Annotated in this window: 35 protein-coding genes and 6 pseudogenes (1 of these 41 only partly in view); 14 read left to right on the top strand and 27 right to left on the bottom strand. The window is 62.2% G+C overall.

The annotated features are described in order from the left end of the window. The 3 genes and pseudogenes from NX05_RS23705 to NX05_RS09280 form a co-directional block, all read left to right on the top strand. Positions 1–127: pseudogene (locus tag NX05_RS23705) on the top strand (IS5/IS1182 family transposase); the annotation flags it as partial. A 182-nt stretch (positions 128–309) separates the two neighbouring features. Then, entirely contained in the window at positions 310–2,181 is a 1,872-nt protein-coding gene (locus NX05_RS24540; protein ID WP_253956519.1) for a coiled-coil domain-containing protein, read from the top strand. Positions 2,182–2,222: 41 nt separating this feature from the next. Continuing rightward, entirely contained in the window at positions 2,223–2,873 is a 651-nt protein-coding gene (locus NX05_RS09280; protein WP_039432684.1) for a hypothetical protein, read from the top strand. An 11-nt stretch (positions 2,874–2,884) separates the two neighbouring features. On the opposite strand, the gene NX05_RS24885 is transcribed toward NX05_RS09280, so the two are convergent. The 4 genes from NX05_RS24885 to NX05_RS09265 all read right to left on the bottom strand — a co-directional run bounded on the left by NX05_RS24885 (position 2,885) and on the right by NX05_RS09265 (position 5,578). Further along, positions 2,885–4,120, bottom strand: a complete 1,236-nt coding sequence (locus tag NX05_RS24885; RefSeq protein ID WP_230597831.1) for an HNH endonuclease — start codon at positions 4,118–4,120, stop codon at positions 2,885–2,887. A gap of 47 nt (positions 4,121–4,167) precedes the next feature. Beyond that, entirely contained in the window at positions 4,168–4,764 is a 597-nt protein-coding gene (locus NX05_RS09270) for a hypothetical protein (RefSeq protein ID WP_253956518.1), read from the bottom strand. Further along, positions 4,722–4,991 (bottom strand): HNH endonuclease, encoded by a 270-nt coding sequence (locus tag NX05_RS22240; RefSeq protein WP_249027759.1) that lies wholly within the window; start codon positions 4,989–4,991, stop codon positions 4,722–4,724. The genes NX05_RS09270 and NX05_RS22240 overlap by 43 nt, the downstream gene beginning before the upstream one ends. A gap of 260 nt (positions 4,992–5,251) precedes the next feature. After that, a complete protein-coding gene (locus tag NX05_RS09265; protein WP_039432688.1) occupies positions 5,252–5,578 on the bottom strand; it encodes a hypothetical protein in 327 nt (108 codons plus the stop codon). A 266-nt stretch (positions 5,579–5,844) separates the two neighbouring features. Here NX05_RS09265 and NX05_RS09260 point away from each other — a divergent pair, with 266 nt between their 5' ends. Beyond that, positions 5,845–7,440, top strand: coding sequence for a MobA/MobL family protein (locus tag NX05_RS09260; protein ID WP_039432690.1), 1,596 nt, complete (start codon positions 5,845–5,847; stop codon positions 7,438–7,440). A 52-nt stretch (positions 7,441–7,492) separates the two neighbouring features. On the opposite strand, the gene NX05_RS09255 is transcribed toward NX05_RS09260, so the two are convergent. From NX05_RS09255 to NX05_RS09245, 3 genes are all read right to left on the bottom strand, one after another. Next, positions 7,493–7,834, bottom strand: a complete 342-nt coding sequence (locus NX05_RS09255) for a hypothetical protein (RefSeq protein WP_039432694.1) — start codon at positions 7,832–7,834, stop codon at positions 7,493–7,495. Positions 7,835–8,268: 434 nt separating this feature from the next. Next, entirely contained in the window at positions 8,269–9,072 is an 804-nt protein-coding gene (locus tag NX05_RS24880; protein WP_230597833.1) for a hypothetical protein, read from the bottom strand. Positions 9,073–9,222: 150 nt separating this feature from the next. After that, positions 9,223–9,468, bottom strand: coding sequence for a PIN domain-containing protein (locus tag NX05_RS09245; RefSeq protein ID WP_230597835.1), 246 nt, complete (start codon positions 9,466–9,468; stop codon positions 9,223–9,225). Between the two features lie 274 nt (positions 9,469–9,742). Between NX05_RS09245 and NX05_RS22230 the strand changes: the two are divergent. Next, a pseudogene (locus NX05_RS22230) lies at positions 9,743–10,454 on the top strand (DUF6538 domain-containing protein); the annotation flags it as partial. Here the strand turns inward: NX05_RS22230 and NX05_RS24875 are convergent. Further along, positions 10,448–10,806: pseudogene (locus NX05_RS24875) on the bottom strand (transposase); the annotation flags it as partial. The pseudogenes NX05_RS22230 and NX05_RS24875 sit on opposite strands and share 7 nt — an antisense overlap. A 112-nt stretch (positions 10,807–10,918) precedes the next feature. On the opposite strand from NX05_RS24875, the pseudogene NX05_RS24870 reads away from it, so the two are divergent. Beyond that, positions 10,919–11,151 (top strand): annotated as a pseudogene (locus tag NX05_RS24870) (hypothetical protein). A gap of 1,479 nt (positions 11,152–12,630) precedes the next feature. Here NX05_RS24870 and NX05_RS09230 read toward each other — a convergent pair. The 4 genes and pseudogenes from NX05_RS09230 to NX05_RS23695 all read right to left on the bottom strand — a co-directional run bounded on the left by NX05_RS09230 (position 12,631) and on the right by NX05_RS23695 (position 17,724). After that, on the bottom strand, positions 12,631–13,182 hold the full coding sequence (locus NX05_RS09230; RefSeq protein ID WP_010375328.1) for a CPBP family intramembrane glutamic endopeptidase: 552 nt from the start codon (positions 13,180–13,182) through the stop codon (positions 12,631–12,633). A gap of 579 nt (positions 13,183–13,761) precedes the next feature. Further along, on the bottom strand, positions 13,762–14,130 hold the full coding sequence (locus tag NX05_RS24185) for a hypothetical protein (RefSeq protein ID WP_162231357.1): 369 nt from the start codon (positions 14,128–14,130) through the stop codon (positions 13,762–13,764). 512 nt (positions 14,131–14,642) lie between these two features. Then, positions 14,643–16,754: a methyl-accepting chemotaxis protein gene (locus NX05_RS09220; RefSeq protein WP_039432704.1), complete on the bottom strand. Its 2,112-nt coding sequence runs from the start codon at positions 16,752–16,754 to the stop codon at positions 14,643–14,645. A gap of 505 nt (positions 16,755–17,259) precedes the next feature. After that, positions 17,260–17,724 (bottom strand): annotated as a pseudogene (locus NX05_RS23695) (MarR family winged helix-turn-helix transcriptional regulator). A 469-nt stretch (positions 17,725–18,193) separates the two neighbouring features. On the opposite strand from NX05_RS23695, the gene NX05_RS09205 reads away from it, so the two are divergent. Then, positions 18,194–21,049 (top strand): hybrid sensor histidine kinase/response regulator, encoded by a 2,856-nt coding sequence (locus tag NX05_RS09205; RefSeq protein WP_039432710.1) that lies wholly within the window; start codon positions 18,194–18,196, stop codon positions 21,047–21,049. 114 nt (positions 21,050–21,163) lie between these two features. On the opposite strand, the gene NX05_RS09200 is transcribed toward NX05_RS09205, so the two are convergent. After that, positions 21,164–21,508: a response regulator gene (locus NX05_RS09200; protein WP_039433002.1), complete on the bottom strand. Its 345-nt coding sequence runs from the start codon at positions 21,506–21,508 to the stop codon at positions 21,164–21,166. Positions 21,509–21,810: 302 nt separating this feature from the next. Here NX05_RS09200 and NX05_RS09195 point away from each other — a divergent pair, with 302 nt between their 5' ends. Together NX05_RS09195 and NX05_RS09190 are read left to right on the top strand one after the other, a co-directional pair. After that, the gene (locus NX05_RS09195; RefSeq protein WP_039432712.1) at positions 21,811–23,328 is read left to right on the top strand and encodes an ATPase domain-containing protein; all 1,518 of its coding nucleotides are present in this window, start codon (positions 21,811–21,813) and stop codon (positions 23,326–23,328) included. Continuing rightward, positions 23,315–25,387, top strand: coding sequence for an ATP-binding protein (locus NX05_RS09190; protein ID WP_039432715.1), 2,073 nt, complete (start codon positions 23,315–23,317; stop codon positions 25,385–25,387). Before NX05_RS09195 ends, NX05_RS09190 begins: the two co-directional genes overlap by 14 nt. Before the next feature lie 144 nt (positions 25,388–25,531). Here NX05_RS09190 and NX05_RS09185 read toward each other — a convergent pair whose 3' ends face one another. The 14 genes from NX05_RS09185 to NX05_RS09120 all read right to left on the bottom strand — a co-directional run bounded on the left by NX05_RS09185 (position 25,532) and on the right by NX05_RS09120 (position 37,056). Then, positions 25,532–26,227 (bottom strand): tetratricopeptide repeat protein, encoded by a 696-nt coding sequence (locus NX05_RS09185; protein WP_039432718.1) that lies wholly within the window; start codon positions 26,225–26,227, stop codon positions 25,532–25,534. Continuing rightward, positions 26,227–26,712 carry a cytochrome c-type biogenesis protein gene (locus tag NX05_RS09180; protein WP_039432720.1) on the bottom strand — a complete coding sequence of 162 codons (486 nt, stop codon included), beginning with the start codon at positions 26,710–26,712 and terminating at the stop codon, positions 26,227–26,229. The genes NX05_RS09185 and NX05_RS09180 overlap by 1 nt, the downstream gene beginning before the upstream one ends. After that, positions 26,712–27,254 (bottom strand): DsbE family thiol:disulfide interchange protein, encoded by a 543-nt coding sequence (locus NX05_RS09175; RefSeq protein ID WP_039432723.1) that lies wholly within the window; start codon positions 27,252–27,254, stop codon positions 26,712–26,714. Before NX05_RS09175 ends, NX05_RS09180 begins: the two co-directional genes overlap by 1 nt. Continuing rightward, positions 27,251–29,239, bottom strand: coding sequence for a heme lyase CcmF/NrfE family subunit (locus NX05_RS09170; RefSeq protein ID WP_039432724.1), 1,989 nt, complete (start codon positions 29,237–29,239; stop codon positions 27,251–27,253). Before NX05_RS09170 ends, NX05_RS09175 begins: the two co-directional genes overlap by 4 nt. A 63-nt stretch (positions 29,240–29,302) precedes the next feature. After that, positions 29,303–29,773 (bottom strand): cytochrome c maturation protein CcmE, encoded by a 471-nt coding sequence (gene ccmE / locus NX05_RS09165; RefSeq protein ID WP_039432727.1) that lies wholly within the window; start codon positions 29,771–29,773, stop codon positions 29,303–29,305. Beyond that, positions 29,770–29,976, bottom strand: a complete 207-nt coding sequence (gene ccmD / locus NX05_RS09160) for a heme exporter protein CcmD (protein WP_039432730.1) — start codon at positions 29,974–29,976, stop codon at positions 29,770–29,772. Before ccmD ends, ccmE begins: the two co-directional genes overlap by 4 nt. Then, on the bottom strand, positions 29,973–30,731 hold the full coding sequence (gene ccmC, locus NX05_RS09155) for a heme ABC transporter permease CcmC (protein WP_039432732.1): 759 nt from the start codon (positions 30,729–30,731) through the stop codon (positions 29,973–29,975). The genes ccmD and ccmC overlap by 4 nt, the downstream gene beginning before the upstream one ends. Before the next feature lie 10 nt (positions 30,732–30,741). Next, positions 30,742–32,067 carry a S8 family peptidase gene (locus tag NX05_RS09150; RefSeq protein WP_039432736.1) on the bottom strand — a complete coding sequence of 442 codons (1,326 nt, stop codon included), beginning with the start codon at positions 32,065–32,067 and terminating at the stop codon, positions 30,742–30,744. After that, a complete protein-coding gene (locus NX05_RS09145) occupies positions 32,064–32,720 on the bottom strand; it encodes a zf-HC2 domain-containing protein (RefSeq protein WP_010378314.1) in 657 nt (218 codons plus the stop codon). Before NX05_RS09145 ends, NX05_RS09150 begins: the two co-directional genes overlap by 4 nt. Continuing rightward, complete coding sequence (locus NX05_RS09140) at positions 32,717–33,310, bottom strand: RNA polymerase sigma factor (protein ID WP_172645776.1); 594 nt, start codon at positions 33,308–33,310, stop codon at positions 32,717–32,719. Before NX05_RS09140 ends, NX05_RS09145 begins: the two co-directional genes overlap by 4 nt. 51 nt (positions 33,311–33,361) lie before the next feature. Further along, positions 33,362–34,150 (bottom strand): TorF family putative porin, encoded by a 789-nt coding sequence (locus tag NX05_RS09135; protein WP_039433005.1) that lies wholly within the window; start codon positions 34,148–34,150, stop codon positions 33,362–33,364. A 440-nt stretch (positions 34,151–34,590) separates the two neighbouring features. Continuing rightward, entirely contained in the window at positions 34,591–34,983 is a 393-nt protein-coding gene (locus NX05_RS09130) for a c-type cytochrome (protein ID WP_010363678.1), read from the bottom strand. Positions 34,984–35,008: 25 nt separating this feature from the next. Further along, a complete protein-coding gene (locus NX05_RS09125; protein WP_039432741.1) occupies positions 35,009–36,352 on the bottom strand; it encodes a hypothetical protein in 1,344 nt (447 codons plus the stop codon). An 83-nt stretch (positions 36,353–36,435) separates the two neighbouring features. Continuing rightward, positions 36,436–37,056, bottom strand: a complete 621-nt coding sequence (locus tag NX05_RS09120; RefSeq protein WP_230597837.1) for a cytochrome b — start codon at positions 37,054–37,056, stop codon at positions 36,436–36,438. A 304-nt stretch (positions 37,057–37,360) separates the two neighbouring features. Between NX05_RS09120 and NX05_RS09115 the strand changes: the two genes are divergently transcribed. From NX05_RS09115 to NX05_RS09095, 5 genes and pseudogenes are all read left to right on the top strand, one after another. Then, entirely contained in the window at positions 37,361–37,798 is a 438-nt protein-coding gene (locus NX05_RS09115; RefSeq protein WP_039433008.1) for a sugar 3,4-ketoisomerase, read from the top strand. Then, complete coding sequence (locus NX05_RS09110; RefSeq protein WP_039432744.1) at positions 37,795–38,466, top strand: acetyltransferase; 672 nt, start codon at positions 37,795–37,797, stop codon at positions 38,464–38,466. The genes NX05_RS09115 and NX05_RS09110 overlap by 4 nt, the downstream gene beginning before the upstream one ends. 3 nt (positions 38,467–38,469) lie before the next feature. Beyond that, positions 38,470–39,423 (top strand): glycoside hydrolase family protein, encoded by a 954-nt coding sequence (locus NX05_RS09105; RefSeq protein WP_039432747.1) that lies wholly within the window; start codon positions 38,470–38,472, stop codon positions 39,421–39,423. A gap of 7 nt (positions 39,424–39,430) precedes the next feature. Further along, positions 39,431–40,342, top strand: coding sequence for a GNAT family N-acetyltransferase (locus NX05_RS09100; RefSeq protein ID WP_017117556.1), 912 nt, complete (start codon positions 39,431–39,433; stop codon positions 40,340–40,342). Then, positions 40,342–41,371: pseudogene (locus NX05_RS09095) on the top strand (DegT/DnrJ/EryC1/StrS family aminotransferase); it runs 83 nt beyond the window's last position. Before NX05_RS09100 ends, NX05_RS09095 begins: the two are co-directional and overlap by 1 nt.

Genomic DNA, 41,371 nt, shown 5'->3' with positions numbered 1-41,371 from the left:
TTACGTCAAGGTGCGCTATCGCGGTTTGGCGAAGAACACCGCACAGGTGCTGACGCTGTTTGCACTGTCGAATCTGTGGCTGACGCGCAAAGCGTTAATGCCTGCTGCGGGGAAGCTGTGCCTGTAATCCAGGCAACACCCCGCAAACGGCCGAAACCGGCAAAAAATCGGCGATTTGAGCGCCCTCAGCGCGGCGGATGCGGTTTGCTTGGTTTCCCGGTCGCGTTGATCAGACCATCCCTAGGGCGCGTGCCTGCGGGAACGGCAGAGGCGGACAGCTCGACCTCCGATTCTTCCAGTCCGCAGCAAGTGCTCGACCTCCAGGCGCAAATGCAAGCCTCTGTCGCGGCGCAGGCGCGACAAGAACGCGAACAGCAAGATCGTGTTGCGCAAGAGCAGCACGTCGCGCAGGTGCGCGAGCACCTCCAGCAGGCCCAGCCAGAGCGCGAGGATCGGGCGCAGAGCGAACAAGCAGTCCAGGCGCATGCGGTGCTGGAAGGTCAGCGCCAAGCCGAGCAGCATCGGGAGTCAGAAGAGCGGCAAGTGCAGGAGCAGCAAGCACAGACCAGCCAGCAACGCGAGCTGCAGGAGCGTGAGGAAAGGGATGTCCAGGAACGCCAGGCGCAGGAGCACCAAGCCCAGGACAACCAGCAGCGGGAGCAGCAAGACCGCCAGGCTCAAGAAGCCAGGCAAGTTGAGGTCCAGGAAGCTCAGGCTCGGCAAGCACAGGATCAACAGGAACAAGTTCAAGGACTCGAACAGCAGCAGGCCCAGCGTCAGGACTCCTCGCCGCAACCGGATCCTCAACCGGACGCTCAAGATACCGCGCTGGCTCAGCATACGTCGCGTCCTCAGTTGCAGCAGGAGGGCGCAAGCCGGCAGCCACAGAACCAACATGCACGCGCACACCTGGCACCTGACCCTCTGAAGCAAACGCCCGGTCCAGGCGACGCGCAGCCGCATCAAGCACAAGATGTAGAGCGCGCGCTGGAAATGCAGGCGGTGGAGAATCGCGACACCGCTCAGCTTCAAGTGCCTTCATCCGAGAGTCCGGAATCCGGTAACCAACCTTCGCAAGGCGCAGAGGCCGATGCGGTGCCTCCAGCGCTGCCCCCCAGCGTGCAAACGCAGCAAGCGGAGATGGAGCGAGCGTCGGTCCGTCAGCAAGACGTGGCGCGTGAGCAGGAGGCAGAGCCGGGGCGCGTGATGGCCCAAACAGCGCCTGCGACAGCAGAACCGTTGATTGCGTCGCAGCCCCCTGCGCCTACCACTCTTGAGCGAGCAGCTGAGGCACGGCAGGCGAGTCCTTCAGACGTCTCTCCCATCGACCCTGAGGCGGCTGTGCTGCCCGCAATAAATCTCGCGCAAGCACACGGGCAATCGCTGGGAGGCAGCGCAGAGAATCGTTTTCCCACGGAGCCAGCAGACGCGGAAAGCCAGCAGGCCCAATCGACTCCGGCGCAGGACCGCAGCGGCGCAGACCCGGGCGGCACCCTGTTCCTGGAAGAGACCATGCGCTCGCTGCGCCAGCTGCAACAGGAAATTGAGGCGGCGGATCGGGAAGACGAACGCTTCCACCAGGAATGGAGGGAGTATCGCGAGCGCGGAGAACCTTATCCCTTCGCTCAAAAGAGGGCGCTAGACCAGGAGGGTGGCGGCATTGATGCATTCAGCGCGCACCAACCAAGTGGCCGCTCGCCTAGTGAAGCTGCTGAGCAAACCGATGCCTTTCCACCTCTAGCTCAGCGCTCGGCCGGTCCAGGGGGAGGGGATGCGCCAAACGACTCGTCGAAAGCTGAGCGCAAATCCATCACGGGTGATCCGGACGTGGACGAAGTGCTCTATGCGCTCGACAGCAAGAACGAGTTGGCAATCGAGCAGGCCTTGAATCGGGTGGCCAACAGCGCAGCGACGCAGGCGCTCATCAAAAGAGGCAACGAGTTCCTGGAGGCGCAGGCCCAGCAGGAGGCCCAGGAGCTCGCCACCACACGCCAGGCGCTGGGGATGGATGTCTCAGCCGAGATCAACACCAGCCGCGGGCCGGTGATGGTGATGACCTTGCCGGAGTTCGCCAAGGGTCCGATGCAGAGCGGCCCCCAAGGGGACGGCGGTGGTGGTGGAGACGGCGGTGGAGGCGGAGGCGGAGGAGGAGGAGGTGGTGGTGGTGGTGGTGGCGGTTAGTCAAAATCGCTTCCGTGACCAGCCGAGCTCAGGGAGACCTCATGGACAGGCAAGACGCCGCCGCAATGGCGGAAATGATGGCGGCATTGAACGCGTCGAACGCCTCGCTGCAGGAAACGGTCAAAGTGCTGACGACGCTGGTGGCATCCATGCAGCAGCGCGAACAACGGTTGCGCGAGGTTGTCGCCGAGCAACTTCAGGTAGTCCAACACGCGGCCAGCAGCGCCGATGCCAAGGTCAATCGGGTGCTGGAAAACGCCCTGCCGCGGCTGACGCAGCTGACCAATCAGGCGTTGACGCAGACGCTGGAGCCAGCCGCCAAGCGATTCAACAAAGAAATGGCCACTGCGGATGAGACATTGCAGCAAGCCACTCGCCGTTACGCGCATGCCCAGCAGTCCTTGGAAAAAAAGATCACACGACGCATGGGCATTGCATCCGCCACGATGCTCGTGGCCGGCGTGTTGGGCCTGGGTGCGGTGGCTTACTCGGTGGACATCATCAACGAAAAGCGCAGCGAGCTGGTGCAGCTCCGCACCTCAATCGACTATTGGGAGCGGGTTGCGCGCGCTGATCTAGCTCCCTGTGGCGAAGGAAGGATCTGCGCCACGCTCGAAAGGAACGGCCCGCGTTTCGGCAGTCAGAAGCAATACCGTGCCGTTAGCCTGCGCAGCGCCTCAGACGCGCGCTGATGCTCGTCGACCTATGGGCCTGGTGCGCCGTCGAGCTCCTGACAACGCCGGGCGTGTTCGCTCAGATGGTCGGGATTGGGGCGGTTCTTCTTTGACTCCGGCTGACGCACGGTCTGGCCTTTAAGAGCAAAGTAGTCAGTGGTAAGCAACGATGGAGCCAACGCGACCTTGTTCTCTGGGGTGATCCAGAGCAGCAGGCAGTCGAAAAGGGTATGGAGGTCGGCGCGGAGCAACAAGCCGTTGTCCACCCGGTCGGTATGGTCTCCCCGGTAAGGCAATATATGCGCCGCCTCCAAGACTTCCTTCGCCGAACAGCCAGTGATGGCACAACGGCTGCCATACGCGTCTAGCAATTGATTTCGGAAAAAGGATTGACCGCGGCGCTGGGCTACTGCACGCATTGCCCAAACACGTGCATCATGGTCTGAATCCAATGGAGGCAGATGCGTAAATGCCGCATCCTGCCCTTCGGCCTCGGCTTTCGATTGTGGGGTGGCGGGTAACTGCACAGCTTCCCAAAGGCCGCCTTCGTTCGGCTGTAGAGTCCAGTGGCCATGGATGCTTGGTCGAAAGGGCTCATACGTCACGCGTTGCGATTTGCCTCGCCGGAAAAGGAGATCACGGGGACGATTGGAGTTTGAGCGCCAATCCTTCCGCGTCTTGTCGTAATACCTGCGATTCGTGTCGTTGACGGTCAAAAATGAAAGGTTGGCTCCCAAGTCTGAGTGGTCCTCGCCTGGGTAGCGTCCTTTGAGCCAATCTCGAATCTCTGCGGTGGAGGAGGGCTTGGCCAGTGCTTGCACGGCTTCGGCCACGTGCCAGTATTTCACGGTAGCCCGGTCGCGCAGGACCATCTCTGTTTCAGGGATCTCGCCGCCGTGCTCAAACGTAAGTTCAAAAGAATCGGCCTCGAGCAATGCCACCTGGCCGACCAGGCTGAAGTCCGGCTCGAAGTCGTTGGAGGCGCGTGCGGCATTGCCAGCCCTAACTTTTGCCGGGTTGTCGGAGGTGGCCACCACGACTCGGATTGGCAAGCTTTCCGCCCGGGCTTGTTCGAGATGAGCGCGAAAAGTGTGCTTGCCACTGCCCTTCCAATGGGCGGTCTCCATCGCGTAGCGGGACATGTCGGGAGAGAAGTTGTGTGACCACAGGCTCAAAATGACCTGGCGCGGATTCTCAGACAGGGCGGACGAGTTGAACTGCGGGTCCTTGATCTCAACGCCATATCGGCGAAAGGCATCGCTCATTCGCATGGGGTGTCAGTGTCCTCGGCAACGGGTGTGCAGGCGTGGCGTTATGGTGTCAATCCAATCGGCGTGACCACAATCATGCGTTCGTCAATGGCTGGCCCTCGGTCGAACGTGTATTCGAAGCGGTAGCCATTGCCTTCCAAGGTAAGGTTCTTCTTGCCCTTGAACGCTTTAAGCAAGGCCTTGTCGTGGTCGCTGGGATAAAGTTTGATGAGGTCGTGGATCATCTTGTCCGCAGCTTTAGCGTCAGCGTGGAGCCCATAACCGCGATCCTTAAACCAGTCGTTCCATAGGAACTTCGTGGTGGAGACCCTGCCGGTTTCCGGCTCTTCGTTGATAAAGAACTTGACTGTCTCGGCCTCGCCGCCGATACAGCCAAAAAGGGCACCCCAGCCTGAGCTTCCTGGCGTGATCTTGGTTGACTTGCATGAAAGCACTGCCTTGCTGCGCTCGACCTCTTTTTGGAAGGGCGTGACCACGGAACGATCGGCCGGCTGCTGCGTTGAGCTTTCCGTGGGCGGGGATGGCTCGGCTTGAGGCGTAGAGGATTGGGAACAGGCAGTCAGCAGCAATACGGCACTGGGAAGCAGGCGACGGATCAACATCCGATGTGAGTTCCAGTTGGAGGCGTGGGCCACCATCTTCCCATTGCAAGTCGCTTTCTAACCAGCTGCTTGAACACGTCAGGAGATGGAGCAGGCCCTCGCCGCTTGTGGCGTCCTTGATTGCAGCGTGTGTGCGCGGCTACCACGTTTTCGGGCACATCCAAGCCGCCTTCTTGTTGAGCAATCAGGTGTTCGGCTGTGCACTGGTAAGAACGTGCAGAGCGGGGGCGCAAGCCCAGCTCGTGAGGCGAGGCGAGCCACATTGAGAGGCCGCAATAGAAACAGCAGCCCGACTGGGCCTGAAAGGCACGGATGCGAAGAGATTTGAGGCGTTTGTTGCTCATAGAGGGCTCCGGAATCAAAGAAGATTCCCGTGCCTCCTAGAGGAGAACCTCGGGCACCCGGAGCCTAGAGGCTATGCGGGCACAACACCGGGGGATGCCCCCACTGGCAAACACGTTGTAACCGACCATCGGCGCGGCTGCAACTGTTCGGCGCGCGATGGCAGGGCGGGCGAGCAGGCTCAATGCGTGCTGTGACCTTCTTCAGCGTTCGAGATTTCCATTCGCAACGCGCCGAGGGAGCGCGCTTGGTTACGGATTGCCGCGTCGCTCCGATTTCCTACGTGAGCCAAAAGCGCACCCACCAACTCGGCATCCTCCAGCGATTCTGCTCCTGCAAGGAACACGAGCTCTGCTACCCGTGTGCGTCGCTTGGCTTCTTCGCGGCGTTGCATTTCCTTGGCCTTCACCGCTTGGCGCTGTTGCGCTAAAAGCTCGCGCGCTTGATGCTGAGCCAAGCGCTCCGTGGCGCGTTGGATTTGGTCTCGGTAGTGATTCGTTGCGGTCATGTGTTTCTCCTGCCTTGTGGAAATCAGTCAACCAGGAAAACGACTTGCGTCAAGCGTTGGGCTGGTCTCGAATTTCGTCCCCCCCGAGAATCGAAAAGGCTGAAAAACAAGGCTTAGAAGAAAGAAGCAAGAGCGCACCTAGGTGTCACTGCGTGACACGTGCGCAAAGGGCTCCGCCCCTTGAACCCCAAGCGCCCAAGGCGCTTGCGAAAATCCAAAGCCGAGGCATAAACCAAGCAACCCCACTGCTTCGGAGTCGCCGCCTCATGGCCATCTACCACGCCAACGTCAAAACCTTCAGCCGTGCCAAAGGACATTCGTCCATCGCTGCGGCGGCCTACCGCGCCGGCCTGCTGCTCGAGGACGCGCTCACCGGCCTGCGCCACGACTACCGCCGCCGGGACGGCGTGGTCGAAACGCGCTGCATCGCTCCCGAGGACGCGCCTGACTGGGCCCTGGTCCCTGCTGAGCTCTGGCCGGCTGCAGAAGCGGCTGAGCGTCGCAAAGATTCGACCGTGGCGCGCGAGTTCGAGTTTGCCTTGCCCCACGAACTCGATGACCTCCAGAGGTCCGAGCTGGCCGTAGAGGTCACGCGCGCCTTAGTTGGCCGCTACGGCTTTGCGGCCCAGGCCAGCATCCACAGCCCCGGCAGCAAGGACGGCTTGAACTGGCATGTCCATGTCCTGGCAACGACGCGTCGCATGGGGCCAGACGGTCTCACGGACAAAACCAAGGAACTGGACGGCGGGCCGTCGGGACGTGTTGAAGTGCAATGGGTGCGCGAACTCATCGCCTCCACCATCAACGCGCACCTTGAGAAGGCGGCGCTTGAGATTCGTGTAGACCATCGCAGCTTGGCCGCCCAGGCCGACGATGCCCTGGCCCGCGGCGACCTGGCCGCGGCTGCCGTGCTCTCCCGGGAGCCCACCAAGCACGTCGGCAAGAACGGGACCGCGCTGGCTCGACGGGGCCAGCCATCGGAGCGGTTCGAGGCCAACCAGCTCATCGAAGAGACCAACGAGGAGACCTTCCGAAAACTCATCGCCGTGTTCGAGCAGGAAGGGCGCGCCATGCCCGTGCCCGATGGTCATAGCCAGGCCCAGGCAGAGCGCGAGACTGGCCGGTCTTCTGATGTGCTGTCCCTGCCGCTCAGGCGCGGGGCAGGGCACATCGAGGTGTCCCCCAGCATGGCGACCATTGCCCGTGGGCTCGGACTGATGGAGGCCGAGGAGGCCAAGCCGTCGCGCGCCCCACGTTCGGTCTCGGAGCTCGCTGAGGAGGCCAGCGACGAATGGGGAGTGGCCGTTCAAGCGGATCCCCGCTTGGCTCAGACACTCCAAGCAACGCTGGACCTAATGCAGTGGGTGAGGGAGCGCGTGACTGCCTTCGCCGACGAGGTTCGGCTTCGCCCGGACCTCAACGAGTTGATGCGTCGGCTGCGGCGCTTCAAGGCAGCGACCATGAAGTTCGCCCGGCGGCTATTGGCGGTGCGCCGAGCGGAGAAGCTGCACCACATGGCCGAGAACGCGTGGCACGACTTTTTGGCGAACAACCCCGAGCCCGGTCCGTCGTGGATGCAGGGGGACTGGAAGCAGCGGCGCGGTCGCCGACTCAGCACCCTGGAAAGCCGGACCGCAGAGCTTGCCGATGCAAGGGCCAAGGTGACCCCGGAGGAACAAGCCCTCTGCGAGAAAGAGGCCTCGGCCAGCGCGGCGCATCTGGAGGCTTGGAGCCGGGACATGCTCCAGCGCTATCCCCTCCAGCTCGACATGGCGAACCAGCCCGATGGACCGCGTCCAGGTCCTGCCATCTCCGCCCCTCCTGTCCCTGCCTACGTTCCCCGGCCGCCGCGCTTCCATTGAAACCAGAGAGCCCCGCAGTGCGGGGCTCAATGTTTGCGTGCTTGCGTCCGTCTCAGTGAAGGGTCGGACGCTTCTTGCTGCGCACCGGGTCTAGGTGTGCATCTTTGTTTTTGCAACCCGCGCGCCATTCGTCTATCGATGGGAGCTCTCGAACGATGACGGCTTCGCGGGTGCGCACCGGCTGGAAGGGATGCGGAGGGGCATGCTCCAAGGATTGGGCGACGCTGCCTCCGCCTGGCGGCTTCTTCTGGCTGTAAACGATCAGCTCGCCAGCAGAGGCCCAGGCGTTGCAGACATTGCGTTGGCGCACCAGCGGTTCGTCCGACAGTGTCTGGCTCATCAGCCCGGCGAGCAGTTGGCCAGCGATTTCGAGTTGTTGCGGATGGGTGGTCATGAAAACTCCTGCGTGTGGGGAGTCCTCATCCAACCAAGAATCGCCACTTCCGCAAGCGCTCGCTTCGAGCCGCATTTCACAAATTTGAATACGGGTAGAATTATCATATCTGCTATGCCCTTCGGCCATAGAAGGCTGCTGATCATCCCCTTTTTCGGGCATGTGGCTTACCAACGAATCCGATCGCAATATTTCATGAAGAACTTTCGGCCAGTAGTCTCGAAAAAGCACCTCGCCCCTCGCAGCGAGGCGCTTAACCATCATCTGAGGCCCCAAAAAAGAAATCCGCAAAGGCCCGCAATCAAAAGAAGGCTTAGACCGAGATAGCGCCAGGAGTGACGGCTGGCAGCCTGGCCGATGCTAGAGAAAACTACCTCGAGGGTTTGCAGGAACACATCGAGCATCGCGATCCCCAACCGGTCTGAAGAGGCGACTTAGATGCCTGCAGAAGCCATTTCGATTCGACTCCGCCAGTTCAAGGCGGCTGTGGAAACACAGGTCTTGTAGACCCGGTCTTTTGTGACGCCAATCAAGTAAGCAGTGATTTGAATAGCGGTCTTCGCAACGTAGCCCCACCCAGGTATCCAGCCCACCGGTCGGGGAACCAAGTTAAACGCCTTGGAACAGTCCATGATTTCTTTGGTCACGGTGCCCAGGATGTCCCCCACCTCAGCATTCATATCCCAGCCCGCAGCAAGTGCGTCGCCCCAAATGGCAGCCGCGACCTTTCGCATTTCCTCTTGGTCTTCAGGCGTAGGAGAGTTAGCGGCTATCGCCGCGCTGGCGTTTGAAGAACTCTGGGAGTCGCTCTGCGAAAGAACCTTGAATGGCGGAGCAAATCGCTTCGCCCAGATCTCTATTGCAGGATGTATCCGGCCGCGCTTGCCACCAAAGTAACGGATCTGCCCCTGCTCACGGTCGTAGTAAGCGGCATAAACGCGGCCATCTGGGTAAACGACGAATGCTGCCGCGTGAGTGTCGGCACTTCCCTCTTTCCATCCATCAAGGAACGTCCCGCCGTCTTTTAGTCGAACGGGGTTGGCGACTTCGTCGAAATTGCCCCTAAAGCTATCAAAGTGGTCACCAAGCAAAGCTCTTAGACTATTCTCAGCGCCTACCTGCGTGACGACTTCCTGAAACGCTGATGGCGGTTCTGGCGACTTACCCCACGCCAAACCTGCCGATGAAAAGAGACATGCTGCAAGAACGGTATTCAAGCCAATCGTTTTCCATTTCACGTCACTTCTCTCCATGTAAATTGGGTTCAATAAAGCGCCTGCCTGGGCTATTACGAAACGCAGATTTGGAGCAGGCCACTGCCTCGTGGCCCGCCGAGTCTACTGAAAGCACTGATGGTCTGCCATCGCATCAATGGCTTGGCCGGCGGCCTAGGCGTGTGCCGGGTTCTTGCCGGAGGCGTATTGGTATTGAAGGCACGGGGTGAACGCCTGGCGGACCAGGACCTCCTGCCGTTTATGAGCGAGGATGGTTTGGTGATCGTAGCCACGCCGAAGCATGACCCGACCGAACTGGTCCACCATGAGCAACGCGTGCTCCACGATGTCGGTTGGAATATCGTCGCAGTCGGCCAACATAGCAACACGTGTTTCATGCAGGCTGTTCGGGTTGCTCATGTCGGCGCGGTCCGAGTTTATGCAGACAGACAACGGCGTCAGCAGCGCATCCGTGGCAAGCGGGCGCTAGCAATCGAGTCCAACCCGGGGCTATGATCGAGGAAACATTGAAAGGAAACCTGCCCAGCAGGCTTTCTGCAACGGTGAGAAGGGCTTAGGTCGGAGGTGATCCGATCCCACTCTCTCCGCCAGTTGTTTCCAAGGTATTGATTTTTAACATAAAAATCTGACTTGGTTTGATTGGAGGCAGGAAGCATGCAGAGGAAACACTCGCATGCGCATCGCTCATCATCTGAGCCGTTCTCCGACCGGTCGTTGGTCGTTTGTCCAACGTGTTCCCATCGATTTGCGAACCATGATGGGCTGCCGGCTTATCAAACGCACTTTGCAAACGAAGGACTTGGCGCAAGCGCATGCACGTGCGGTGGTGCTCGGGGCGGGCTACGCTCGGCTCTTCGCACAGTTGAAGGATCAACGCGTGGCCAAGCTCAGCAAATCGGACGCTGACCTGCTTATTGCTCGACTGACGAGCGCTGAGAACCTCCAGGAACTGACGCTCAACCGCACCCGCCAGCCTGATGGGACGGTGACACAGCAGTGGCAGATCGACAGCCCGAAGGACCTGAGGCTTTATCGGCAGCTGATGGAACTGGAAGCACGGGGTGGGGCAACCGCCCAAGCGTCGCGGCTCCCGGTGGCGGCCTTCAACGCATTCGGAGCGTCGCACCAGGCCACCCCCGGCTCGGCAGTCATCTGCGCCGGCCATTGAGACGATGACGTTGGGAAAGGCTCGGGACGCGTACCTGGCGACCCTCAAGGGCTCGACGCTGCCCAAGACTTACACGATCAAAAAGACGGCGGTCGAATCCTTGGTGAGCTTCTTGGGATCGAAGGCAAAGGTCCACGCCATCACCCGCTCAGATCTGGCTCGATGGTTTCAGGACATGCGCGAGAAGGGCGCTTCAACGCCAACGCTCGCCGACCGGCTCTGCTTGACGACCGTGCAGGCTCGACGAACCCCAACGCGATACCGATCGACCAGATGGCCGACGCGCGTCTTGCGCTGCGCGGGCCTTAGAACTTTTTTGACAGCACGTCCTGCAATGACCTTGTCCAGGCTCAGATCGGCGACCAGCTGCTTGAGCTTGCGGTTCTATTCTCAAGCTGGCGTAGCCGGCGCAGTTCGGCAATGCCGAGCCCGCCGAACTTCTCGCGCCACGCATAGAACGTGGCTTGGCTGATGCCCATCTTGCGGCAGATCGCCTCGACCGTGGTGCCGGTCTCGGCCTGCTTCAGGGCGAACGCGATCTGCGCTTCGGTGAACTTGGACTTCTTCATGGCGACGGGCCTGCTTGGGCCTGAGTGTCGCCGAATCTTCTAGTTCTGGCTGGTCCAAGTTATAGGGAGGAGGTCAGATACGTCTCAAGCGGTGCGACAGCGTTGCCGATACTTGAGCTTTAGGGACAGAGCCGAGCTGCGCCTTCACCTCGAACGCCTGGATACTGCGGTGCCCGCATTGCAGGCCTCTATTCCTGATCTAAACCACGTTGGCAAGCTTTTGCCAACATCGTCGCTGCCATTGTGAGCAAGGCGATGACGAGCGAGGACGCGCAGTTTGTCAGTCGCCGAGCTGAGGAAATCCTGTCCTGGCATGGGCTAACAGACGCGGAACGCCAAGGCTGAAACCAAGTGATCGTCAGGCTGAGCTTACCAAGCCGGTGCTCGACACATGGCACATGATCATCCATTGCTTGGCGTAGGCATACGCTGCGTCCCGATCCGGGAATGCGACACTCGGGACCAAGTAGCGGTGCAGCGTAATACCGCCTGGCCTCGAAATTAGGAGCTCTGGTAAAAAATTTTCGTCGGACGGGGTGATGTGGGCTGTGAGCAGGTAATCGCCCACGTGCCGAGTTGCTATAAAACTCAACAGTGATCCTCCCCGATGGTGCTATGCACTTTTGGGTATATTAAATTTAGAATGTGCGAGAGTAGACGCTTTACAGCACAGACTCCAGCTGACCACGCTTGTCGCCTATGCCTAACGCAGCGGTCTCATAGGCTGGAGGGATGCTGTCTAACTGAGATGTCGCTTCAGCCATTCGGCACCCATCGTTGAAAAGCCGGACCATGCAGCGTCTTTCTTTGCCAGCTTAGCAACCAGAAGGGGATCCTCCTGATCAAGGTGCCGCCTTAACACGTCGCGTATGGTGCTCGCATTTCCCAGATGGCCGATGAGCCAAGTCGAGCCTATGTCGTTAGACCAAGGGCGTCCAATTTCTTTTATTTTTGAAAATAAACTTGTGTAATCTTTTGTGTTGTTCTTGCATTCGAAACTAACCATGTATATCGGCACGCAGAACTCCTTTCGCTTGGTGTTTGCATTATGCCTACTCGCAATGCCATTAGGCCGAAATCGTCGTCATTAGTCGCGAAGATTGCCTAGCACGATGCGGCGCAAAGTGAAGCTTGGACTAGTCCAGGCCGTCACATCCTTGGGCATGCAATTCCGAACGCTCTATCTCTTGAGCTTCCCGACGCCGGCACGTTGCGATCGAAGGCAGCTGAGCCAGGCAACCACTTGGTCATCGGTGGCTGTCAGCACACCAGCCTAGCGGCACAGGAGCATAGCCTGATCTTCACCCAGATCATCTGGTGACGCTGAACTGCAACAGCGATGTATGGACATTGTTCGGCGTGACCAGAACGCGGTGAGCTTCAAGTCAGAAGTTTACGTTGAGCAAGCCCTTGCAGGCGGGCCTGGCTTGTATCTCATCGTCAGTACGGACAAACGTGACGATCCCCGCGGCGTTTCGCGGGTCGGGCCTGAGATGGAGCCGCGTGATGGCTCATCGCGACATTGACCGGCATCTCCAAAACTTCGAGCAGCGCCGCCGCCAATGATCGGTCCAAACCAGCACATTGAAGTGGTGTGTTTTTTTGCTCAAAGATGTGGCGTGCTTGGTTACTGCCTTTACGAAGTGGCAGCTGCCGCGCGGAGTAAACAATGATGTCAGATCAACTGGCTAGTCCCTTCCGCGCAGAGCGCTTGTCCTCCGGTTGCAGAAAAGCATTTCCCTTCTGATCAGCTGTGGAATCATCCCCGGTCAATAGTGAGGTGCACGGCATTGAAGTTGCGTTTGCCTTCTTCAAGCTTTCGGGTCAATACCAGCCCTTGTATAGGGTGAATACACCCCAGGTATCTATCAGGCCGTGAGCCACGATCAGCGCCCAAGCATTGCGGTCAGATCTGAGGTAAGCAAAGCAAAAGATGCTGCCGACGATTCCCGTCAGCAGAACGCCTGCGATCCCCTGCGCTGCATGCATCAAGCCGAAGATGGCACCGCCAACAATTGAGGAGGTGATTTGACCTCCTCGAAATGTTGAAAGTAGCCGTTCAAGTTGATGCATTAGGAAGCACCTGAACACCAGTTCTTCTCCCAGTGCTGCACTAAGCCAAGCCAATCCGATCAACCGAACACTTGCCTTAATGTTTCCTCGCAGCGCGCCATAGGCGCTGTAATCGGTCTTTGTTCCGGTCAGCTGGTCGATGAGGGGTTGCAGAACTGGCGTGACGAGGCCGATGATGATTGCCGTCAAAACGACAATCCAGATCAGTGACCGTGTTGCGCTATGGCGCCTGATACCGGCTGCCGCAAATGAGTGCGTCTCCCAGCGAATCACTACTAAGCCGATGAGCCCAACGAGCGGCATACGCCAAGGGAAAGCTAGCCACGGGAAATATGCCAGAGCAAGGATCGAAAGGAACAGTGCTAACCGAAGCAACGGATGCAGAGCATTCGGATGGTCAGAGGGCTGAGCTGTAACGTGTGTTGTGCGGCGCATGTAGAGCAGGGCTGATGGATGGATGTCCGAGGTTAGCTAAGGCTACGTCTGGCGCCGTGTGCCAAAGGGCATGCCACATCAAGGCATCGTTTGAGGGCCGCCGCCGCGCCGACTTGTGTAGCCATGCTGCGAGAGAAAGATGATTTTTTTCGCATGACTTTCGTAGGTGGTCCGTGCTTTGTCGCGTCTACGACGACCGTCATCGAGATGGTGCAAGACGCCAACCAACGCTCTGCATGCTTGTCAGCGGCCTTGCGAGCTTTGAACGCAACACCGCTAAGACGTTGGCGATCGCGCGTCAGGCCTGCAGGTCTGTAGACGGGGAGTTCCGGCAACTAAGTTTTGCCGTGCGCAGTAACGCGTAACAAGGCAAATCAACGAACTCTTGAATTCGCATGGATTACAAGAATGTACGCGCTAGCCGGAGGACGTGCAGCCGATGCTTTGCTAGCGGCCGCCCTGAAACTTGAACGTGAAACGCGCCGCCGACCCTGCGGCGGTCTGATTGATCGGTACGGGTGTAGCGTCGACGAGTGTCAACATGCCATCAGCAACAGGCACCGGAATACCTAGCGTGAGCTCGACCTGCTTTGACCAGCCACCGCCGAACACGGTTGCCCTGACGATCAACCGGCCCTCCACGATGCATTGCACGTCAGGGGGACAACGGCTGTCTTCGATGATGCGGTCGGGACGCACTTTGGGGCCGTCGACTGCCGCAACTTTGCCCAGGCCCACGGGGCCTTCGAGGGGATGGACCTTGGGGGCGGCCGCTACACATCCTGCAAGTGAAATGACCGCCAGACCCGCCAGCATCCTGGATCGCTTCCATGGGACCACAAGAGCATTTCGTTGATTGTTTCGCATGGTTGGCGGCGGGTCCCACGATGGCTCAAGTGTCACACGACTCCACGATGGACAGTTCAGATGGCGGTCTGGCAGCAACAGGAACGTAATCCCTTCGAGTGTGGAAGTCAGTTCGCTGTCGTGGCTAACAGAACTGTGCAGAGAACAATCAGTGCGCCTGCTGATGAGCGCGGTGGGCACTGCGGCAGAGCGTGATCTGCGAAGGCTTGCTCGGCTCGCTTAAACGACACGTCTACCGCCGAGAGACCAGACACCCGATGTAGTGAGAGTTGATCTTTCCGAATCTTCGGGCGGCATCACAACCCAAGATGCGGCGAACGACCGCCAGACAGGATGTGAGTTTTCCAATTTTAAGAAACCGTCCATGGTTGTGGGTAGAGCCCGCCACTCCTTATTAGCCGCCGAGTCGCCCGTGGCAGCGACAGACGGTTTGCCACGGGATGAGCAATTCTGCGCGCGCTCTAGATCACGGTAGCCCTGACCTTAAACACCTCCACAGCGCCGGTTAGCTGGGCAGAATGCGCTTCCAACGCACGCGCGGCGGTGCTTGCTGCTTCCACCAGACGGACGTTGTGTTGCGTGGTTTCTTCCATCTGGGCGATGGTGTGGTTGACCTGTTCGATGCCGCCGGCCTGTTCCTGCGATGCGGCGGAAATGTGGCCCATGATGTCGGTGACGTGTTGGATGCTGGTGACGACCTCGCCCATGGTGGTGCCGGCCTTGTGTACGAAGGTAGAGCCGTCGGCGACGCGTTGTACGGAGTCGTCGATGAGCCGCTTGATTTCTTTCGCTGCATCGGAGGAGCGGTGCGAGAGGGTGCGCACTTCGGAGGCGACCACGGCGAAGCCGCGGCCTTGTTCGCCCGCGCGTGCGGCTTCGACCGCAGCGTTGAGGGCCAGGATATTGGTCTGGAAGGCGATGCCGTCGATGACCGAGATGATGTCGGCGATGCGCCTGGACGAGGCTTCGATGCTGGACATCTGTTCGATCACCTGGCCGACCACGTCGCGCCCTTCCGAGGCAATGGTGGCTGCGCCGCGAGCGAGCTGGTTGGCGCGGGTTGCGTGTTCGGCATTCTGCTTGACCGTGGAGGTCAGTTCCTCCATCGAGGCGGCAGTTTCTTCGAGGCTAGCGGCCTGTTGTTCGCTACGTTGCGCCAGTTCCTGATTGCCGCCGGCGATGTCTTCTGCAGCGAAGCTGATGCTGTTGGTGGTGGTTTGGATGCGGGTGACAATGTCGGTGAGGCGGTGCACCGTGCTGTTGGCGTCGTCGCGCATCGAGGCAAACACGCCTTGGAAGTTGCCGGACATGCGCACCGTCAGGTCGCCATCGGCGATTGAACGCAGCAGCTCGGAGAACTTGGCTAGGTTGGTGTCGGAGGTAGCCATCATGGTGTTGAGGTTTTCCACCATCAGGCGGAAGTCGTGTTCGAATTTTTTCGGCTGGCCGCGGAGCGCGAAGTTGCCTGCGCATGCGGCCTGCGTGAGTTCCTGGATCTGCGCGTTGATGGCCTGCAGGTTGCGCTTGACCTGTTGCATGGTGGCAGTGATGGCGGCTTTTTCGCCGGGATACTGTTCGATGTCCTGGGTGAGATCGCCAACCGCGTAACTACCCATGACCTGGGTCATGCGCAACTGGGTCTGCACGTGGGCATGCACCAGTGCGTTGGTGTCTTGCACCATGTCGCCGTATTCGCCGGGAAAACGTTGTGCATCGGTGCGGTAGCTGATTTCGCCGACGTCGTGGCGCGCGGCCATATTGCGTTGCGCCGAGATCACTTCCTGCAGGCGTCGCTGCATCTGTTGCATGGCGCGCAGCAGTTGTCCGGATTCGTCGTTACTGGTCGGTGCATCTTGGCTGCGCAGGTCGCCGTCGTTGATGCGCTCTGCCAGGCGCAGCGACTGGCGCAGTGGCAACACCACGCTGCGCGTGAGCAGGAAAGCGATGGCGGCGCCCAGCAGCAGCGCGATGATGGTGGAAGCAACCATCAACGTCGCGAAGCCACCGGCGGTGGCGACGGCTTGCTTGGCGGCGGCGCGGTTCTTGGTTTCCTGCAGGTCGATGAAGGCGTTTATGCTGGCCAGCCAGGCGATGAAGGCCGGGCGCGCTTCCTGCAGCAGCTGCTGTTCTGCATGCGGCTTATCACTGGCATCGCGGAAGCCCCGCACCTGGGCGATCAGTGGCAGGGTGCGCTGCTCGATGACCTTGATCTGCTGGAGGATGTCTTTTTCTTTGGCATCGCTTGAGTTGGCGATCATGTCGTCGAGCGGTTGCGCGGAGCGTGCGTAATCGGCAGCGAGCTTGTCGATCAATTGTTCTGCGGCGTGCCGGTTGGTGAGGTCGTCCATCAGCACGACGTCGCGCAGGGCGATGGCGCGGTCGTGGACACTGCCGCGAAAGTTGATCGCGTAGCGTTGCTTGACGCTGTTGACTTCATTGATGGCAGTGAGCTGCTGGTCGATGCTGCGAACGCGTTGGATGCCGACCACGGTCAGGATCACCATCAACACGATGATCGCGAGAAAGCCGAGGGCCAGGCGCTGTCCAATTCGCAAATTTGAGAAGAAATGCATAGGGGTTCGATCGGGATCCGACTAACGGAAGAGCGGGAAGGCCCAGCAACAGCGGGGACGAATGCGCACGCGACGCCGCAGGAGCCAGCGCAACTGCCACTGCTTCTGTTGTGTCTCGACTCGTTCGTTAGCGACCTCTTGCTTTGGAACTGAAGCCATTGCGCCTGCTGATTCATGTGCTGGTGGGGCTGGCTATTACGTTGCGAAATAACCCATGGCGCTTGCGTCCGTGGCGCTGCCGTGCGCGGGTCATCAGTGCTGTCACAGCGCTTACCGATAGTGGGAAAGATCCGGCGCCTAGATCGCGGGCGTCACCCACGTGATTGCAATGTGCTGCTCGCTTGGCTGGCTGGCGCGTTTGAGCGCGCCATGCAGCAGGTAGATGCCGAGGCGGTGACGCCATGATGGGTGAGGGTCCAGGCGATATTGCCGGCAATGCTGACGCCGGTGATGAGGAGCCGACGCGGCATTGTTGTCACCCGTGGGATGAAATATCAGAGCGGTATTACACGTCCTGACCACAACACTTCAAGTTAGCGATGAGCCGGTGCATGAGCACGACGGTCTGCTGCACTTTGTCTTCGGAAAAGCCTTCCAACGCCACTGCATTCATACCCGACAAGGCACGGCTGCCGACTTCGGCAATCTTGCGCCCGCGTGCGGTGAGCGCCACCAGCGCGGCGCGGCGATCCTGCGGGAAGGTGTGCGCTTGATGAGCTTCAGGCCTTCCAGCTTGTCGAGCAGCGCCACAATGGCCGGCTGTTTCACTGCCGAGGCGATGACCAGGTCACGCTGCAACATCGGGCCTTTCCAGGACAGCAGCATGATCGGGCCGATCAGTGCCAGCGGAAACGCCGCGCGGCCGCAGTTCGGCATCGAACAGGCGGCTGAAGACCCGCGCTGCGTGGTTGGCCAGATAACCAGGCGCGACCGCAGCGTGCGGATGGATGAGTTCATTTTGATCCAGCATCTGTACGACCGTGTATTGCCTGGAGCCTCCAGCGATTTTACGTGTCCTGCAGCGCGTATGCCCTTAGGTGCCCCTTGGCCAAGCGCAAATGCCTGGCCGCTTGGCTGCTGAAGCGAAATTGCGCTGTTGAGCGGCGCGCAACCGGGCGCGCTCAAATGCGTGCAGGCCAAAAACTGCGTTGGCCGTTGCGCACGCTGCACGGTGTCGCAAACACGTCAGGGGAAGCTACTTGTTCAGTCACTGCGCCCGAGGTGGCTGGACGCCAACTGTCATAGGCCAGATGATGGGCGACCGCGTGCGCACTCCGTCTCGCCGACAAGTGATGCGCAAGCTGGCTACCTAGGCTTCAACGGTTGGAAATGATGTACGGATGGGCAATGCATAAGCGCATAGCAGGCGACGCCGCAGTCGTGCACGGCGCCTGCCGGAGCGGTTGCCTGCGCGCAGACGCAGTGCAGGCAAGCACGCTATGAATACGAGGTTTCCGCACGGTGACAGCGTCATGGCGCAGGCGGTGCGCGACCGCAACTGGGCGGTGAGCCCGCTGGGACCCACCGCACAGTGGCCATCTCCGCTGCGCAATGCGATCGAGCTGATGCTGGGTTCGCCCGAGAGCATGTATGTGGTGTGGGGCGATGCGCTGACCTTTTTCTACAACGATGCCTATGCGCCGATCCTGGGTCCGCGCCATGCGCAGGCGCTGGGCGCGCCGCTGCGTGAATTGTGGGCCGATGCGTGGGAGGCCGTGCGTGCGCCGATCGAGGCAGCGTTCTCAGGCCAGGCCTCGCGCTTCGAGGAACTGCCGATCGGCATGAACCGCTACGGCGTGCCGGAGCAGACTTGGTGGACGTTCTCGTTCTCGCCGATCTATCTGGACGATGGCCAGGTGGGCGGCGCGTTCTGCGTGACCAACGAAGTCACTGCACGCAAGCTGGCGCAAGCGCGGCTGGCCGACGAACACGAGCGCTTGATTCGGCTGTTTGAGCAGGCGCCGATGTTCATGGCCTTTTTGAGCGGGCCGCAGCATCGGGTGGAGTTCGCCAACCCGTGCTATTCACGGTTGATCGGCCATCGCGATGTGATCGGGCGGCCGCTGGCCGAGGCACTGCCCGATGCAGCGGAGCAGGGGCATTTGCTTCGTCTGGATGAGGTGTATCGATCTGGGCGTGCGTTTGCGGCAAATGCACTGCCGTACAACGTGCAAGCCGTGCCGGGCGGCCCCAGCGAGCGGCGCCTGCTGGATCTGGTTTATCAGCCGATCGCCGGCGCCGATGGCACCATCTCCGGCATCTTCGTGCAGGGCCTGGACATCACCGATCGCATCAGCCTGGAACGCGCGGTGCGCGAGGCTGAGGTGCGTAACCGGCAGATCCTGGACAGCGTGATGGATTACGCCATCATCGCCACCGACATGCACGGGCGGGTGACGTCCTGGAATGAAGGCGCGCGGCGCATTCTGGGCTGGAGCGAGGCCGAAATGCTCGGCCAATCGTTGCAGCGCACGTTCACTCCGGAAGATGTCGAGCGCCGCCAGATGCTGATCGAAGCTGCAGCGGCGCTGGAAAGCGGCAGCGGCATGGACGAGCGTTGGCACGTGCGCAAATCCGGCGAGCGGTTCTGGGCCAACGGCTCGTTGATGGTACTGCGCGAAGAAACCGGTGAGGCGATCGGGTTCGTCAAGGTGCTGCGCGACCGTACCGCCGAGCGGCTGGCGAGCGAAGCCTTGCAAAAGAGCGAATGGCGCCTGGATGCATTGGTACGCGCCTCCTCGCAGTCGATTTTTTCCGCCAGCGCAGATTGGCGCCAGCTGCGCCAACTGGTGGGCGACGGTGTGTTGAGTGAGGCGGTTTCGGCTACGCCGCACTGGCAGGAGATGGTGCACCCGGACGACCGCGCGCGGTTGGCAGACGTGCTGGCGCAGACGACTGCCAACAGGTCTGGCGTTGATGTGGAATACCGCGTGCTCGGCGCTGATGGACGCGTGGGCTGGACCTTGATGCGCGCGATTCCGCTGCTGGATGAGCAAGAGCGGATTGCCGAGTGGTTCGGTACCTCGGCCGATATCACCGACAAGCGCGTCGCCGAAGAGCAGCTGCGCCAGCTCACCGAAACGCTGGAAGAGCGCGTGCGCGAACGTAGCGCGGCGTTGTTGCTGGCCGAAGAAAAGCTGCGTCAGAGCCAGAAAATGGAAGCGGTGGGGCAGCTGACCGGCGGGCTGGCGCACGATTTCAATAATCTGCTCACCGCCATCAGCGTTGGCCTGGAACTGCTGCAGACGCGCATCGAGCAGGGCAAGTACGACCGCCTGGACCGCTATGTGGAGATGGCGCAATCCAGCGCGGCCCGTGCCACCGCGTTGACGCAGCGGCTGCTGGCGTTTTCGCGCAGACAAACGCTGGCGCCGACCGCGGTTGACGTGGAAGCGCTGGTGCGCGACATGCACGACATCATCGCGCGCACGCTGGGCCCTTCGATCGCCTTGCAGCTGCGTCCGGCTGACGAAGCGTGGCAGGTGTTGGTGGACGCGCCGCAGCTGGAAAACGCGCTGCTCAACCTGTGCATCAACGCGCGCGATGCCATGCCCGATGGCGGCGAGCTCACCATCAGCCTGCATAACCGCACGCTGGATGTCGCGGCCGCTCAGCAGCTGGAGTTGCCTGCCGGCGATTACCTGTGCCTGAGCGTGCAAGACACCGGGACCGGCATGAGCGCCGAGGTGATGGCCAAGGTGTTCGAACCTTTTTTCACTACCAAACCGATCGGCCAGGGCACCGGGTTGGGCCTGTCGATGATCTATGGATTCACCCGCCAATCCGGCGGGCACGTGCGCATCGATTCGGAAGTGGGCGTGGGCACCACCATGGCCTTGTATCTGCCGCGTTTCACCGGTGTATTGCCGCAGGATGACGTAACGCCTTCGAACCGGCCGCTGCAGCGCAACGCTTCGCAGAGTTACACCGTGTTGCTGGTGGAAGACGAAACCGCGATCCGCGTTTTGATCTCCGAGGTGCTCACCGAAGCCGGCTACCGCGTGATCGAAACCGCCGAGGGCAATGCGGCGATAGAGCGTTTGCGCTCGCACGAGCACATCGATGTGTTGGTGACTGACGTCGGCCTGACCGGCGGCCTCAACGGGCGCCAGGTTGCCGATGCTGGGCGGCAGTCGCGGCCGGCACTGCCGGTGCTTTTTGTCACCGGCTATGCCGCCACGGCTGCCGTGGGCGCAGGGCAGCTGGATGAGGGCATGGAGGTGTTGACCAAGCCCTTCCAGGCAATCGAGCTGGAGCGGCGGATGGCGCAATTGCTGGAGCGGCGCGTGCAGTAAGCTTTGCGAGTCGCGTTAGCTACGAGTAACAACATGCAGCCTGACAACGTGAGCCACGCGATCGCCTAAAAGCTGGCCCAACAGATGCCAGCTTTTAGGTGCGGTTGCGTTTGCTTACAGTGCCGTTTGGACGATGCCCAGCAGATCGCGCAACGAAAATGGCTTGGTCAAAAGACGTATGCCGGAATCGAGGAAGTCAGCGCGTTTGGCGATTTCGCCCGCATAGCCGGTCATGAACACAATGGGCAGCGCGGGGCAAATGATGCGTGCTTTATCGGCAAGGTCGCGTCCGTTCATGCCAGGCAGGCAGATGTCTGACAGCAGCAGATCGAACCGACATGCTTTAGTGAGTTGCGTCAGCGCTTGTTCGGCGTCGGCGGACGCCACCACGTGGTAGCCCTCGTCGCCAAGAATATCTGCAGCCATTTCGCGGATTGCGTCGTCGTCTTCGACCAACAGGATGCGTGCGTTGGGTGATGCGTCAGTCACTGCAGTCCTCGATCAATTGCAACAGTTGCGGTGTGCTTCTCCGGTCACGGTAGGCGCGGTTGCGTGATGGAGGCGTGGGATAACGAAAGTCGCTGTAGTGAAGTCGTTTGTCCGTCCATTCGATAGCGGAAGAAAGGTCCGAGAAGCCATGTCGGCGCCGTCTTGCGACGATGGTCACGTCAGCGATTGCAGCGCCGCGTCAAGCGCGGCAAGCTGATGAATTCAGTCGCGCGCGTACTGACTCGTAACGCCTGCGTGATAAATTCAGGTCTATGAAGAACGTGAAGCCGATGAGCGCAAACCGCATCACTACTGGCAGCACCGGGCTCGACACCATTTTGCGTGGTGGTCTGCCGCCCAATCGTTTGTACCTGCTCGAAGGCCAACCTGGCTCCGGCAAGACAACGCTCGCACTGCAGTTCCTGCTGGATGGTGCGGCCAAGGGCGAGAGTTGCCTGTATGTGACCTTGTCTGAAACCATCGACGAGCTCACCGCGGTGGCTGCCTCGCACAACTGGTCGCTGGATGCGTTGGGCATCTTCGAACTGGCATCGGCTGAGGCGTTTCTGGGCGATGGGCGGCAACAATCCATCCTGCATCCGTGGGAAATGGAGCTGGATGGCACCATCAAGCTCATCCAGGCCGAAGTGGACCGGGTCAAGCCAACGCGAGTGGTGTTCGATTCGCTGTCCGAGTTGCGCCTGCTGGCGCAGGATTCGCTGCGCTACCGCCGCCAGGTGCTGGCGCTCAAGCAGTATTTCGCGCCGCGCAACATCACGGTGTTTCTGGTGGACGATCTCACCGACGAGAATGGTGAGCGCGATGCGCATCTGCATAGCTTGTGCCACGGGGTGATTTCGCTGGAGCGCATGACGCTGGATTTCGGTGCAGCGCGGCGACGCATGCAGGTGCAGAAATTGCGTGGCGTGGATTTCATCGCCGGGTATCACGATCTGACCATCGTCACCGGCGGCATGCGTATCTATCCGCGTCTGATCGCCTCCGATCACCATACCCCGTTCGTCGGCGAGCCAGTGCCGAGTGGTGTGGAGCGTATCGATGCATTGCTGCATGGCGGCCCGTTGCGCGGCACCAGTACCTTGCTGACCGGGCCTGCCGGGGCTGGCAAGACCAACCTGGCGTTGCAGTACGTGGTGGCGGCATGTGAGCGCGGCGAGCATTGCTGCGTGCTTGAGTTCGACGAGCGCACCGGGACCTTGTTGAAGCGTGCCGAAGGCCTGGGCATGGATCTGCGCAAGTATCTGGATTCGGAACTGCTGGAATTGCACCAGATGGACCCTGCCGAACTCACTCCGGGCGAGTTCGCCTGGACGGTGCGTGACAGCGTGGAAGAGCGCGGCTGTCGCATTCTGGTGATCGACAGCCTCAACGGGTATCTGTCGTCGATGCCGCAGGAAAAGCAGCTGATGCTGCAAATGCACGAGCTGTTGTCGTATCTCAACCAAAGCGGCGTGACCACGTTCCTGATCAATCCGCAGCAGGGTTTGGTGGGCAGCATGGCGACCAGCAGCAGTCTCAATGTGTCCTACATGGCCGACACCGTCATCCTGCTGCGCTTTTTCGAGGCGAAGGGACGCATTCGCAAGGCGTTGTCGGTGATCAAGAATCGCAGCGGTGCGCATGAAGATGCGATCCGCGAATTGCGCATCGGGAGTAATGGTCTGCAGCTGAGCCAGCCGCTGGAGAAATTCCACGGTGTGTTGACCGGGACGCCGCAGTTCGTTGGAGACGAAGAACCATTGCTGGATCGTCCCCTTGACTATCTGTGACCCGGACGGCTCCATCGTCCACATCATCGCGCCGTTTGGCCGCGATGCCGAAAGCATTGCCGGCATCGTCGGCGAACGTGGGCTGACGCGTCGCGTCTACGCCACGCTGGCCGCGCTGGCGGGCGATCTGCACGACGCCTCCGGCGTGGTGGTGCTGACCGACGAAGCGATCAGCGGCGACTTGCATGCGCTGTCGCACATTCTGCAGGACCAGCAGACGTGGTCGGACATTCCGTTCGTGTTATTGCGCACGCCGCGTGGTGCGCATAACCAGCGGCATGTGCGTTTACCGGCGGAGATGACCAATGTCATCGAGCTGGAACGGCCACTCAGTTCGGCCTCGTTGCTGAGCGCCATCTCTACTGCGTTGCGCTCGCGGCAGAAGCAGTTTGTGATCCGCGACCAGATGGCGCAGTTGGCCGAGAGCCGTGCGGCCCTTGCGCAGAGCGAAGCCGAACTGCGCCGCGTGACCGATGCGCTGCCGGTGCTGATTGCCTTTATCGATAAGAACCTGGTGTACCGCTTCGCCAATCGTTCTTACGAAGACTGGATCGGCGTGCCGCCTGCCAATGTGATCGGGAAGCCGCTGGCAGACGTGGTGGGGCCTGCGATGGTCGAAGAGCGCCACGCCTGGATCGAGGCGGCCTTGGCGGGGCAGACATTGAACATCGAGACCAGCTGGCCGCATGCCGATGGGCGCCGCCGCGAGGCAGAAATCCGCTACATGCCGCGCTTCGATGCGGATGGCCAGGTGGATGGTTTCCATGTGTTCGCCACCGATGTGACCGCGCGCGCGCTGGCGCTGGAATCGATGCAGCAGCAGGCCAGCGTGCTGGAAGCCAAGGTGGTCGAACGCACCGCTGAACTGCAGCAACAGATGCTGGCGCGCGAATCCAGCGAAGCAGCATTGCGCCAGGCGCAGAAGATGGAAGCGGTGGGCCAGCTCACCGGCGGCATCGCGCACGATTTCAACAACATGCTCACCGGCATTTTGTCTGCGCTGGATCTGGCGCGGCTGCGCATCGACCAGGGGCGCACCGAAGGGCTGGGCCGCTTTCTGGATGTGGCCTCGGCGTCGGCCTTGCGCGCGGCCGCGCTCACCCAGCGGCTGCTGGCGTTTTCGCGTCGGCAATCGCTGCAAGCGCGGCATCTGCAATTGAACGATCTGGTGGTGTCGCTGCAGGAGTTGTTGACGCGCACGCTGGGCGAGTCGGTGCGCCTGGAAACCGATCTGCAAGCAGATCTGCCGCAGGCGTACGTCGACGAAAATCAGCTGGAAAGCGCGCTCCTCAACCTGGCCATCAACGCGCGCGATGCCATGCCCGATGGTGGGCAGCTGCGCATCGCGACGCGCCACCTGCAGGTGGACGATCAGCCGCTGGAACTCGGTCGTGGCATCGCGTTAGCGCCTGGCGACTACGTGGTGGTGTCGGTGGCCGATACCGGAACCGGCATGCCGGCGGATGTGCTGGAACGCGTATTCGAGCCGTTCTACACCACCAAGCCGACCGGCCAGGGCACCGGCCTGGGCATGTCGATGATCTACGGCTTCATGCAGCAGTCCAACGGCCAGGTGTGGGTGGAATCGCAGCAAGGCGCGGGCACCACGGTCAGCCTGTATCTGCCCGCCGGGATTTCCGTGCAAAGCGTGTTGCCGCCCACGCAGAGCGATTCAGTTTTGGCCGGGCAGGGCCAGCAAGTGCTGGTGGTGGAAGACGACGAACAGGTACGGTTGCTGGTCACCGAATTGCTCAGCGAACTGGGTTACCAGGCCGACGTGGTGGCCGATGCGGACGCGGCGCTGCCGATTCTGGCCTCGCCACGACAGATCGATCTGTTGGTCACCGATGTCGGCTTACCGGGCCTCAATGGGCGCCAGTTGGCCGAGATCGCGCGGCAGTCGCGGCGCGATCTGCCGGTGATCTTCATGACCGGCTACGCGGAAACGGCGCGTGACCGTGGCGAGTTTCTCGGCGAAGGTATGAGCATGATCGCCAAGCCATTCACCCTGGGCGAGTTCAGCGGAAAGCTGCACGAAGTGCTGGGGCCATCGGTCTGAGAGTGAGTAGCACAACTTAGCGAGTGTCGTCAGCTGGGCATGGACATCGCATGGAGCCTGTTACTCGCCTAATACGTGCGCTGTTTAATCGGCTAGCGTGGCAGCCATCGCGCATCAGGGCCAGCCACCCAGCAGCCGCCTGCCTCAGCGCGCGCCACGCTCGGACTGCCGCGCACTGGCCATCGATTCGGCCACCGCGATCTTGCCTGCCACCGCTTTCTGCATCGGCGAGCCAGTTTCCAGCAAGCCATGCAGATGGCGCCAATGTGCGGTGGCCGCCGCAAAGTCCTGCTGCTGAAAATCACTGATGCCGAGCAACCATAGGCCGCGCTGATTGTCCGGCTCGCGTGCAATCACCTGTTGCAATCGTGTGCGCGACGCTGCATCAATGGCGAAGTCGCTATGCGTGGCCATATCTGCTGCTACCCAGCCGACAATGGCGGCGCTGATGTCGGGCGCGATCTTGAGCGCCTGCGCATAGGCCTCACGCGCGTCGGCTGGGCGGTCGTTCTGCTCGTCCGTTTTGGCCTGCTGCATCCAGCGTTCCAGCGCTTGTTCCTGGGGGGCGGCAGGGGTGCTTGCAGCTTGCGCCTGCGCGGTAGCTGGTGCTGTCGCCTCGGCTTGCGGTGGCTGTGACGCATACACACGCGTGGCCATCGCCTCCGGCGCGCCCACCAGCCGATATAAACCGGCAGTGGCTAACGGCAGGGCGAGCACCAATAAAATCGACAAGCTGTAGCGCGCGTTTCTATTGCCGGTGGGGTGGCGCAGCAGTGGCACCAACAACAGCAGCAACGCCACCACCACCAGGGCTGCGCTTGCGACATAAAAACCCATCATCACCACTCTTCCTCAGCCTGCGGCGCCACCGGTGTCCCGGCGCGCGCGCGTTTGCGCACGGTGTGGATCACCACGCCCGCACCGGCAACCAACATCAGCGCCGGCCCGAACCACAGCAGCCAGGTGCCGCGCTTGACCGGTGGGTCGTACAGCACGAAATCCGAATAGCGCTCCACCATGTACTGCTTGATCTGCGCATCGCTCTTGCCGGCCTGCAGTTGCGCGAACACCTGATGCCGCAGGTCGCGCGCAAGGCTGGCATTGGAATCGGCCAGGTTTTCGTTCTGGCACACCAGGCAACGCAATTGCGCGGTCAAATGCTGATAGCGCGCCTCCTCGCTGCGGTTCTTGAACGGCAGCGGGTCCACCGCCTGCGCCGCCAGCGAGGGCGCCAGCAGCACACCAAGCAGCAACACCAGCAGCAGGCGCACACGCCGGCCTGCTGTGCGCCAATGCAACAGCAGTGTGTGACGCGCCGACGCCATCACGGCGTTCCCTTGGGCAGCGCGGCAATGGCCGGCAGCAACTCATCGTTGATGGCATCCGGGGTCAGCACGCCGATGTGCTTGTAGCGGATGATGCCCTGCGCATCGATCAGAAATGTTTCCGGCGCGCCGTAGACGCCGAAGTCGATGGCGGTCTGGCCGGCTTCATCGGCGATTATCAGCGCATACGGGTTGCCAAGTCGCGCGAGCCAGGCGGTGGCATCGGCGGGCACATCCTTGTAGTTGTAGCCGATCAGCGGCACGCCCAACCGGATGGCCTGCGCCATCAACACCGGGTGTTCGTGCACGCATTCGGCGCACCAGCTGCCGAACACATTGAGCACGTACGGCTTGCCCAGCAATTGATCACGGCTGACGCGTTGTTCGGGTTGATTCAGTCGCGGTAACGAGAACGCTGGTGCCGGTTTGCCTATCAACGGCGAAGGCACATCGCGCGGATTGTGCTGCATCGTCCACAAGATGCCGAAGCCGAACAGCGCTGCCAGCAACAGGAAGCCCAGCAAGGGCAGTAGACGATTCACGGGAGCGATTCCTGTGCGATGACGACAGCCGGATGTGCTGCAGATGCGGCCGATGTGATTGCGGTCGCCGGCGTACGAAATCGACGTGCGCAGGCGCTGACAAAACCACCCAGCATCATCAGCAGGCCGCCGGCCCAGATCCAGCGAATGAAGGGTTTGTAGTACAACCGCAGTGTCCAGTCGTTTTCGATGTGCTGATCATCCAGCGGCTCGCCGAGTGCCACATACAGGTCGCGGGTGATGCCGGGATCGATCGCCGATTCGGTCTGAATGCGCTCGCTGCTGTACAGGCGTTTTTGCGGATGCAATTGCGCGACCACCTGGCCGTCGCGGCTGACCTGCACGCTGCCTTGTTCGGCCTTCCAGTTCGGGCCATCCACCAACTGCACGCCATCGAAGCGGAAGCGGTAGCCGGCAATCTGCGCGCTCTCGCCGGGCGACAACCGCACATCGCGTTCCACCGACAGGCTTTCGGACACCAGCACGCCGGCAACGAACACTGCAACGCCCGCATGCGCGATCAGCATGCCGGCCATTTCAGCCGGAAAGCGCCGGCCACGCGGCATGTCGCGCCAGCGTTTGACCACGTACAACGCGGTGCCGGCGGCCACCCATGCGGCGACACCGATGCCAGCAATCGCCTTGGCCTGGCCATCGGCAACCACACTGCCCACCAACGCGCAGGCGATCGCGGCGATACCGGCGCGCGTGCCGAGTGCTTTCAACGGTGCGGCTTCGGCCTTGCCCCAGCGCAGGTACGGGCCGAACGGCAGCAACAGCATCACCGGCAACATCAATAAGGGAAACAGCAGGCCGAAGTAGGGCGGCCCGACCGACACCTTGCCCAGGCCGAACGCATCGGCAATCAGCGGGAACAAGGTACCGAGCAACACCATGGCGGCAGCCACGGTGAGCAGCAGGTTGCCGATGAGGATGCCGGTTTCGCGCGAGGCGGCAGCGAACGGTTTGCCGCTGGCAATCTTGGGCGCGCGTAGCGCATACAACAGCAACGAGCCGCCGACCACCGCGACCAGAAAAATGAGGATGTACAAGCCGCGACGCGGATCGGCAGCGAAGGCATGCACCGAGGTCAGCACGCCCGAGCGCACCAGGAACGTGCCCAGCAGCGACAGCGAAAACGCCAGGATCGACAGCAGGATGGTCCACGCGCGCAGGCTACCGCGTTTTTCGGTCACTGCCTGGGTGTGGAGCAAGGCGGTGCCGACCAGCCAGGGCATGAAACTGGCGTTTTCCACCGGATCCCAGAACCACCAGCCGCCCCAGCCCAGTTCCGCATACGCCCACCAGCTACCGGCGACGATGCCGGCGGTGAGGCAAGCCCATGCCACATTGGTCCACGGCCGCGCCCAGCGCACCCAGGCCTGTTCCAGTTCGCCACCGAGCAATGCCGCCACTGCGAACGCGAACGCCACCGAGAAGCCGACATAGCCGGTGTACAGCACCGGGGGGTGGAAGGTCATGCCCGGATCCTGCAGCACCGGATTGAGTTCGTTGCCATCCAGCGGAATCGGCGACAGCCGCCCGAATGGATTGGAGGTCAGCAGGATGAAGGCCAGAAAGCCCACCGAGATCAGCCCCAGCACCGCCAGCACACGGGCGGCGAAATGCTGCGGCAGATGCCGGCTGAGGGCGGCCAGCAACACCGTCCAGGTGGCGAGGATGGCGATCCACAACAGCAACGAGCCTTCGTGCGCGCCCCACACCGCAGCGAAGCGGTAGTGCCAGGGTAGGGCGATGTTGGCGTTGGCGGCGACGTAGCCAACCGAGAAATCCAGCGACAACAACGACCAGGCGAGCAAGCCGAACGCCATCCACACGAACACCGCCTGGCCCACCGCCGCAGGCCGCGCAATGCCCATCAACGCGGTATTGCCGCGCCACGCGCCGATCAACGGCAACACGCCTTGGGCAAGCGATAACAATAGCGCCAGGATCAGTGCGATCTGGCCGAGTTCAGGCGTCATGGGCGAATCGCAGGGTGGAATGGAGGGAAATCATCGACGGACGTGGCACCAACCAGAAGCGCATCAACGCGGCGTGGCTAGCGGTGCGGCGCTGGCGGGGATTGGTTTTCCAAGGTGGCCCTCGGCCATCGCATCCTTCAACTCTTTCGGCATGTAGGTTTCATCGTGCTTGGCCAGCACTTCGTTGGCGACAAAGCGCCCGCCCTGCATGCGCCCGTTGGCGATCACCGATTGGTTGTCGCGAAACAGGTCCGGAAGAATGCCGGTGTACTCCACCTGGGTCGCAGCGTTTTTATCGATGACGGTGAAGCTGACTTTCAGCGAATCGGCGGCGCGCTGGATCGAGCCGGCCTTGACCATGCCGCCGAGCCGAAACTGCTGATAGCCGGTTGCTTCGCCAGCGTGCACCTGGCTGGGAGTGAACAGGTAGCTCATGTTCCGCTGCAACGCGAACACGATGAGCGTGACGGCCAGCGCGGCGGCGGCGAGGACGCCGATCACCAACCACAGACGTTGTTTGCGCGTGGCATTCATGGCACGTCCCGCTCCAGCACAGGGGCGGGTTGATCGCGCACGCGTCGCGGTACCTGTCGCTGCAACTGCCCGCGCAGTTCGCGCGGCAAGCGGCGACGCCGCAGCCACGGCGCTGCAAGATCGGCCAGTAGCACCAGCACGAACAACGCGTAAGCGGTCCACACGTAGTGGCCGTAGCCGCCCATCGCCAGAACGGTGCTCATGCGGTGCGCTCCGTCAACACGATGCGGCGGACCCACTCCTTGCCGCTCTCCAGCGCCAGCAATTCCACGCGCACGCGGCCGAACAAGCTGGCCACGTAATAGCACTTGGTTGCCAGCATCATGGTCAGCAGCGGCCACAGCATGTCTGCGCTCATTTTGGAGGGGCCGAGCAGGCGTACGGTAGAGCCCTGGTGCAACGTGTTCCACCACACCACCGAGTAATGCACGATCGGTAGATTCACCAGGCCCACCAGCGCCAGCAAGCCGGCGGCGCGCATCGCCTGGCGGCGGTCCTCCACGGCGTAATACAGACCCAGCACGCCCAGGTACAGAAACAGCAGCAGCAACTCGGAGGTGAGCCGCGCATCCCAGGTCCACCAGGTGCCCCACATCGGCTTGCCCCACAGTGCGCCGGTGCACAGGGTGATGAAGGTAAAGGCCGCACCGATTGGTGCCGAGGCCATGGTGACCACTTCGGCCAGCTTGATCCGCCACACCAGCGCAATGAATGCCGAAACACCCATCGCCGCGTAGATGAAAAGACTCATCCAGGCACTGGGCACGTGGATGAAAATGATGCGATAGGCATCGTGTTGCTGATAGTCCGGCGGTGCCAGCACCAGGCCGCCGTATGCGGCCACTGCGCCGAGCAGCAACGCCAGCCCCAGCGCCCACGGACGCACGTTACCGGCGACGCGATAAAACGTGGGCGGCGAGCTGAGTTGATGCAGCCACAGGGGAATCCACTTGGCCATGCCGGTGCCGTCAGTTGGAATGTTTGGCGTGAGGCGCCAACGCCTGCACTGCGGCGCCGGCGTTGACCTGCAACTGCCCGTCGGAGACCTTGCTGGTGCGCTGCATGAGTTCGCGCAATGCGTTGGCATCCATCGACGGTTGCAGCGACAACAGCAGCGCGGCCATGCCGCTGACATGCGCAGTTGCCATCGACGAGCCGGAGGTGAAGTCGTAACGGCCGTTTGGCTGCGTGGTCAGGATGTCCTTGCCGGGCGCGCTGAGCACGCCCGGCATGGCCTGTGTTGCGCTGCTGCTGCGCACGACCAGCACGCCGGGCACGTCATCGGGAAATCCGTCCAGACGCCCGTTCGGCGGCATTGCCGCCACCACGATGCGGCCCTGTTGCACCAACTGCTCCAGCATCTTGCTCAGCAGCGGATCGGCGGGGCCGCCCAGGCTCAGATTGATCACCCGCGCCGAGCTGGTGTTGATCGCCGCCAGCGCCTTGGCCAGGGTGAAGGTATTGCAGCGTGCGGTGGCGCCGACCGTGGGCGCGTACCAGCACGCCTTGTAGACGCTCAACATGGCCTTAGGTGCCATGCCGACGATGCCTTGGTGATTGTTGCTGCCGGCAGCAATGATGCCGGCCACTTCGGTGCCGTGCGAATCGGTGCTGGTCGTCACCGGTGTGTCATCGACCAGATCGTGCACGTCGCGGATGCGCGCCTTCAGATCCGGGTGGTTGGTATCCACGCCGGTATCGACGACTGCGATCACCACGCCGCGCCCCTGGGTGACGGTCTGCGCGCTGGCGGCATCGGTGTCGATGAAGCCGCGTTGCATGTCCACGTACGGGTCGTTATAGCCGGATAGCGAAGTGGTCTGTTCCGACGCGTCGGCGGAGAACACCGAGAAATCCTGCACCGGCTGCACCAGCTCCACGCCTTCGTCGTCGGCGAGTGCACTGACCAGTTCATCGCGCGACACGCCAGGCGGCGGTTGCAGCACGGCGCAATACAGACCCAGCGAGGTGATCGGCCAAGCCGAGACTTCGCGCAGTTTGTAGCGTTGCTTGATGCTGTCCATGCGCGCGGCCGCCTTCTGGCCGGCACCGTAATAGCTGGATGCATAGCCGATCAGGCTGGATCCGGCGCGGGCTGGCGGTGCAGCGAGCGGGTTGGCCACCGCCAGCAGGATGTCGCGGCTGCTGTCGGGCATCTGCGCATCGGCGGACGGCGTGGCGGAGCCGGCGCCGTCCGTTGCTGGCTCCTGGAGAACTGCGGCAGCGTGCGCGCTTGTGTGCGCGCCCAGGCCAACGAGCGCGGCGATCAGGCCGATGGCGAACAGACGATTCATGGCGCCGAGACGATCTCAGCCAGCCGGATGTCCGGGTTGGCGCGTAGTTGCTGCACGGTCTGCTGCGGTTGGAGGGGCGGCTGCGGTGCCGCAGGCACCACGGTGTAGGCGCCCATGTCGTTCGGGCCGCCAACCACCTGCAACTGCTGCGCATGCAGCAGCCGGTCCCAGTCGGCCACGGTCATCTTCGCGTCCGGCACCACGCGGATGGCGCCTTGCGGCACCGGCAGGGCGGTGGCGCTGCTGAGCGTGCGGTAGTCGTGCGACGGCGCGGGCGAGGCCAGCTTGACGCCCATGACGCCCAGCCCGATGGCCTGCACCAGCGCTGCTGCGGCCAGCGCACGCACCGTCCAGCTGCCGGAGCGGCGGGCTGCCGGCACACGCGCAGGTGCGGTGTGCTGCTCCGGTGCATCCAGGCGGCCGAGCAGGCGTTGCAGCCCGGCGTTCGGGTCCAGCTTGACGGCAGACGGCAGCGCCAATGCTTGGCGCAGGCGGTTCTGCTGGGCGAATTCGGCGCTACACGAGGCGCACTTGGCCACGTGCGCAATCAGCCAGGTATTTTCTTCCTCGGTGGCACTGTCCAGCAGCACCGCCGGCATCAATTCCCAGGCGTGCGAGCATTCCTTGCCAGGCGCGATGAAAAACGTCTTCATTGCATGGTCTCCGTGTAAGGGGCGCTGCCGGCCAGGCCGGGCAGCACATTGCGTAATTTGACCCGGGCGTGGAACAGCCGGGCTTTGATGGTGCCCACCGGGCACTGCATGATGTCGGCCACTTCTTCGAGCTTGTGGCCGACGCCGTAGACCAGTTCGACCACCAGGCGCTGGTCCGGCGACAACCGTTCCATGCCCTTGTCCAACCAATCGCGCAGTTCGCGGTCGTCGTTGTCGTCGGCGCTGGGCGCGTGGTCCTCCACCACCGCGGTGTCGTCGATGGCTTCGCCGTCATGCTGGCGCAGGCATTTGAGCCCGCAGCGGTAGGCGATGCCCATGATCCAGGTGGACACCTGCGAATCGCCGCGGAAGTCGCCGGCTTTCTGCCAGGCGATCCAGAAGCAATCGTTGATGGCTTCTTCAATGATGTCCGGGCGGCGGGTCAGCCGCGACAGGAACCGGCACAGCCGGCCGTGGTAGCTGTGGTACATGCTGGCCAACGCGTCGCGATCGCCCGCAGCCATGCGGCGCAACAGCATGCGGTCGGTGGCATCGCCCAGGGTGTCGGTGTCATTCATCGAGGCAGGCATGGCGGGTAACGCACGTCAGTGCGCGTAGGCGGGCAAAAGGTTGCGTAAGGATCAGAACGCTCTGGACACCGTGCCCAGCCATGGCGTTTCGCCGGGGCCGCCCTGCATGCGTGGGGTATTGCTGCTGGTCAGGATGCGCTCGGCTTTCAACGTCCATCCGAGACGGCTCCACTTCAGGCCCAATTGACCGTACTGATAGCGGCCGGAGTGCGCCGCGCCGTAAGCCATGGCCGGAAAGCGCGAGGAGCCGGCGCCCAGCAACAGGCTAAAATCGTTGCGCAGCGGGATGTTGGCGGTGATGTCGAATGCCGCATTCCACGGCGACTGGTCCGCGCGCGGGAAGTTGAAGGTGGATATCGCAAACGTCAGTACGTCGCGGTAGGACCAGGCCAGGCTGGCTTCCTGGCGGTTGAAGGTACGGGTGGAGCGGTCGGTCGGGTAGCCGTAGTAGAGCAGGCTGGCCTGTATCTGCCAGCGGTCGCCCAGCATCCAGGCGCGCCCGACCTGGGCGGCGACTGCCACCGGGTCGCTCCAGTCGGGCGACTGCAGCGCGACCGAGGTAGAGACCGACCAGCCGGGGGAGGGCAGCCAGTAACCGGCCACCTGCACGGTGACCTTGTTGGGCGCGATGGAGATGCCGCGGTCGATCAGGCTGGAGGTCACCGCCACCGCGCCGCCGAGGTCGTTGGCCAGGGCGCCGCCGCAGCAGCCAGATGCCAGCGTGAGCAGCAGCCATTGGAACAGCCGGGGTTGCCTGCGTTGCATCTGCAGGCGCGCGTGCCGCTGAGTGGACGCGGCTAGCGGGGCCTCGGCATGTTCGTGGCGGACGGCAATGCCCATCAGTGCGCCCACGGAAAACTGCCACGGGCGCAGTGGGGTTGCGGTCGCAGGGGGAGCGGCTTGGAAGTTTGAACGGTCTGCACTGGGGTGAGAGCTGGGCGTGAGACGGGGCGCGATGGTGAACTATGACGGTGAGCGAGACCGCCGCGGCTGCGGCGATTTCGTCCGTATACGCGAAGGCACAACGTCCGGCAACGCACATCCGCCCTGTCCGGCCCGTGCAGGATTCTCCAGATCCGGACTGGACAGCCGGCCGACGGAGAGGCCGCCGCGGCTGGAAAGCGCATCAACTACAACCACGGTGCCAGCGAAGGCCGCCGCGGCTGTGGCGCCGTGCACGCGATGCCGAAGACTGCAACCGCAGGCAGGCAACGTGCGTTGCGGTTCCGTGCGGCATCCGTCCGCCCGGCGGATGCCGACGCGCCACGCGCTGATCGACCCTACTTCAAGGTGTTGAGGTAGGCGATCAACGCGTCCAGCTGCTTTGGATCGTCCAGGCCGTCGTACTTCATTTTGGTGCCCGGCAGGGCCTTGGTCGAGGATTGCGACAGATAGGTCTTGAGCTGGGCCGGGGTCCAGGTCCACTTGCTGTTCTTGAGCGCGTCGGAGTAACCGCTGAAGTCCGCCACGCTGCCGGCAGGGCGGCCAGCCACGCCGAACAGGGATGGGCCTTTCTTGTTCTTGCCCTGTTTGGCGCTATGGCATTCGCCGCATTCGGTGAGGAGGATGCCGGCGCCGTCGGCAGCGTGTGCCGAGGGCATGGGCAGCGCGCCTGCCAGCAACAGGCCAGCCAGCGGCGCGCACCACAGGGAGAGTTTGCGGGGTGAGTTCATGGAGATCCGTACAAGTGCGGGGGAATTAGAAGGTCAGGTTCACCGACAGGGTGAAGCTGTCGAGGTCGCGCGGATTGGTGATCGGCGCGCTACGGAACACGTTGGACGTGCTGCCGTTGAACTTGTCGAAACGGAACCAGCCAGCCGACACGCGCAGGTTGGCGATCGAGGTGTAGGTGCCTTCCTTGCCGAACGGGGTCCAGTACACCAGGATCAAATTGCTGGTGGTGTCGGGGATGCCCACCGGCGAATAGCGCGCCGCATCGAACGAGCCGGTGTTGATCATGTGCGCGGCCAGCACGCCGTAGGACTGCTTGAAGGCGTAGTTCATGCTGATGGTCTGATCGCGCACGCTGCCGCGGTCCAGTGCCGGCATGGTCGGGTCGGTCGACATCAGCGGGCTGCCGTATTTGCGACGCTCATAGATGTTGACGTAGGCCAACGACAGCACGTGCTCGCGGGTGCCGAGGAATTGGTAGGTCAGGTCGTAACCGAAATCGGTGAGGTCGTCGCTGGGCCCGACACGCAGCGGCTGGCGGCGCGTATTGAGCGCAGTCAGGCCGACCGAGAAGAACTGGCGCTTCATGTCCTTCATATAGGCAAGACGCGCATAGCTGGTGTCGCCGAGCTTGCCCGGGTCGCCGTTGACCGGCCAGCCGAGGCGATCCTGCGCCGATGGCGACAGCGCACTGTAGCTGCCCACCTCGCCGTACCAATTGCGGTCGTACAGCCCATAGACGCTCGCGCCGATGACGCGGTTGGACAGCGCCGAGGAGCTGAGCATGGTGGACGCGCCACCGTTGGAAGCCGGGGTCAGCGTGGAGGCGTTCGGCAACACGTGCACCGGGTCGGAAATGCCCGGGTTGTTGTTGACGCTGACGCCGATCATGGTGTCCTTGCCGGCCATCTGGAACGGCTTGCTGACAAAGCGCAGATCGACATCGTCCAGGCGCGTATCGAAAGTCGCATTGCCGCTGTTGCTGGAGCGGATCTTCGAATAGCCGCCGATGTTGTCGCTGAGGCGGCCGCCCAGGTACAGATCCGCTTCGCGCAGACGTGAGGTGCTATCGCCGCGGTTCGGGTTGTTGCGCGACCAGGTGAGCTGGCCGGACACCGGAATCTTGGTGCCGTCGCCATCGGTATCGGTAAAACCGCCGAGCTTGAAGCGCATGCCGTAGGGCGTGAGCGACGGGCCGTAGGAGCCGACATGGCAATCCGCGCAGGACGAGCCGGTCTGGCGTGCGAACGAGGGAATCGCCTGCGCCTGCGTACTGGCCAGCAGCAGCAATGGGCCGGACACGCACAACAAGGAGGTCAGGGAGGCGTTACGCGTGGCAGTGCGACGCGGAGTGGGCTGGGAAATGGGCATGGAAAGTCCTTGTTCGACGGTGCGGGAGGCAGCGGTGCGGGAATGGGCGAGTAAACGAACGACAGAAGGCGGGGCGCGACGGTTCATGCGCGCTTGCCCGGCAGCACGCGGCGCAACAGGCCGTCGCGCAACACCAGGTGATGCCAGAGCGCGGCGCCGATATGCAGCAGCACCAGCGCCAGCAACGCCCAGGCGGCATTCAAGTGCCATGTACCGAGGGTATCGCCGAGGTCGCCGTCCGGCGCGACCAGCGCGGGCAAGGGGATGCCGAAGAAATACACCTGCTTGCCGTAGGCACTGCTCAGCGACCATCCCAGCAACGGCAGCGCAAGCATCAGTGCGTACATCGCTACATGTGTGGCACCCGCAGCCAGACGCATCGGCAGCGACGCGGGTGGGCCGGGCGGCAGCGTGCGCAGACGCATGCGCAACCCGATGCGCAACGCGAACAGCAGCAGCACCAGCAGGCCGAAATGGCGATGGCCTTCCAGCAGCCACTGACGCAATGCACGGCCATCCAGTTCGGCGCGCAGCAGGATCAGCGTGGCTGCCATGATCAGGCACAGCACGGTGAGCCAATGCAGCACGCGCATCGATTTCGGCAGCGGCAGCACGCGCGCAGATGGGGGCGTCTGTTCTGGCAGGGGCGAGGTGCCTGCGCCGGAGGCGGGAGCGCCGACGGGCGCCTGTGGGGATGAACGCATCTGATCTGTCTTCCGGTGGTGGTCGTTGGTTCCGGCAACGTGCCGTGCTGCCAGGCCTGGCTCCCCACGCCGGCCGAATGGCGGCCAGGTGAACGTGTACCGATGGGTGCGGCGATGTCGGAAAAAGGTTGCATCGCCTCTGCACATCGCTGGCACGCGCTGCATGTCGCGGTGCTTCGGCACGTTCGATTGCGCTTGCGCGGACATCGCTTCGCAGGGCCGCGACCGCGCGCAACCTTTCGCGCAACCCGGCGCACTCAGGCATGTCGCACCACGTGCAGTCAGCGGTTACGCCTCTCCGATCATGGCCATTGAACGCATCCAGTTGCACACCCACGGTGACGATCGCGGGTTGCTCATTTCGTTGGAGCAGCAGCGCAATATCCCGTTCGAGATCCGTCGCGTGTATTACCTGTTCGGCACGCGTGACGGCGTGCATCGTGGCCAGCACGCGCACCGCCAGCTCAATCAATTTGCAGTGGCCTTGCACGGTTCGGTGACGATTCTGCTCGACGAGGGCAACGGCGATGGTGCCAGCGAAGTGGTGCTGGAAGACCCCTCGCAAGGGCTGCTGCTCGGCCGCATGGTATGGCGCGATCTGTACCGCTTCAGTGCCGACTGCGTGCTGATGGTGCTGGCCGACCAGCTCTACGACCCGGGCGATTACATCCTGGATTACGACCAATTCGTGAGCGAAGTGCGCAGTAGCACGCAGCCGCAAGCCTGCAGGTTGGAAGCATGAGCGCACCAAAACCATTGGTGATCGTCGGCGCTGGCGAGTTCGCGCAGATCGCCTGCGAATACTTCCGGCACGACAGCGACTACACCGTGGTGGCCTTCAGCGTGGAGCGCGACTTTCTGTTGCGGCCCACGTTAGCCGGGTTGCCAGTGGTGGCTTACGAAGAACTGGAGCAACGCTACCCGCCTGACCGGTACGCGGTGTTCGTCGCGATTCCGGCGACCCACCTCAATCGCCTGCGCACGCGCTTTTTTCAGCAGGTGGTGCAGCGCGGCTATCGCTGCGCCACCTATTTGAGTTCGCGTGCCTTCGTCTGGCATGACGCGCAGATTGGTGCCAATTGTTTCATCTTCGAGGGTAACGTGGTCCAGCCATTTACCCGCATCGGCGATAACTGCGTGTTGTGGAGCGGCAACCATATCGGCCACCGCACGGTGGTGCAGGATCATGTGTTCATTGCCTCGCATGCGGTGATTTCCGGTTATTGCGAGATCGGGCAGGGCAGCTTTATAGGCGTCAACGCTACGTTGAGCGACAAGGTGCGCATTGCAGCAAACAATGTCATCGGTGCCGGCGCGCTGGTGACCCGACATACCGAAGCCGAGCGCGTCTACGTGGGCTCGCCGGCGCGCGCGGTGGCGGGCAAATCCAGCTTCGACGTGGAGCTCTGAGCCGTGTTTGCCTGGAACAAACGCGGGCTGGTGTTCGATGTCGCACGCGATGGCGTAGGCGGTTGGATGCACCATGCCGCATTGACGCCCACGCCGCATCGTCTGTCCGCACAGGTGCTGCGCGTGTACGCCGGCTTTCGCGATGCGCAGGGCGTGAGCCGCATTGGTTATGTGGATGTGCGCGCCGACGCACCCACGCAGATCGTCGGCGTCAGCAAGCAACCAGTGCTCGACATCGGCCGCGATGGGTGCTTCGACGACAACGGCATGATCCTGGGTGATGTGGTGGCCGGGCCGGACGGGCTGTACATGTTCTATGTCGGGTTTCAGCGGGTGGCCAAGGCCAAGTTTCTCGCCTTCACTGGTCTGGCAGTGTCCAGCGATGGTGGCGAGCACTTTCAGCGTCGGCAGCAAACGCCGTTGCTGGATCGCGCCCCCGGGCGCAGCACGATTGCCGCTGTACATTCGGCGCGCTATGAAGATGGCCGCTGGCGGTTGTGGTACGCGGTGGGCGACGACTGGGAAACGATCGGTGGCCAATCGTATCCGCGCTACCACATTCGCTACGCAGAGACCGACCACCTGCGTTGCATCCCCACCGATGATGCGGTGTGCCTGCGTGCACGGGGCGACGAGTACCGCATTGGGCGTCCGCGTGTGTACCGGCTTGGTGGGCGCTACCTGATGTATTTCACCCGTGGCGATATCCACGGTGGCTACTTTCCCGGCATCGCTTTCAGTAGCGATGGTGTGCATTGGGAGCGCGACGATAGCCAGCTGGGGCTTGCGCTGTCCGATGATGGCTGGGACGCGCAGACGTTGTGTTACCCGGCCTTGATCCAACACGGCAAGCGCGTGTTGATGTTCTACAACGGCAATGCGATGGGGCAGGCCGGCTTCGGCCTGGCCGACGCGGCATTGCCGGTTGAGTTACAGGGCTGCCATGTTTTCGGTTAGGCCGTACGTGCCAGGCGATGCGCCCGCGTGGGATGACCTGGTGGCGTCGTCGCGTAATGGCAATCTGCTGCATCGGCGCGGCTATATGGACTATCACGCCGCGCGTTTTGTGGATGCGTCATTGCTCGTGGAACGCGCGGGCGAGGTTGTAGCGGTGTTCCCGGCCAACGTGCACGGCGATTGCGTCAGTAGCCATGCCGGGTTGACCTATGCCGGGCTGTTGTCGTCGATGGCGCTGCGCGCCGGCGCGACATTGCAGGTGTTTGAACAGATTGCCGCGCACTACCGAGCGCTTGGCGTGCGCCAGATTGTCTACAAGCCAGTGCCGCATATCTTTCATGCGTATCCGGCCGAAGAAGACTTGTACGCGTTGCATCGGGTTGGCGCGCAGCTTTATCGGCGCGATCTTTCGTCGGTCATTGCGCTACGCAAGCCGCTTGCCTTCAGTGCCGAGAGGCGGCGCTCCATCGCCAAGGCCCGCAAGGCCGGCGTGCAGATTCAGCGCGGAACTCAGCTGGACGCCTTTCATGCCTTGCTGACCCACGTATTACAGCGGCATGGCGTAGCGCCGACGCATCGGCTGGATGAGTTGCAACTGCTGCAAGGCCGGTTTGCACAGCAGATTGTGCTGCATGAAGCGCGCGCTGACGGGCAGCTGGTGGCGGCCGCATTGGCATTCGATTTCGGCCGCAGTGTGCACACCCAATATCTGGCGGTGTCCGAACAGGGCCGCCAGCTGGATGCGCTGAGTCTGCTGCTGGCCGAGCTGATTACCGATGTGTATGCGCAGCGCGACTACTTCAGCTTTGGCATCTCGACCGAGCAGGGTGGACAGGTGCTCAACGAAGGGTTGGTGGAACAAAAGGAACGCTTCGGCGCGCGCGCCGTGGTGCAGGATTTCTATCGATGGACGTTGTAATGGATGTGCCTTTCCTGGATTTGCGCGCCGTCAATGCGCGCTATGCGGATGAACTCAAAGCCGCCGCGGTGCGGGTGATCGATTCTGGCTGGTATGTGCTCGGTCAAGAGCTGGCTGCGTTCGAAGACGAATTCGCCAGTTATTGCGGTACCACGCATGCAGTGGGCGTGGGCAATGGGCTGGATGCGCTGGCGTTGATCCTGCGTGGCTATCGCGAGTTGGGCGTGTTGCGCGAAGGCGACGAGATCATCGTGCCGGCCAACACCTTCATCGCGACGTTCCTGGCGATCAGCCAGAACCAGCTGGTGTTGGTGCCGGTGGAACCAGACCCGATCACCTTCAATCTTGATCCCGCCAAGGTGGAGAAGGCCATCGGGCCACGCACGCGCGCCATCATCGCGGTGCACCTGTATGGCCAGCTGGCTGATATGCAGGCCTTGCAGACACTGGCCCACCGCTACGGCCTGCTGCTGATCGAAGATGCCGCGCAAGCCCACGGTGCAAGCGCACAGGGGCGACGCGCCGGTGCTTTCGGCGATGCAGCGGCATTTAGTTTTTTCCCGACCAAGAACCTTGGCGCGCTTGGCGATGGTGGTGCAGTGACGACCTCGGATGCGCGCCTGGTCGAGCGGATTCGCGCGCTGCGTAACTACGGCTCGGAGGTGAAGTATCACCACCTCTGCCAAGGCGTGAATTCGCGTCTGGATGAAATGCAGGCTGCATTTGTGCGCGTCAAACTGGGCTATCTCGAAGAAGAGATCACGCTGCGGCGAGCAGTGGCGCAGCGCTATCTGCAAGGCATCGACAACCCGTTGATCGTGCTACCCACACTGGTGGCCGAGCAGCAGCACGTCTGGCATCTGTTCGTGGTGCGCAGCCCGCAACGCGATGCATTGCAGAAGCATCTGTTGCAGCAAGGCATCCAGACGCAGATTCATTACCCGGTGCCGCCGCACCGGCAGCCGGCGTAGGCCACCTTGGGCGAGGCCTGCCTGCCGCTGAGCGAGCGCTTGCATCAAGAGGTGCTGA

Source organism: Xanthomonas vasicola, assembly GCF_000772705.2.
GTDB lineage: Bacteria > Pseudomonadota > Gammaproteobacteria > Xanthomonadales > Xanthomonadaceae > Xanthomonas > Xanthomonas vasicola.
This window is presented reverse-complemented; position numbering and strand designations above follow the sequence as displayed.

Bases quoted from the DNA above. Each gene is read 5' to 3' on its own strand.
- NX05_RS09280 (WP_039432684.1), top strand. From the start codon at position 2,223: ATGGACAGGCAAGACGCCGCCGCAATGGCGGAAATGATGGCGGCATTG.
- NX05_RS24885 (WP_230597831.1), bottom strand. From the start codon at position 4,120: ATGAGCGATGCCTTTCGCCGATATGGCGTTGAGATCAAGGACCCGCAG.
- NX05_RS09270 (WP_253956518.1), bottom strand. From the start codon at position 4,764: ATGGTGGCCCACGCCTCCAACTGGAACTCACATCGGATGTTGATCCGT.
- NX05_RS22240 (WP_249027759.1), bottom strand. From the start codon at position 4,991: ATGTGGCTCGCCTCGCCTCACGAGCTGGGCTTGCGCCCCCGCTCTGCA.
- NX05_RS09265 (WP_039432688.1), bottom strand. From the start codon at position 5,578: ATGACCGCAACGAATCACTACCGAGACCAAATCCAACGCGCCACGGAG.
- NX05_RS09260 (WP_039432690.1), top strand. From the start codon at position 5,845: ATGGCCATCTACCACGCCAACGTCAAAACCTTCAGCCGTGCCAAAGGA.
- NX05_RS09255 (WP_039432694.1), bottom strand. From the start codon at position 7,834: ATGACCACCCATCCGCAACAACTCGAAATCGCTGGCCAACTGCTCGCC.
- NX05_RS09245 (WP_230597835.1), bottom strand. From the start codon at position 9,468: ATGAGCAACCCGAACAGCCTGCATGAAACACGTGTTGCTATGTTGGCC.
- NX05_RS09230 (WP_010375328.1), bottom strand. From the start codon at position 13,182: ATGCCGCTCGTTGGGCTCATCGGCTTAGTAGTGATTCGCTGGGAGACG.
- NX05_RS24185 (WP_162231357.1), bottom strand. From the start codon at position 14,130: ATGCTGGCGGGTCTGGCGGTCATTTCACTTGCAGGATGTGTAGCGGCC.
- NX05_RS09220 (WP_039432704.1), bottom strand. From the start codon at position 16,754: ATGCATTTCTTCTCAAATTTGCGAATTGGACAGCGCCTGGCCCTCGGC.
- NX05_RS09205 (WP_039432710.1), top strand. From the start codon at position 18,194: ATGAATACGAGGTTTCCGCACGGTGACAGCGTCATGGCGCAGGCGGTG.
- NX05_RS09195 (WP_039432712.1), top strand. From the start codon at position 21,811: ATGAAGAACGTGAAGCCGATGAGCGCAAACCGCATCACTACTGGCAGC.
- NX05_RS09185 (WP_039432718.1), bottom strand. From the start codon at position 26,227: ATGATGGGTTTTTATGTCGCAAGCGCAGCCCTGGTGGTGGTGGCGTTG.
- NX05_RS09180 (WP_039432720.1), bottom strand. From the start codon at position 26,712: ATGGCGTCGGCGCGTCACACACTGCTGTTGCATTGGCGCACAGCAGGC.
- NX05_RS09170 (WP_039432724.1), bottom strand. From the start codon at position 29,239: ATGACGCCTGAACTCGGCCAGATCGCACTGATCCTGGCGCTATTGTTA.
- ccmE (WP_039432727.1), bottom strand. From the start codon at position 29,773: ATGAATGCCACGCGCAAACAACGTCTGTGGTTGGTGATCGGCGTCCTC.
- ccmD (WP_039432730.1), bottom strand. From the start codon at position 29,976: ATGAGCACCGTTCTGGCGATGGGCGGCTACGGCCACTACGTGTGGACC.
- ccmC (WP_039432732.1), bottom strand. From the start codon at position 30,731: ATGGCCAAGTGGATTCCCCTGTGGCTGCATCAACTCAGCTCGCCGCCC.
- NX05_RS09150 (WP_039432736.1), bottom strand. From the start codon at position 32,067: ATGAATCGTCTGTTCGCCATCGGCCTGATCGCCGCGCTCGTTGGCCTG.
- NX05_RS09145 (WP_010378314.1), bottom strand. From the start codon at position 32,720: ATGAAGACGTTTTTCATCGCGCCTGGCAAGGAATGCTCGCACGCCTGG.
- NX05_RS09140 (WP_172645776.1), bottom strand. From the start codon at position 33,310: ATGCCTGCCTCGATGAATGACACCGACACCCTGGGCGATGCCACCGAC.
- NX05_RS09135 (WP_039433005.1), bottom strand. From the start codon at position 34,150: ATGGGCATTGCCGTCCGCCACGAACATGCCGAGGCCCCGCTAGCCGCG.
- NX05_RS09130 (WP_010363678.1), bottom strand. From the start codon at position 34,983: ATGAACTCACCCCGCAAACTCTCCCTGTGGTGCGCGCCGCTGGCTGGC.
- NX05_RS09125 (WP_039432741.1), bottom strand. From the start codon at position 36,352: ATGCCCATTTCCCAGCCCACTCCGCGTCGCACTGCCACGCGTAACGCC.
- NX05_RS09120 (WP_230597837.1), bottom strand. From the start codon at position 37,056: ATGCGTTCATCCCCACAGGCGCCCGTCGGCGCTCCCGCCTCCGGCGCA.
- NX05_RS09115 (WP_039433008.1), top strand. From the start codon at position 37,361: ATGGCCATTGAACGCATCCAGTTGCACACCCACGGTGACGATCGCGGG.
- NX05_RS09110 (WP_039432744.1), top strand. From the start codon at position 37,795: ATGAGCGCACCAAAACCATTGGTGATCGTCGGCGCTGGCGAGTTCGCG.